Here is a 57,671-nt window from a genome sequence, read left to right as displayed (position 1 = left end):
AACGTCAGCGACGTCGTGTAGCTGGAGGGGACGACCGCGGAGGGGAGGACGTAGACGATTCCACCCATCGCGCCGATGACGCCACCCACGACGAGGGCTTGCATCTTGTACGCGAACACGTTCTTGCCGAGCGAGCGGACGGCGTCCTCGTCTTCGCGGATGCCCTTCAGGACGCGACCCCACGGGCTGCGCATGAGCGACCAGACCAGCAGGACGGCGATCACCAGCATCCCCAGTCCGAACACCCGCGTCCACAGCACCGTCTCGTTGGACTCCCACGGGCCGAAGCCGTACGTGCCCGGGGGGAACGGGTTGGCGGCGCGGAAACCGGCGTGGTAGCCGCCGAGGCCGTCGGCGGAGTTGGTCCACTTGTCGAAGACCTGCGTCGTGAAGAGCAGACGCACGATCTCGGCCGCGGCGATCGTCACGATCGCGAGGTAGTCGGCGCGCAGCCTCAGCGTCGGGATTCCCAGGATGATCGCGAACAACGCGGCCAGGATCAGTCCGATGATCATGCCGAGCCACCAGGGCCAGCCGAAGCTCAGCACCGAGATGGCGTAGCCGTAGCCGCCGAGGGCCATGAAGCCCGCCATACCGAAGTTGAGCAGCCCGGCATAGCCGAAGTGCACGGCGAGGCCGGTCGCAGCGAGCGCGTAGGCGATCGTCACGGGGCTCAGCAGATAGCCGAGCGTGTTCGAGAGAATTGATCCCCAATCCATGGCCGCTAACCTAATCTCTCTCTACGGCCCAGCAGACCCTGTGGTCTGACGAGCAGAATCAGAATCAGCACGACGAGCGCGCCGGCGTACTTCAGGTCGGAGGGAATGAACAGCGTCGAGGTCTCCACGACGATGCCGACGATGAGGGATCCGAGAAGAGCGCCGAATGCCGTTCCCAGCCCGCCGAGGGTGATCGCCGCGAAGATGAGCAGCAGCATCTGCGTGCCCATGTCCCACTTCACGCCGGGGCGGAAGTAAGCCCAGAGGATGCCCGAGAGCCCGGCGAGGATGCCGGCGAGCACCCAGACGATGCGCACGACGCGATCGACGTTGATTCCGGATGCCGAGGCCAGCTGAGGATTGTCCGAGATGGCACGCGTCGCCTTGCCCACCCGTGTGCGCAGCAGGAAGTAGGCGACGCCGAGGATGACGACGATGCTCACGCCCATGCTCACCAGGTCGATGTAGGACAGCGAGATCGGGCCGAACTGGATCGGCGCGGGGCTCGCGCCGGGCAGCTGATAGGTCTTGCCTCCGACGAAGAACTGGTAGAGGTACCGCAGGGCCAGGGACAGGCCGATGCTGACGATCATCAGCTGGACGACGCCGATGCCTCGTCGCCGGAGTGGTCGCCACAGGCCCGCGTCGAGCGCCAGCCCCAGCACACCGCCCAAGATCACGGCGATGATGATCCCCAGCCAGAAGGGCATGGCCCAGAACGAGGTGAGCACGAGCGCACTCAGCGCGCCGAAGGTCACCATCTCGCCGTGCGCGAAGTTCGAGAGCCCCGTGGTGCCGTAGATGAGCGACGCCCCCATCGCCGCCAGGGCGAGGAGCAGACCGAAGTTGAGGCCGTTGATGAGACGCACTGCCAGTTGATCGACGAAGGATTGCGTGACGCGCTCCCCCTCACCGAGGAAGAGATTGACGATCTTCGACCCGGTCAGGCCGAACTCCACCTCCTGCGAGGCGGAATCCCCGTCGACGATCACGCCGTCGGGCAGCGTCGACTCGTCGACCGTCAGCGTGTAGGTCTCCTTCTCGGGGACGTACAGACGCCAGCGACCGTCCGTGTCGGTGACGGTCTTCGCCTCGAACCCGCCGCCGGAGATGGTCAGCGTGACGTCGGGCACGCCCTTCTCGTCGAAGGTGATGACGCCGCCGAAGTAGTAGTCCGTCGCCTCCTGGTCGCCGCCCGGTGTGTCCGGCGCCGCGGCGTACGCGCCGGGGGCGCTCATGAACATCATCGCTGCGGCGAGCAGCGCGCCGAACAGCGCGACCAACCATGGTTGGACCCGCCGAACGCGTGTAGTCGAAGGACTCACGAAACCTCCCAGTCCGCCGTCCGCGCACCGAGCTTCGGGTCGCGGCAGCGCCGATCACGACGGTACGAGCGTAATGTGTCCAACTTGTTTCGCCTACAACACTCTTGTGATTCCGCGCGGCGCGTCGCGGAAGGAGCGCACGGCCCCCTCGAGCTCCCTCGCACGGAATGAATCCGGGGCCGCGCGCCTTAGAATCTGTATCGGAGCGGGCGACCGCACCGGCCGTCGTCGTCCACTCGAGCAAGGCGCCGCGCGCGCAGGAGAACCCACATGGAGCAGCACGATCCCTTCGGCTTCGTCGGACTGACGTACGACGATGTCCTTCTCCTCCCCGGTCACACCGACGTCATCCCCAGCGAGGCCGACACGTCGTCACGGGTGACCCGCCGCATCACGGTCGCCACCCCGCTGCTGGCCGCGGCGATGGACACCGTGACCGAGTCGCGAATGGCCATCGCCATCGCGCGCGAGGGTGGCCTCGGCATCCTGCATCGCAATCTGTCGATCGAGGATCAGGCCGCGCAGGTCGACCGTGTGAAGCGCAGCGAGTCCGGCATGATCACCGACCCGATCACCACGACACCGGATGCCACGATCGACGAGGTCGACACCCTGTGCGCGACGTATCGCATCTCGGGTCTCCCCGTCGTCGACCCCGACGGCGTGCTCGTGGGGATCATCACCAACCGCGACATGCGGTTCGTCTCGGGTTTCGAGCGCCAGACCACCCTCGTGAAGGACGTCATGACGACGGAGGGGCTCATCACCGGTCCCGTCGGCATCAACGCGAACGACGTGATCGCCACTTTCGCGAAGCACCGCGTCGAGAAGCTCCCGCTCATCGACGACGAGGGCAAGCTCGCCGGCCTCATCACGATCAAGGACTTCGACAAGAGCGAGAAGTACCCGCTCGCGACCAAGGACGACCAGGGCCGTCTGCGCGTCGGCGCAGCCATCGGCTTCTTCGGCGACGCGTGGGAGCGCGCCGAGGCGCTGCGCGACGCGGGCGTCGACGTCCTGGTGGTCGACACCGCCAACGGCCAGTCGGCCGGCGTGATCGACATGGTCACCCGTCTCAAGGGCGACCCCACGTTCGCGCACATCGACATCATCGGCGGCAACGTCGCGACCCGCGAGGGCGCGCAGGCGCTCGTCGATGCGGGCGTGGACGCCGTCAAGGTCGGCGTCGGTCCGGGTTCGATCTGCACGACGCGCATCGTCGCGGGCGTCGGCGTGCCACAGGTCACCGCGATCTGGGAGGCCTACCAGGCGACGCGTGAAGCCGGCATCCCCGTGATCGCCGACGGTGGTCTGCAGTACTCCGGCGACATCGCCAAGGCGCTCGTCGCCGGGGCCGACACGGTCATGCTCGGCTCGCTCCTCGCCGGCACGGACGAGTCGCCCGGTGAGATCGTCTTCCAGGGCGGGAAGCAGTTCAAGCAGTACCGCGGCATGGGGTCGCTCGGGGCCCTGCAGACGCGAGGAAAGAAGACCTCCTACTCGAAGGACCGGTACTTCCAGGCCGACGTCCCGAGTGACGACAAGCTCATCCCCGAGGGCATCGAGGGCCAGGTCGCCTACCGTGGGCCGGTGTCGGCGGTCGCCTACCAGCTCGTCGGCGGCCTCCGGCAGTCGATGTTCTACGTCGGCGCCCGCACGATCGACGAGCTGAAGGTCAAGGGGCGGTTCGTGCGCATCACGGCGGCGGGTCTCAAGGAATCGCACCCGCACGACGTGCAGATCGTGGTCGAGGCGCCCAACTACAAGCGGTAGCGGTTCCGGGTCGCCTCCTCGCGCCGCCGCGACGGCCGAGGGCCCGAGATGCTCGTGCCCTCCCTCCCCGCATCCTGCGGCCCCTACCGGCATCCCGCCGACCATTTGCGTTCACGAACTTCGCAGACCGGCGCGAATCTCACAGACTTCGGTGCCTGACCCGCGAGTACGTGCCGATCTGTGATCCTGGCTCGGTCGAGCAGGCTGAGGACACGGCGCCGGCCCGGGCGCAGCATCCGTTCCTCCACAGCGCTCGGGGCCCCGCGCACTTCGCCCGTGTCGTCGCCCTTCGCGACATGAACGGGCGCCGTGGACGACCCTCGATGCATGAGCGACGTCCGCGACTGGATCCGAGGTCGGGGCGGGATCGCGCATCGCCACGATGCCGTGCGCGCGGGGCACTCGCTCGCGGCTGTGCGCGCAGTCATGCGGATGGCGGGGGTCGCGGTTCTTCGTCGCGCCTGGATCGCGCTGCCCGAGGCGCCTGCTGACCTCGTCCTCGCAGCACGTGCGGGTGGCAGGGTCGGGTGCATCTCGCTGGCGCGGCGCCGGCAATGGTGGATGCCGGAGGACGTCGAGCATCGGACCCACCTGCACGTGCTGCCCGGATCGGGATCGAGCGGGCACGACAGCACCGAGCCGGTCCACCGTCACTGGACCATTCCTCTCGCTCCGATACCGACTCCTGGCCTGCTCTCCTCGGTGGAGGACGCGTTGTCGCACATCGCGCAATGTCTTCCGTACGACGCGGCACTCGCCGTGTGGGAGTCGGCGATTCGCGTGGAGAAGCTGCACGTCGACGCGATACGGACCATCCCGTGGCGCACCCTCGCGGCGCGCTCGCTCGCTGAAGACGTGCAGGGCCTCGCCGATTCCGGGTTGGAGATGCTCGTTGTGATCCCGCTGCGGAGAACGGGACTGCGCATTCGTCAGCAGGTCGTCATCGCACGCCGACCGGTCGACGTCCTCGTGGGTGAACGGCTGGTCATCCAGATCGACGGCTACGAGTTCCACTCATCGTCCGCGCAACGCGCGAAGGACATCGCGCATGACGCGGAACTCCGCCTCCGGGGCTACACGGTCCTCCGATTCAGCTACGCGCAGATCGTGCACAACTGGCCGGCTGTGGAGGCAGTCGTCCGGCGTGCGGTGGCGGCACGCCTCCACGCATCGCGCTGAGCTCAGGCGGAGGTGTGTGCCGGGCGGATGATGCGGCCGAGGCATCCGCTTCTCCGGTCCGCCCGCTCATCGTCGTCAGGGGCACGGGACCCACACGAAGTGCGCAGATCGGCGCGTACTTCGCAGATGGTCGGCGAAAGTCTGTGATGTTCACGCCCATCTGCGAACGTCGTCACGCGCTCAGCGTTGCGCGGCGGATGTGCCGACGGATGATGCGGCCGAGGCATCCGTCCCTCCGGTCGTCGACACCGCCGGGTAGGCTGGCACGGTGAGCATGGAGATCGAACTGGGGCGCGCCAAGCGTGCACGACGCGCCTACACCTTCGACGACATCGCGGTGGTGCCCTCGCGGCGCACCCGCAACCCGGAGGACGTCTCGACCGCGTGGACGATCGACGCCTACCAGTTCGCGATCCCCGTGCTCGGGGCGCCGATGGACTCGGTCGTCAGCCCGCGCACGGCCATCATGCTCGGGCAGCTGGGCGGGCTCGGCGTGCTCGACCTCGAGGGCCTGTGGACGCGCTACGACGACCCCGAGCCGCTCCTGGCCGAGATCGCCTCGCTCGATACCACCCGCGCGACCCTGCGGATGCAGGAGCTCTACTCCGAGCCGATCAAGCCCGAGCTGGTCACCGCCCGCCTCGCCGAGATCCGCGAGGCCGGCGTGGCAGTCGCAGGCTCCCTCACCCCGCAGCGCACCCAGGAGCTGTACGAGACGGTCGTCGCGGCCGGCGTCGACATCTTCGTCATCCGCGGCACCACGGTGTCGGCCGAGCACGTCTCGTCGGCACTGCAGCCGCTGAACCTCAAGAAGTTCATCTACGACCTCGATGTGCCCGTCATCGTGGGCGGCGCGGCGACGTACACGGCCGCACTGCACCTCATGCGCACCGGCGCGGCGGGCGTGCTCGTCGGCTTCGGCGGGGGAGCAGCCTCCACCACCCGCGTCACGCTGGGATTGCACGCGCCGATGGCCACGGCCGTCGCCGACGTCGCCGGTGCTCGCCGCGACTACCTCGACGAATCGGGCGGACGCTACGTGCACGTCATCGCCGACGGCGGCGTGGGAACGTCCGGCGACATCGTCAAGGCGCTCGCGATGGGAGCCGACGCGGTCATGCTCGGCGTGGCGCTGGCGCGGGCGACGGATGCGCCCGGCCTGGGCTACCACTGGGGACCGGAGTCCCACCACCCCAAGCTGCCGCGCGGTCACCGCGTGAAGGTCGACCAGGTCACCGACCTCGAGTCGGTCCTGTACGGTCCCGCCCCCGTGGCGGACGGCACCGCGAACCTGATCGGCGCGCTGAGGAAGTCGATGGCGACGACCGGATACTCCGACCTCAAGGAATTCCAGCGGGTCGAGGTCGTCGTCGCCCCGTACAGCCGGGGATGACCCCCGACCCGCAGACCGGCTCGGGCGACGCAGCCTCGACGGGTTCCGCGACCGGCAGGAAAGGACAGGCGGATGCCGCGGCATTCGCCGCTCCGGTGATCTTCCCGCCCACCCTGCGTGAAGTGATGCTGCGCCCCCGGTGGATCGCCATGCTTCTGCTGTGCCTGGTGATCGCCGGGGTGTTCGCGTGGCTGGGGCAGTGGCAGCTCGGCCGGGCCATCACCACCCCCACCACCGAGCCCGGTGCGACCGAGCAGGTGCAGCCGATCGCCGATGTCGTCGCCCCGGGCGATTACCTCGATGGGCCGCTCGTCGGACAGCGCGTCACGGCCTCAGGTACGTGGGTGTCGGACGATTTCCTCGTCGTCGCCTCGCGCTTCAACGACGACGTCGAGGGGTACTGGGTGACCGGGCAGCTTCGCATCACCCCCGGAACGATCGGAGACACGACCCAGCCCACGTCGCTCGCCGTCGCGATCGGGTGGGCGCCCTCCGAGGCCCGAGCGCTCGCCGCGGCGGAGGAGCTGCAGTCGCGCCTCGATTACGGTGAGGATGCGCAGGTCGAGGTGACCGGCCGCATCATCTCGGACGAAGGTCCCGCGACGCCCCCGCGGGGTGCCGATCCGCTCACGATGACACGGATGTCGCCGGCGGCCCTGCTCAGCCGATGGCACGACGTGCAGGATCTCGACGTCTACCGCCCGTACCTCGCCGCGGAGGTCGCCCCCGGCTCGCTCGAAAACATCGCCTCGCCGGCGCCGAACGAGGGATCGTCGGTCAACTGGCTCAACATCTTCTACGCCATCGAGTGGGCGGTGTTCGCCGGCTTCGCCTTCTACCTCTGGTACCGCCTGGCACGCGATGCCTGGGAGAAGGAAGTCGAAGACCTCGAGGACGCCGACGCGGGCGAAGCGTAGGCGTCGCGCGACGACTCGGGTCGGACGACGCCCGGAACGGCCGCGGGTAGACTCGACTCATGCCCGCATCCCCGAAACTCGCATCGTTTCCGGCGATCCGAGGTGCCCTGAAGTTCTACCAGATCGCGTCGCTGATCACCGGCACCATGCTGCTCCTGCTGGTTGCCGAGATGGTCGTCAAGTACGCCTTCGCCCACGAGCTCTTCCTCGGTGGATCGGGCGGCTTCCTGTGGTTCGCTCCCGTCATCGAGGGGCCGAACGGGACGGAGTCGACCGGCGACGGACTCAACGTGTCGATGTCGATCCTCGTCGCGCACGGATGGTTCTACGTCGTATACCTGTTCGCCTGCTTCCGCGTCTGGAGCCTGATGCGGTGGAAGCTGATGCGCTTCCTGCTGCTCGCACTCGGAGGCATCGTGCCGCTGCTGTCGTTCTTCATGGAGGTGCGCGTCGCCCGAGAGGTGAAGCACTACCTGGAAGAGCGTGAGCGCGCCGCGTCCGCTGCGCAACGCCCCCCTCTGACCGACGCGATCCCGACGGAGAACACCCGGTGACCGAACAGACCGAGACCGACCAGCGACCGGTGCTGGTCGTCGACTTCGGAGCGCAGTACGCGCAGCTCATCGCGCGGCGCGTGCGCGAGGCGGGTGTCTACAGCGAGCTCGTGCCGCACACCGCGACGGCCGCTGAGATCGCGGAGAAGAATCCCGTCGGCATCATCCTCTCCGGGGGCCCGTCGTCGGTCTACGAGCCCGGCGCCCCCTCGCTCGATCCCGGCGTCTTCGAGCTCGGTGTTCCGACCCTCGGCATCTGCTACGGCTTCCAGGTGATGGCGAAGACCCTGGGCGGCGAGGTCGCGAACACCGGGCTGCGCGAGTACGGGGCGACGGATGCCGCGCTCAGCGGCGACGGGGGAGTGCTGCTCGGCGGCCAACCCGTGCAGCAGAACGTGTGGATGAGTCACGGAGACCAGGTCTCGCAGGCTCCAGACGGCTTCACGGTGCTCGCGTCGACGACGGCGACGCCCGTCGCCGCGTTCGCGAACGACGAGCGTCGCCTGTACGGGGTGCAGTGGCATCCGGAGGTCAAGCACACCGACCACGGTCAGCGTGTGATCGAGAACTTCCTGCACAAAGCGGCGGGGCTTCCTGCGGACTGGAACAGCGGTAACGTGATCGCTGAGCAGGTCGCGAAGATCCGCGCGCAGGTCGGCGACAGCCGGGTGATCTGCGGGCTGTCGGGCGGCGTCGACTCGGCGGTCGCGGCGGCGATCGTGCACGAGGCCGTAGGCGACCAGCTGGTCTGCATCTTCGTCGACCACGGACTGCTGCGAAAGAACGAACGCGAACAGGTCGAGCAGGACTACGTCGCCTCGACGGGCGTGCGGCTGGTGACGGTGGACGCCCGGGAGCAGTTCCTGACGGCGCTCGCCGGTGTGAGCGACCCCGAGCAGAAGCGCAAGATCATCGGGCGGGAGTTCATCCGATCGTTCGAGGCGGCGGAGAAGCAGCTCGTCGCCGAGGCGGCGGCCGACGGCGAGCCCATCCGGTTCCTCGTGCAGGGCACGTTGTATCCCGACGTCGTGGAGTCGGGCGGGGGCAGCGGCACCGCCAATATCAAGTCGCACCACAACGTGGGCGGTCTGCCCGAAGACCTCCAGTTCGAGCTCGTCGAGCCGTTGCGCACCCTCTTCAAAGACGAGGTGCGAGCCATCGGACGCGAGCTGGGCCTCCCCGAGGTGATCGTCGGACGTCAGCCGTTTCCGGGGCCCGGTCTCGGCATCAGGATCGTCGGTGAGGTCACCGCTGACCGTCTCGAGATCCTGCGTGAGGCCGACGCCATCGCGCGCGACGAACTGACCCGCGCCGGCCTCGACGACTCGATCTGGCAGTGCCCCGTGGTGCTTCTGGCCGACGTCCGGTCGGTCGGTGTCCAGGGGGACGGGCGCACGTACGGGCACCCGATCGTGCTCCGCCCCGTGTCGTCCGAAGACGCGATGACCGCCGACTGGACCCGCCTGCCGTACGACGTGCTCTCGCGCATCTCCAACCGCATCACGAACGAGGTGCGCGATGTCAATCGCGTGGTGCTCGACGTGACGAGCAAGCCGCCGGGAACCATCGAGTGGGAGTGAGCTGACTGCTGCGCGCGGCGGGCGCGGGGCAGGATAGGCGTATGAGCACGTCGCACCCCCACCCGTTCCCCGAGGCGGAGTACGTCATCCTCTCGAGTCGGCTGATCCCCGACCGTGATGGCGGCTACACCTTCGCCACTCTGGCGCGCGCGCGGCAGATGGCGCGCGCCGGTGTCCATGACGGCGCGGGCCCGCTGCTGCTGACCGTCGATCCCGGCACCCCGGCCGAGCACGCGCAGCAGCGTGCGGCATTCGCCGGACGCGACCTCGTGCTCGATCCCACGCGTATGCGCAACCTCTTCGACGAGGCGATCGGCGCGTCCGGCGGTGCCGCACCCTGGCTGATCGAGGCCTCCCACGTCGGCGACGCCGATCCCGCACTCGAATACCGCGAGGTGCCGGATGCCGCGGGCAGACCTGCGATCCGACTCCCGGTCATCGTCGGGGATCCGGACTGGCACATCAGCTCGGCGCCGGTGACCGTCCACCGCGCCGACGGCTCGCTCGCCGGCATCGTGGACGGGTTCGGTGCGCTGTACCGCGCGTGGCTCGATCATGTGGTCGCGGGACTCCGCGGCGGCGACGTCGGACGACCCGTGGTCGTGCTCTGCGAATCCCGCCAGCTCGGCGAGCTGCTCGTCGGGTGGGACGACGCCGACGCGCGCCTGGTCCACACGATCCACACGACGCACCTCGAACCGCCGTTCACCCCCGACGCCACGGTGAACGCCCTGTGGTCCCGCTGGCTGCAGGTCGCCGATCGGTTCGACGCGGTCCTCTGGCCGACGGCCGCGCAGCGCGCGGACGTGCAGAACCGGTTCGGCGCGTCAGAGGTGCACGTCGTGGTTCCGCAGGCGGTGGATGCCGCGGCATCCGTCGTCGCTTCCTCCGACCGCGTCCGCGGACGCGTCGTCATGCTCAATCGCCTGGCGCGCGGCAAGCGCGTCGACCACGCCATCCGTGCCTTCGCGGGTGTCGTCGCCGCCGACCCCGATGCCACGCTCGACGTCTACGGCGACGGCGCGGAACGTGGCGCCCTGCAGAAGCTCATCGACGAGCGGGGCCTCGGGGGCAGCGTGACCCTGCGAGGCGCGACGACGGATCCGGGCGGCGTGCTCAGCGAGGCGTCCGTCTTCCTGTCGACGTCGGCCTTCGAGGGGCAGGGACTGTCGATCGGGGAAGCCCTCGCGCACGGGTGCCCGGTCATCTCCTACGACGTGCGGTACGGGCCGCGGGAAGCGCTCGCTGCCGGCGGGGGGATCCTCGTGCCGGACGGCGACGAGCGGGCACTCACGGCGGCGCTCATCGCGGTGCTGCGCGACCCGGGAGAGCGGGAGCGCCTGTCAGCCGAGGCTCTCGAGTCTGCGCGCAGGCTCGCCCCCGACGAGGTGATGGACGCCCTGGCGGCTGTCGTGCGAGAGAGCCTCTCTCGGCCGGCGCGCCGCTGACCCCTGCCTCAGTCCCGGCCGGGCCACTCCCTGCCCGCCCAGGGATCGTAGTCCGCGACCAGTGGCTCATCGGTCGGACGCTGCTCGTCGGGCACGTGCTGGAGGTTCACCCGCACCCGATACCAGAGGGAGCTCGAGCCGCGCATGCCGTCCAGCATGACGTCGGCGGGGTGCAGGAGCGCCGCGACCTCGGCGTGCCCGGACTTCCACTTCTCCAGCGCGTCGAGCGCCTCGGGTTTGGTCTTGGTGCGCGCGACCTCGATCAGGGGCATGGTGGAGACCCGGCGCCCTGAGCCGTCGTCGCCCTTCGGCGGCTTCTCGGCGGGCCCGAGCTGGTCGGCCAGCGCCAGCAGGCCGTCGAGACTTCCGACGGCACTGTCGATGCCCTCGTGCGGATCGCCGATGTCGGCGAACCGGCTGGGGACGGTGAGGACGGTGAACTCGTCAGGACGCCGTTCGCGCACCTCGTCCCACGCCAGGGGCGTCGAGACGCGGGCGTCGGGCAGGGGTCGGATGGAATACGCGGATGCCACGGTGCGGTCTTTCGCGTTCTGGTTGAAGTCCACGAACACGCTCTCGCCGCGCTCCTCCTTCCACCACCGCGCGGTGGCGAGGCCCGGTGCGCGGTTCTCGACCTCACGGGCGAGCGTCTCAGCGGCGAGACGCACCTGCCGGAAGTCCCATTCGGGGGCGATGCGCACGAGGATGTGCAGACCACGGCTGCCGCTCGTCTTCGGCCAGCCGACGAGCCCGTGGTCGTCGAGCACGTCGCGGACGACCATCGCGACGTCGACGATCTGCGACCATTCCACTCCCGGCATGGGATCGAGGTCGACCCGCAGCTCGTCGGGATGATCGAGGTCGTCGGCGCGCACGGGGTGCGGGTTGAGGTCGAGGCAGCCGAGGTTGATGACCCACGCCAGGCCCGCGGCATCCCGGATCACCGTCTCTTCGGCCGAGGTGCCGCGCGCGTAGTGCAGTGTGGCGGTGTCGATGAAGTCGGGGTGGTTCTCGGGGACGCGCTTCTGGAAGAACGCCTCGGCGCCGATGCCTTTGACGAATCGCTTCAGGACCATCGGCCGGCCGGCCGCTCCGCGGAGCGCTCCCTCGGTCACGCTCAGGTAGTACTGCACGAGGTCGAGCTTGGTCAGCCCCGGCTCGGGGAAGACGACCTTGTCGGGGCTCGAGACGCGCACCTCCTGCCCCTCCACATCGAGGAACACTTCTTTGCGGGCCGCCATGCGTACACCGTATCCCGGGGCGGGGACGTCGGGCCGGGCGGGCGGCGACATGCAGAACGGCCGCCCGGAGAACCGGACGGCCGTTCTGGTGTGGCGGAGGTCAGTTGCTGCCGCGGGCGATGGCCAGGATGCGGAGGATCTCGACATAGAGCCAGATGACCGTGACCATGATGCCGAAGGCTCCGAGCCACGCGTACTGGCGCGGTGCGCCGTTGCGCACGCCCTGCTGGATCTGATCGAAGTCGAGCACCAGCGAGTACGCGGCCATGATGATCACGAAGACGCCGATGAGGACACCCCACGGGATGCCGAACAGGAAGCTGGGCTGGCTCGACAGACCGAAGGCGCCACCGGCGATCGGGACGTTGAAGATCATGAGGCCGATGTTCACGAGCGAGAAGACGAGGTAGCCCACCATGGCCACGAGGAAGATCTTGGTGGCCTTCTTCGACGCGCGGATCTTGCCGCTCGCGAAGAGCGCGAGCGTGACGCCGACGACCACGAGGGTGCCGAGCGTTGCCTGGAAGACGATGCCGCCGTACAGGGCCTCGAAGAACGCCGAGATCCCTCCGATGAACAGACCCTGGAACGCGGCGTACGCGAAGATCAGCGCGGGGCGGATCTTCTTGCGCGACGTGAAGATGACGACCATCGAGAGCACGAAGCCGACGAGGGCGCCGATGATCCACGGCGTGGGGTTGATGGCCTCGGTGATGTTGAGGCCGCCGAAGGTCCAGATCCATCCGACGACGGCGCCGACGAGCAGGATCGCGAACAGGCCCAAGGTCTTGAAGACGGTGTCTTCGACCGTCATGCGGTTGGTCTCGACCGCGCCGGCGGGAGGAGCGGCGAAGGCGCCCTCGAGCTGCGCGTGGGCCGCGGCATCCGTCGCCTGCGCCTGCGCGGCGGACGTCGCGGTGCGGGTGCCGCCGGGGAAGCGCTGACCGGCCTGCGGCTCTTGGAACGCCGGGTTGTTGAATGCGGGGTTGTTGAGGGCCATTGCTCTCACACTCCAAAGTCGGGATTTCTCAGCCTCGTGCTGTACCCCTACGATAGCCGACCGCCGTGCGCGCAGTGGAGATGGTCCTGTGAGTGGGCCATGAGGTCGCCGCGCGACGCTGAGCGTCGCCTACGGCCGCCGATATCCTGGCCACGTGCCCCGTCGATCCCCCCTCGTGATCGGCCACCGCGGCGCCCCGGGATATCGCCCCGAACACTCCCGCGCGTCCTACGAACTGGCGCTCGCGATGGGTGTCGACGCGGTCGAGCCCGACGTCGTCGTGAGCAGGGACGGCGTGCTGGTCGTCCGTCACGAGAACGAGATCTCCGGGACGACGGATGTCGCCACCCGTGCCGAGTTCGCCGGTCGGCGCACGACGAAGTCCGTCGACGGCACGAGCCTGTCGGGGTGGTTCGCGGAGGATTTCACCTGGGAGGAGCTCTCGACCCTGAGATGCCGGGAGCGCCTCCCCGCACTGCGGCCCGGCAGCGCGGATTTCGACGACACCCAGCCCATCCTGCGCCTGCGCGATGTGCTCGACCTCGTGCGGGACGCATCTCCGGGGGCCGCCCGCGCGAGGGGCGTCGTGCTCGAGATCAAGCACGCCACCTATTTCGCGTCGCTGGGCTGGAACGTCGCCGACCTGGTGGCGGCTGAACTGGGCGCCGCGGGCTGGGCGGACGGCACACCGCCGCTCACGATCGAGTCGTTCGAGCCGACGGTGCTCGCCGAGCTCAAGGGACGCGGCATCCCTGGTACGTACGTGTATCTGCTGGAGGCGACCGGTCGTCCGTTCGATCTGGTCATGCGACTCGGCGCCGACGCTCCGACATACGCCGCCACCGCGGAGCCGCGCGGCCTCGATCTCCTCGTCGGGGCGGTGGACGGGATCAGTGTCGACAAGCGCATGATCCTGGCGCCGGATCGGAGGGGACGGGTGACGGGCCCCTCACCCGTCGTCGCGGACGCGCACGAGCGTGGTCTGAGCGTGTTCACCTGGACCTGTCGGCCGGAGAATCGCTTCCTGCTCGGACCCTTCCGGACGCGAGGCGGTCCGGGGGCGTTCGGGGACTACGAGGGCGAGTGGGCGGTGATCCGGGATGCGGGGGTCGACGGTGTCTTCGTCGATCACGCCGATCTCGGGGTCGATTTCTTCCGCGGATGAGGCGCGACGACGCCGGTGAAGAACGCAGCCACGCCCGTGACCCCTCGCGCCCGACGAGATCACGACCTGACGCGAGGGGGCCGGCTCAGCGGATGTGAGCGATTTCCCCAGGTGCCGACACGGTGATAGCCCCAGATCGGTGTGCCGAACACGAAAACCATAACTCCGATATGCCGTTCTTGTCCACCAAATGGGGGACAAGAACGTAAGATTGAAAACGACGCCCCGTCGTGGTCGTCCGGCCCCCGACGCGTTTGTTCTCCCCCGCGCACATCGTCGTCGGGGGCCGTCTTCTTCCTCCGGCCTCGTCGCTCAGGTGACCGCCGACTTCTCACGCCGCACCGGCCGCTTCGACGGGATGTCCCGCGAGAAGAGCAGAGACAGCAGAGTGATGAGGATCAGCCCGAAGAAGGCGACCCGCAGCGAGGAGAGCTGGGAGTCGCGGTAGATGGTGGCGAGACTGCTCGCCTCCTGTTCGCTCAGCCCCGCCTGCTCGGCGATGCCGGCGACATCGGAGGCGGGGACGATCGCGACTCCGCGTTCGGTCGCGGCCGCCACGAGCGTCTGCGCCGAGTCGGGCAGCGTGCTGTTCGCGACGCCGGAGGCGAACGACGTCGACAGTGCACCAATCAGGATCGAGCCGATCAGCGCCGTACCGAGCGATGACCCGAGGTTCTGGAAGACGCCCTGCAGGCCGCCGACCTCGCTGGTCTCCTTCTCGGTGACGGCCGACATGTTCACGTTTCCCAGCTGCGAGGCGAGCAGGCCCAGGGCGCTGCCGGCCAGGAACATCCCCGCGCCGAACAGGATGCTGCGCAGATCCTCGGTCGCCGTCCCCAGGAGCAACACGGCGCTGACGACGAGGATGAGCTGCCCGAGCCGCACGATCCGCCGCGGCGACCAGATCTGCGACAGGCGGGTGCCGACGATCGAGAACAGGATCAGTGAGATCGACAGCGGGAAGATCCGGATGCCGGTCTGGAGGGCATCGAGCCCGAGCGTCATCTGCAGGTACACGGGCACCATGAAGAAGAGGCCGGCGGTGACGGCGTACTGCGCGCCCAGCACGGAGAGCCCGCTGCGCAGCTGCGCGATCGAGAACATCTCGACGTGCACCAGCGGGGATCGTCCTGCCCGCACCAGCGATTGCTGCCGACGGACGAAGAACAAGAGTAAGGCGGCTCCCAGCACGACGAACCAGGCGGTGAGCGAGATGCCGAGCGGGGCGACCTCCGTGCCGCCGACCACGGGCGAATGCAGCGGAAGGATCCAGCCCCACGTCTTGCTCTGCAGCATTCCGAAAACGACCAGCACGAGTCCGACCGCCGAGAGCAGCACGCTGAGGACGTCGATGCGGGTCGGCTGCGGTGCGGTCGCATCGGTGATGACCCGCGCGCACAAGATGACCGCGATCATGATGACAACCTCCGCCACGAAGACGTACCGCCACGAGAAGTACGTGGTGACGAAGCCGCCGATGAGCGGCCCGGCGGCGACCGCCGCGCCCGACACCGCGCCGATGATCGCGTACGCCGTGATGCGATCCCGACCCGTGTAGTTGTCGGCGACGAGGGCGGCGATCGCCGGGATCACCAGCACCGCGCCGAGCCCCTCGATGACCGACCACCCGACGAACAGGAAGGCGAAGCTGGGGCTGAAGGCCGTCACGAGCGAACCGACCGCGTAGACGCACGATCCGATGACGAACGCGCGCCGCCGGCCCCACACGTCGCCCAGCTTCGCGCCCAGCAGCATGACGGCGGCCATGGTGAGCGTGTAGAACGTGATCGCCGCCTGCATGGCTGCGACGGTCGTGTCCAGATCGATGACGACCGTGGAGATCGACACGTTCATCACGGTGCCGTCCAGCACCATGACGAACTGCGCGAGCCCGAGGACGATGACGACGGCCCATTTCTTCATCCCGCTACCTGCTTTCTCTTGGGTGCGGAGAGGATGCGCGCGATGGCGATCACCAGGAAGAGCTGACCGGTGATGGCCTCGACGACCGCGACGGTCTGCACGCCGGGGGAGACCGGCACGAGATTGCCGTATCCGACCGTGGTGAGCGTCGTGAAGGAGAAGAACAACTGGCTCGTCAGGGAGTCCACCGTGCCGTCGCCGAACACCGGCGACGGCGCGAGCAGCGCGAGCAGGTTGTAGACGAAGGTGAAGGCCATGCCGATCATCACGTACGCGGCGATGGCCGCCAGCAGGGCCTCGACGTCGGCGCGGCGGCGACGGAACTGCTGGACGAGAATCGCGACGGGAGCGATCAGGAACGCCGCTGCCGATGCCGCGGACAGCACGACATCGAGCACCAGGCCCTGTGAGCCGAGGGCGGCCACGCCGATGGTCGCCGCGCCCGCGACGGCCAGGGTCAGCCATCCTGCTCGCTGCGCCGCGGGCGGCACGTCCGCCACGCGCAGCGTCACGGCTACGGTGACCAGCTGCACGAGGAACGCGGCGGCGCTCGGGTCGGCGCTCGTCTGTACGGCGCACAGCGCGTACGAGACCACGACCAGTGCGAAGACGACGCAGTATCCGCGCACGCCCCGGAGGAGCTGCGAGGGTCGGGGCGGTCGCTGCACGACGTCCTCCGCCCTGTCGAGCCCGACCACGGGATGCGGTCGTTTTCGATGAGCATAGAGCGCAGCATCCGCTCGGCGCACGGTCCGCTCGACGTGCGCACGAGCGAGACCTGACAGAATCCCCTCATGCCGAGCTGGCTCCTGTTCACGATCATCGTCCTGGTCTTCTCCCTCGTCGCGGCGTGGATCGTGCGGCGCCTGCTCGATGACGAGGTCGGCTGGATCCGCGCGTCGCTGACGGCGCTGGTGGTCTTCGCGCTCGCCTCGCCGGCCGCCGTGTGGTCGCTCACCGAGGCGGACGTGTACCGTGACGGCCGCTTCGTCGTGTCGGGGCCGGTGGCACTCGGCGTCGTCGCGCTCACCGTCGGGTGGATGCTCGCCGCGGTGTTCATCGTGGTGCTCACGCTCGAGTTCCTGTGGCCGTCGCGCCGCTGGCGCAACCCGATCACCGTCGTCCGCGAGGCGCTTCGCCGGCGGGACCGCGCACGGCGCTACGCGCAGATCGTCGCGATCGGCTCGCGACACGGGCTGACGTTCTACGAGAGCCGTCGGAGGGGGAACGAGGGTGAGCTCCCGGCGGCGCTGGTGTCCGCCATGAACGAGGCAGGGGTCACCTTCGTGAAGCTCGGTCAGGTTCTCTCCTCGCGCGAAGACGTGCTGCCGCCTCCGCTGATCGCGGCGCTCTCGACCCTGCAGATGGATTCCACGCCGATCCCGTGGTCCGAGGCCGAGGCGGCGATCGTGCATCAGCTCGGCAGGCCGATCGGAGAGGTGTTCGCCGAGATCGATCCGACGCCGCTGGCCGCGGCATCCGTCGCCCAGGTCCATGCCGCACGACTGATCAGCGGCGAAGAGGTCGTGGTGAAGATCCAGCGCCCTCGGGCGCGCGCGCAGGTGACGACCGATCTCGACATCCTCGACCGCCTCGCGAGGGACGTCGAACGTCGGATGGAGTGGGCGCGCGACTACGGTGCGCACGCCCTCGTCGAGGAGTTCTCGCGGGGCCTGCGGGAGGAGCTGGACTACCGCATCGAGGTCGGCAACAGCAAGATGCTCAGTGCGACCGTCGCGGCCTCCGGATCGTCACGACTGCGTATCCCGCGGGTGTTCGGCGAGTACTCCACGCCTCAGATGATCGTGCAGGAACGCGTGGTGGGCACGCCCCTCAGCAATGTGCGGCCGGGGGCGTTGACGCCGGAGGAGGCGACGGACGTCGCGAATGCGCTGCTCGATGCCATCGTCGAGCAGGTCGTGGTGCGGGGCATCTTCCACGCCGATCTGCACCCGGGCAACGTCATCCTCGACGCCGGGGCCGACGGGGACGGAGCGGGTGGCGCGACCCGCGGCACCGTGACGCTGATCGACTTCGGCGCGGTCGGTGTCCTCGAGGCCAGCATGCGGCGACTGCTGCTCCCCCTCCTCATCGGCATGGCCAACGAGGACGACATCGCGGTGACCGACATCGTCCTGCTCATCTGCGGTCCGCCGTCGGAGGACTTCGACGCGGTGACGCTGCAGCGCGACCTCGGGGTGATCCTCACGCGGCTGCACAACTCGGCGACGGAGGAGAACATCTTCCGGCTGCTGCTGGACGTGCTGCGCAGGAACCGGCTGGCGCTGCCGCCCTCGCTGCTGCTGGTGTTCCGCACGCTCGCCTCGCTCGAGGGGACCCTGCGCAAGCTCGTGCCCGACTACGACATGGTCTCGCGCGCCCTCGAGATCGCACCGGGGATCGCGCGGTCGCTCATCTCGCCGCGGGGCGTCGTGCTGACGGCGCAGACGTGGTCGTCGCTCCTCACCGAGCAGATGCTGCGGCTGCCCCGTCGGGTGGAGAACGTCACGCGGGCCCTCGACGAAGGCACCCTGTCGGTGCGTCTGCGCAGTCTCGAGAGCCCCGAGGAGCGCGGGTGGATCGATGGGCTGCTCGGTCGGGTGACGACCACGGCGATCGGCATCAGCCTCGTCATCATCGGGGTGGTACTCAGTGTCGACGGCGGCGGACCGCTCGTGACGGACGACGTCGGGGCGTTCTCCCTGCTCGGCAGCCTGGTCGGATTGGGTGGTCTGCTGCTGGTCCTGCGGAGCCTCCGCACGGCGCTCAAGCGCCGCTGACCTCACGCGCGACGGGTGCCGCCGTAACTCGCCGCGAGGCGCCGGAGACCCTCGCCGATCGACACCTCGGGTGTCCAGGCCAGCGCCCGTCGTGTCTCGGTCTGATCGAACCAGTGGGCGGTCGACAGCTGCTCGGCCAGGAAGCGGGTCATCGGCGGCTCGTCGGCGCCGGGCCGGAGCGCCCAGGCCCGCTCGATGAGCGAGCCTGCAGCCCGGCCGAGCCCGGCGGGCACACTCCATCGCGGCGGCCGTACCCCTGCCGCGAGGCAGATGCCCGCGAGAAGGTCGCCGACCGGGCGCGGCTCACCGTTCGTCAGGACGAACGCGCGGCCGTGGGCGTCGTGCGCTCGGTGCAGAGCGGCGACGATACCGGAGGCGGCATTGTCGACGTAGGTGCTGTCGATCAGCGCGGTGCCTCCGTTCAAGAGGGGCAGTCGGCCCCGCCGTGCACGATCGACGATGCGGTCGACGAGCTGCGTGTCGCCCGGGCCCCACACCAGGTGGGGACGGACGGCGACCACGTGCATCGCCGTCGAATCCCGCGCGAGGCTGAGGAGCTCGGCCTCGGCCTTCGTGCGCGCGTAGTCGCCCCGCGCGCGAACCGGGTCTGCCGGGTCGGCGCCGGCGCCGGCGATCGCAGAACCCGTGTGAGCGACGGAGGGTGAGGAAACCTGCACGAAGCGGGTGACGCCTGCGCGCTCGGCGGCATCCAGCAGAGACCGCGTCCCGTCCACGTTCACGGCGGTGAACTCGCGGGGAGCGCCCGCGAGCGAGACCTTGGCAGCCAGGTGGACGACGCCCTCGGCGCCGTCCACGGCGCGGGCGACGAGGTCGTCGTCGGTAAGGGAGCCGAGCACATCGGTCGCGCCCGTGACACGGGATGGCCGGCGCTGCATCGTGCGCACCTCGTGTCCGGCGCCCACGAGCTCTGCGGCGACGGCGCGCCCGAGGAACCCGGATGCCCCGGTCACGAGCACGATCACGGCGCCGTCGGCTTCCGGCCGGCGAGGATCCCCTCGGCCCACCTCGCGAGGCGCGAGCGGTCGATCTTCGAGTTGTGCCGGATGTCGGTGGGCAGCCGGGGGACGACCAGCACCGCCGCGAGCGGCAACGGCGTGCTCGCGCGGATCTCCGCCGCAAGCTCCGGGCCGGCGAGTGCCGCCCGAGCGGACGGCGGCACGGTTTCGACGATGGCGACGACCTGCTGAAGCCCTCGTGGCCCGATGCCGACGATCGCCGCGCGGCGGACCGCCGGGACGGTCTCGATGTCCTGCTCGGCGCCGACCGGGGCGACCGGCCCGGTCGCGGTCACGATGACATGCGGCAGGCGTCCCTCCACCCACAGGCGGCCTCGGTCGTCGAGGTGACCGACGTCGCCCGTGCGATGCCACCGTTCATCGGGTGACCGAGTCCGCGGTGTGTCGCGCTCGGCGGCGCGGTCGGTGGCCCACAGACGGTCGTACCCGGTCTTCAGGTGTCGAGCCGAGACGACGATCTCTCCGAGCACGCCGGGACCGGCGTGGGGGGAGCCGGTCGCGCGTCCATCGTGGTCCAGCGCACTGACGAGGACTCGGTTCGATCCGATGGGAGTACCCACGCACACACCGTCGTCGGGCTCGGTGGCGGCGGATCGGATGCCGTCGAGGGTGATGTCCGTCAGCAGGAGGCACTCGGTCATGCCGTACGGCGTGTGGGCTGTCGCGTTCGGCATGAGCTCGCCCGAGGATTCGAGAAGCGAACGGCCGATCGGCGCCCCCGTCGACAGGAACGTCTGGACGCCACCCAGGGCTTCCCGGTCCCCGGCCGTCAGCTCCCCGGCGGTCGCGACGACGTTCAGGATCGCCGCGGGGGAGAGGAACACGATCCGCGCGTCGGAAGCGCGGACCGCCGCGGCGACGGCGGCAGCGGTGAGTGTGCGCGGAGAGGAGACATCCATGTCGGGGGTGACCGAACGGGTGCCGAGCGCCGGCCCCAGGAGCGCGAAGGGGGCGAAGCCCGTCACGAGGCCCGTGTCGGCGGCGATGTCGAAGTGCGCCGCGAGCACGTCCCGCAGTGCAGACAGCTGCGCATGGGTGTACACCACGCCCTTCGCCGGACCGGTCGACCCCGACGTGAAGAGGATGGCCGCCGTGTCTCGCGGTCCGGGTGCGGGCAGGATCTCGTCGGGATCGCCCAGCGCGGCGACCTCACCGAGGCTGTGCGACACTCCCAGGGCCGCGCGGACGGGCGCGGACAACCCCTCGGCGGCGATCCGGACGCCCGGCCAGCCGAGCGCGCGCGCGGCGGCAAGACCACGCGTCTCGCCGATGAGGAAGTCGGGCCGGGCTCCGCGCACGGCGCGGGTGAGACCACGGACCCCGAGACCGGCGTCGGCCACCACGACGACCGCACCGATCCGCAGGCAGGCGTAGACCACGGCGGTCAGGGTGGGGCCGGGAGGGACGAGGAGTGAGACGCGGTCACCCGGGCGCACTCCGATGCGCGTGAGACCCGAGGCGATGCGTCGCACCCGGTCGTCGAGCCGGCGCCAGCTCACACGCCGCGGCGCCCGACCGGCTCCGGTCGCCATGTCGATCACGGCGGCGTCGTCGTCCTCGCGTCGATCGTCGAGTCGCCGCCACAGAGGGGTGAAGGATGCCTCTTCCTGCCCTTCACCTGCTTCTTCGCCGTGACCGTCTTCGGGCGAGGAGACGTCGGCGTGCGTCAGGCGGTCGGCGTTGTCGTCCAGCCAGGTGAGCACCGTCTCCTGGTACGGGCGGTCTTCGGCCAGGAGGTGACCCGCGCCTTCGAATCGGTGGACGTCGGCATGCGGCATCCGCCCGATCAGGTCGTCGAGGTAGCGGTCGACGAAGATCGGGTCGCGCGGTCCCCAGAGGAACAGTGCCGGCACCGTCAGTGCGGCGACGCCGGCCGAGATGCGTTCGAGCTCGGCGAAGCTCTCGTGACCGGGCCCGACCGGGATGTCCGCGACGAATCCGCCTATGCCGTGGCGGCGTCGCGCCGTCCGGTAGGGAGCGCGGTACGCGTCCTTCACCGCGGGTGCGAGCGCGGGTGAGGCCAGCGCCAGGGTGGTGTCGAGGAAGGCCGTGCTCCGGACGGTCGACGCCGACAGCATCCCGCGGGCGCCGGCCAGACGCAGGGGCGCCGGAATGGGGACGCCGTCGGGGTGGTGGACGGCGGTGTTCAGCAGAAGGACGCCGGCCAGCAGGTCGGGATGGTCGACGGCCCAGCCGAGGGAGACGACGCCGCCCCAGTCGTGGCCGAGCGTGACGACCGGCCCCTCGATGCCGAGTTCGTCGGTGAAGGCGGCCAGGTCGCGCACACGCTGGGCGAGCGTGCGGTGGGCGCCCCCGGTGCCCGAGACGCGCTCGGAGAAGCCCATGTCGAGCTGGTCGACGGCGATCACGCGCCACGCGGGGGCGCCGGCCTGCGCGGTGTCGACCGATCCGGCGACCAGCCTCCGCCAGAGGTAGGACCAGGTGGGGTTGCCGTGGACCGCGAGGATCGTGCCGGTGACCGGGATGCCGCGTTCCGCGAGTGCATCGCGGTTATCCAGGTAGTGCCACTCGTGGCTCGCACCACGATCGCCGCCCACGGGGACGCGCAGGGTGCGGCTGAACCGGGGATCGAGCTCGGGGAGGTCTTTCGGCGGAAGTGAGGCTTTCGCCATCACGACGTTGCTCGCGCCGCCGGATGCCGGGTCACCACGCGAGCTCCATCATCGCCGTGTTCAGACCCGACCCCACGCCCATGAGCAGCACGCGGTCTCCGCGACGCAGTGTCGCCTGCTCCTCCACGAGCGTGATCGGAATGGAGGCCGGTCCGACGTTGCCGAACTTCGGGAACGTCGTGGGCACGCGGCTGCGGTCGAGCTTCGCCGCCTTCACGATGGCGTTGGTGTGCACCGAAGAGACCTGGTGGGTGATGTAGCGGTCCATCGACGACCAGTTCCACTCGGTGGACGCTTCCTTCCACGCCGATACGACGAGGTCGAGCCCGCCCTTCAGCAGGGCCTTGGCGTCGGTGAACATGCCGTCGACGCTGCCGACGCACAGTTCGTGGAACTGGGTGGCGGCACGAGTGACCCCGCCCAGGATGCGATGACCGTCGGGGTGCTCGTCGGTGCGGCCGAGCACGGCCGCGGCCGAGCCGGAGCCGAGCGTGAGGGAGGCGAACTCGCTCATGAAGCCGTCGCGGTCGACGTCCTCATGGAGGAGCCGCTCGATCGTGTTGACCTGGATGTCATCGGCGTCTTCGCCGTTGACGACCACGGCGTAGCGGATCTGTCCCGAATCGATCATGCTCGCCGCGAGACTCATGCCGCTCACGAACCCGAGGCACGCGTTCGCCACATCGAAGTTGATGGCTGAACTCGGCAGTCCGAGTCCGTGGTGCAGGCGCACGGCGACGGAGGGCTCGAGGTGCTTGCGGGTGACGGAGGTGTTGATCAGCAGCCCAACCTCCGAGGGGTCGACGCCCGCTTCGGCGAGAGCTCGCCGGCCCGCCGAGACGGTGGCCTCATCGGACGACTCGCCCGCGGCCCAGTTGCGGCGTTCGAGCACGCCGGCCACCCGCTCGAGCAGCGCGCCGGGGAGTTTGAGACGGGCCAGAGCAGCCGAGAGGCGCTGCTCGATGTCGATGGACGTCGTCACCCTGCTGGGTAAAGTGCTCGCAACCGACAACAGGGAGACGTTGCCATAACGAGTGGTCGCATTTCCGGCCACGAAACCTCCGTCGAACGAGCCACGGGGCTCGCGATATCAAGGGATCCACCTTACGCCTTCGTCCTGTGGTCGCCGATGCGAGGCCGCACTGTGATATCGCACGCGCCGTTTCCTGGCCTCAGCACACTGATGGTTCGGACGCAACCCCCCGGTGAGGCCGACTCATCCGGCTTAGCGTCGCCGACATGGATGCTTCAGAGATTCGCTGGAATGATGCCGCGCGCGAAAAGATCCTCCAGGACTCCGACCGGGTTCTGCGAGAGGCCGTTCTCGACATCGCGCAGAACGGCGGCGAGCTGTCGTCCGACGAGGCCTTCGCCGAGATCAACAGCCGTATGAAAGGCCGCTTCATCGATTACGAGCCCGGCCCGGACGTCCGCAAGTACGCCGACGCCATCGTCGCGGGCGAGTTCTCCGACTGAGTCGGCGCGAACAGATCAGACGCGACGGCGGGAGTCGAACCCGCCACGCTGCCGGGTATGAGCCGGAGCCCGGGACCGCCCGGATCGCCGCGATGACTCGACGCTACCTCCGGCGACCGACAGCCACGCCCGTGTGACGGAGCGTTGCAGAACATGACGCCGTGTGCCGCGGCATCCGGACGGTGTGGTGGTCGGGGAGGAGCCGACGCCTCGGTCACGATTGAGCGGCGATGGTTCACAATCGCAACAAAGGCGACACATAGGGGGCGTAACGTCTGCTCATGGCAACCGATGCGGCACAAGACGCCCCCCAGCGCAGCGAGCTGAAACGCTCGATCACGGGAAAGCAGCTCTACTTCTACGTCGTCGGCGACGTCCTGGGGTCGGGCATCTACGTGCTCGTCGGCCTCGTCGCCGCGGCGGTGGGTGGTGCCTTCTGGATGGCGTTCCTCGTCGGCGTCGCGATCGCCACGGTCACCGGCCTCGCGTACGCGGAGCTCGTCACCAAGTACCCGCAGGCCGCCGGCGCCTCCCTGTACATCAACAAGGCGTTCCGCAGCCCCATCCTCACGTTCTTCATCACCATCTGCATGCTGTCGGCCAACATGGCCGCGGTCGGCTCGCTCGCCTCCGGCTTCGTGCGCTATTTCAGCGGACTCGTGGGAATTCCCGAAGACGCGGTGTGGGCCAGCGCGGGAATCGCCGTCGCGTTCGTCGCGCTCATCACGGTCATCAACCTCATCGGCATCACCGAGTCGGTGGTCGCGAACGTCGTGATGACCTTCATCGAGCTCAGCGGCCTCGTCATCGTCGTGATCATCGGGGTCATCGCCCTCGTCGAGGGCGTGAACGACCCGTCGGTCCTCCTGCAGTTCAGCGTCTCGGGCGGGGGCGGGTCCGAGATCCTCGCGATCCTCGCGGGAGTCTCCCTGGCCTTCTTCGCCATGACCGGCTTCGAGAACGCCGCGAACGTCGCCGAGGAGACGATCGATCCCTCCAAGGCATTCCCGCGCGCCCTCATTGGCGGCATGATGACGGCCGGAGTCGTCTACGTGCTCGTCTCGATGGCCGCTGCGCTCGCGGTGCCGATCGAGACCCTGGCGGGCAACACCCTGCTGGAGGTGATCCGCGCCGACCTCTTCTTCATCCCCGCGTCGATCATGCTGGTCGTCTTCGGCATCATCGCCATGATCGCGATCAGCAACACCGCGCTGGTCACGGTGGTCGCGCAGTCGCGGATCCTCTACGGGATGGCGCGTGCCGACGTCGTGCCGGCGGTGTTCGCCAAAGTGCACCCGGTGCGTCGCAGCCCCTATGTCGCGCTCATCTTCGGCGGACTGGTCGTGGCCGCGCTGCTGCTGATCGGCGCGGCGATCAAGTCGAGTCAGTCGGGGCTGCCGGCAGATGAACAGCTCGATGTCGTCGATCGTCTCGCCACCATCACCGTGGTGTTCCTCCTCTTCATCTACGCGCTCGTGATCGTCGCGTGCCTCAAACTGCGGGGCAAGGACGAGGGGCCCGAGACCTACCGGGCGAACACGCCGCTGCTGTTCTTCGGCATCGTCGGCAACCTGGCCGTCCTCGCCTACACGCTGATCGACGACCCCGAGTCGCTTCTGTGGGTCGCGGGGCTGCTGGCCCTGGGTCTCGTGCTGTACCTGCTCGAGAAGTTCTTCGGCAAGAAACGCCTCCGGCCCGACGGCGCCCAGCCCGGCGACCCCGATGTCATCGCGAGCAAGGAGCTCTGAACCATGCACGTCATCGTCGCCACCGACGGATCGCTCTCATCGCTCGTCGCCGCACGCCAGTTCAAGTGGATCGCCGACTCCCGCGAGATCACGGACGTCACCGTCATCGCGGTCGTGAGCCCGTACGCCGCCGCCCCCTTCGCGAATGAGATCGGACCGGCCCGCTCGTCGAAGATCTCCGACGTCAGCTACTCCGCGGATGCCGAGGTCGCCGTCGACACCGTGGCCGCGGAGTTCGACGGCTGGGGTCCGAAGATCCACAAGCAGGTGCGCAGCGGGTCGCCGGCGCAGGAGATCATCCGCGCTGCGGAAGACCTCGACGCCGACCTCATCTCGATGGCGGCGGGAAGCCGCGGGCTGACGCGCACGATCCTCCTCGGCAGCACAGCCTCCCGCGTGCAGCACTCGGCGCCGTGCCCGGTGCTCGTCTGCCGCCCCACGCCGCACAGCGAGCGCGCGCTGGCCTGACGTGGGCGCGGCGCGCCCGCGGCCCTAGGATCTGTCCATGGCATCGGCGGCGCGACGAGGGATCGTCGCCGCCGTCACGTTCCTGGTGCTCGTCGTTCTGGGCGCCGGCGTGTCTTTCGTCATCGGCGACGCGCTGGGCATCCGGTCCGAACCTGCCCCGCAGATGTCGTCGGCGGCGGTGCCGCCCTCGGCTGCGGCATCCGCGGTCTCCCCTCCGCGGCTCACGGTGGACGCGCCGGAGGGCGTGCGGACACGTCTCGCGATCGAAGAGCTGACGCATGCCACGGCGTCGGCGGGCTCGACGACCGGCGTCGCCACGCTCACAGTGACCGCCGGCGGAGGAAGTGACGCAGACGACGGATATACGCTCACGGGCACGTCCGACGCGCTGCGCATCGAGGCGGCGAGCGAGACGGGTGCCGTCCGCGGCATCTACGACATCGCCGCACAGATCCGCGCCGGCCGGCCCATCTTCGAGCATCTGGGGGAGTCGGTCACCTCGAAGCTCCCGCTCCGGATGGTCGATCTCGGCGCCGTCGGTGTCGCCGCCGATCCGGCCGAATGGGAGTCGGGCACGAACTACTCGCACGCGTCCGGCGCCTTCGAGGACGCGTACCTCCCCGCCGCGCCGTACATCGACGAGAGGGCACTCGAGGCGGACTACGCGGAGTGGGACGATTTCCTCCGGCACAGCGTCGCGCTCGGATACAACGCCGTCGCCTGGCCGGGCTTCATCGAATACGTGACGTTCGCCGGTGCTCCCGGGGGCGGCGTGTACGCCGAGGGCGATGAGCACATCGCTCGCGCCGAGGCGCTCGTGAAGGCGTTCTCCCCGTTCTGGGATCGAGCGCGCGAACTGGGCGTCAAGGTGTACCTGCGCACCGACATGCTGGCACTCACTCCGCAGCTCTCCGACTACTTCGACGCGCGGTTCGGTTCGGCCGACACCTCGAACCCCGAGCTCTGGAGCGTCTACACCTCGGCACTGGAGCAGCTGTACGAGCAGCAGCCCGGTCTCTCCGGCGTGCTGATCCGCGTCGGCGAGGGCGGCAGCATCTACCAGGAACCCGGGTGGGACTACTACTCCGCGCTCGCCGTCCGCAGCGTCTCCGCCGTGCAGACCATGCTCGACGCGTTCCTCGCCGGGGCCGAGGCATCCGATCGCGAAGTGATCTTCCGCACGTGGAGCGTCGGCATCGGGGACGTCGGCGACATGCACACCGACCCGGTCTCGTACGACGCGGTGTTCGAGACGGTGTCGTCGCCGCGGCTCATCGTCTCGACGAAGTACACGCTGGGGGATTTCTACAGCTGGCTGCCCCTGAACAACACGTTGGAGATCGGCGATCAGCGGCGCATCATCGAGTTCCAGGCGCGGCGCGAATTCGAGGGCTTCGGGGCTTTCCCGAACGACCTCGGACCCGAGCTGCAGGGGGCGCTGCAGAGCCTGCTCACGGAAAACCCCCGCATCGAGGGCGTGTGGACCTGGACCCAGGACGGCGGACCGTGGCGAGCCGGGCCGATGTCGCTCTACCTCAAGACCGGGTTCTGGCAGCTCTCCGAGCACAACACCCTGACCGCGGCGGCGCTCGCCCGGGATCCCGCCGCCGACCTGGACGAGATCACACAAGGATGGGCGCGAAGATACTTCTCGGAAGACCCTGCCACGGTGGACGCGATCGTCCGGGCGATGGCGTCGTCGCGCGACGCGATCCGGCAGGGCCTGTACCTGCAGCCCTTCGCCGAGAACCGCGTGTTCGCCGTCGGCCTGGAACCGCCGCCGCAGATGTGGCTGTTCGAATGGGACATCCTGACCGGGGATTCAGCGACCCTCGACACGATGTACACCATCGTCGGCGACCGCACCGACGAGGCCATCGAGCTCGGCGAGCAGGCCGTCGCGACGGCCGAGGGCATGCGCGACGGTGTTCAGGCGACGGATGCCGCGACCTGGCGGGACCCCGGGATCAGGGCTGCGTTCACCGGTGCGCTGGAGTACGAGGTCGACACCCTCCGGCTGCTCTCGACCTACCGCACGATGTTCCTGCGCCAGGCCCAATGGCACGACGACGGATCTGCGGAGTCGTACGCGCTATGGCAGGGGGCTCGCGTAGAGTACGTCGCCCAGGCCGCGGCACACCTGGCCTCGTACGAGGGTGATGTCGCCCACCCGGCGTGGAACCTCACCGCCGCGACGCTGGGCGTCGATCGCGCAGACCGCGACCTGGCGATGTCGTGGTCGGCCCGCATCCTGCTGGTCTTCGCGCTCGCCTGGGTGGTCATCGGGATGCTCTCCGCGCGTACGAGACTGGTCGGACGACCCGGTGCGGGAGCGGCCCGAGCCACCTGGCTCGCGTCGACACGTCCGTGGCGGGCTCGGGAATCGACGCTGGGCATGCGTCCCCTCGATCGCGGGCTCGCCATCATCATCCCCGGTGCACTGCTGGTCGCGACCCGCGGCGTGCAGACCTCGTTCCTCGCACCCGCACATCTGCTCCTCACGCTCGGCGCGTGGCTGGTCTTCGTCGTGACGATGCTCCTGCTGCTGCGGGGGCGATCGGCGTGGCCGGTCATCACGGCGGTCGCCGGAGTGACGATGCTGCGGTGCATCCTGACCCTGCTCGCCCTGTCGTTCACCGGGCCGGGGGGCTACTGGTTCGGGTTCTGGACCGACCCGGCCCGTCGCACCGCGTACGTATCGCTCGCCGTCGCCGCGTTCCTCTGGACGTTCGTCGCCGCGGGCTGGGCGTACTCGTCTCAGGTGGGCGCGCGTCGCGCGACCGGCTCGGTGCTCGCCGCCGTCGGCGCGGGGCTGGCCGTTCCCGCGGCGATCGTGGCCGTGATCGGGCTGGAGCAGGCATTGACGGTCTGGAACGACCAGATGGGGCTGCTCCCGTGGGGACTCGCGCGGATCCTGGGTATCACGACGTACCTCGAGATCCCCGCGTCGAGCGCCGGGTGGGCCGCAGCCCTCGGGGGGTTCATCTGCGCGGTGGGCCTGGCGATGGCGCTGACCGGCCGGGCCGATTCGTCTGGCGTCGTCGGTCGGCGCAGCGATCGAGGCGAAGAGCCTCGGCTCAGGGGACGGTGACCCCGCCGCGGGTTCCCGACACGATCTCTTTGCCCAGCGGCATGAGCGAGATCGGCACGAGCTTGAAGCTGGCGATGCCCAAGGGGATGCCGATGATCGTGATGCACATCGCCACACCCGTCAGGATGTGGCCGATCGCCAGCCAGATCCCCGCGAGGACGACCCAGATCACGTTGCCGAGGAAGGATCCGACGCCGGCCGTCGACTTCGACACGATCGTCTGGCCGAACGGCCAGAGGGCGTAGCGCCCGATGCGGAACGATGCGATCGCCCACGGGATCGTGATGATCGGGATGCACAGGATGACGCCGGCGAGCATGTAGGCGAGGAACATCCAGAAGCCCGACAGGACCAGCCAGATGACGTTCAGGACGGTGCGCATACGCCCATCCTGGAGCATCGCTCCTGCGAGAACGCCCCTCACCCCCACCGCAGCGCTGTCGGCACCCCCGCGTAGACTTGCGTGGTTATGACCGAAGCCTCCACGCCCCTCGTCGTCGGCGGCGATCGAGGTCCCCTCGGTGGGGGGCCGGCCGCGGCATCCGCACGTCCTGACGAAGACCTGCTCGCCGGGCTGAACGCGCCGCAGCGGGCCGCCGTCACCTACCGCGGCCCTGCTCTGCTCATCGTGGCGGGGGCGGGCTCGGGCAAGACGAGCGTGCTGACCCGCCGGGTCGCGAGTCTGCTGCGCACGAAAGAGGCGTGGCCCAGCCAGATCCTGGCGATCACGTTCACGAACAAGGCCGCGGGCGAGATGCGCGACCGCGTGCACCAGCTCATCGGCGACCGCGCCCAGGGCATGTGGATCTCGACGTTCCACTCCGCGTGCGTGCGCATCCTGCGCCGTGAAGCAGAGCAGTTCGGGTTCACCAAGTCGTTCACGATCTACGATTCGGGCGACTCGCGCGCGCTCATCAAGCGCCTGGTGAAAGAGCACGAGGCGGATGCCTTCGGTCTCACTCCGGGCGGCGTGCAGAGCCGCATCTCGAAACTCAAGAACGAGCTGTCGGATGCCGAGGCGTACGCGCGCTCGGCGAACATGGAGGACCCCGCCGAGCGGGTGTTCGTCGAGGTCTTCGCCGAGTACCAGCGGGCTCTCCAACGGGCCAACGCGTTCGACTTCGACGACCTCATCGCCCAGACCGTCTTCCTGTTCCGCGCGTTCCCGCACGTGGCGGACGTCTATCGACGGCGCTTCCGTCACATCCTGGTGGACGAGTACCAGGACACCAACCACGCGCAGTACGCGCTGATCCACGAGCTCACCCGAGCGCCGGGGTCGGACGCGAAGCCCTTCGAGGCGGCCGGCGGAATGATGATCTTCGAACCCGAGCCTGACCCGGGAGGCGAGGACGCCGCGGCATCACTCACCGTCGTCGGCGACTCCGACCAGTCGATCTACGCGTTCCGTGGCGCCGACATCCGGAACATCACCGAGTTCGAGCGGGACTACCCGGGCGCGAAGGTCGTGCTCCTCGAGCAGAACTACCGGTCGACGCAGAACATCCTCAGCGCGGCCAACGCGGTGATCTCCCACAACTTCGACCGCAAAGACAAGAAGCTGTGGACCGACGTCGGCGCGGGCGAGAAGATCGTCGGGTTCACCGGCTACTCGCAGCACGACGAGGCGCAGTTCATCGCCGACGAGATCGAGAAGCTCCGCAAGACCGGAGTGGCCTATTCCGCCATCGCCGTCTTCTACCGCACGAACTCCCAGTCCCGTGCGCTGGAGGAGATCTTCATCCGCTCGGCGATCTCGTACAAGATCATGGGCGGCACCAAGTTCTACGAGCGCGCCGAGATCAAGGACGCGATGGCGTACCTCGTCGCGATCGCCAACCCGGCCGACGAGATGGCCGTACGTCGCATCCTCAACAAGCCGAGGCGCGGCATCGGCGACGTCACCGAGACCGCCATCGCCCGCTACGCCGCAGACGAGGGCATCACGTTCCGAGACGCGCTCGCCAATTCCTCCGCCCTGGGCGTGGGGCCGAAGATCCAGGCGGCCATCGCCCAGCTGGACGCAGTACTCGTGGAGGCGGCCGCGATCATGCTGCCGCCCTCGGGCGAACTCGCCCCCGCCACCTCCGTGGCCGAAGGGCTCGCCGTGCTGCTGAACAAGAGCGGCTACTTCGATGCGCTGCGGCGCAGCAAGGACCCGCAGGACGAAGCGCGCCTCGAGAACCTCGACGAGCTCATCGCGGTGACGCGCGAGTTCGCCCGGAACAACCCCGAGGGCACGATCATCGACTTCCTCACCGAGGTCGCGCTGGTCTCGGATGCCGACGACCTCGAAGATGCGTCGGGCTCGGTGTCGCTGATGACCCTGCACACCGCGAAGGGACTCGAGTACGACGTCGTGTTCCTCACCGGAGTCGAGGAGGATCTCATCCCGCACCGCATCTCGGCGGGCGAGCCCGGCGGGCCGCAGGAGGAGCGCCGGCTCTTCTACGTCGGCATCACGCGCGCCCGCCAGCGCCTCTACCTGTCGCTGGCCATGACGCGCGCCCAGTTCGGCGAGGTGACGGTGGCCATGCCGAGTCGTTTCCTCCAGGAGATCCCGGTCGACATCATCGACTGGCGGCAGTCGCCGGGCGACGTCAACTCCCGCGGCGGTACGCAGTCGCGCGCGCTGAACGCCCGGAGGCCGGGCGGCGGAGGTTCGAGCGGCTCGCGGTACGGTGAGGCGCTCGTGCCCACCTCGACGTCGATCGACCGCTTCCCGAACCGTGTGCCCGCGAGGGTACGAGACAACGGAGATCTCGAGCTGGCGTCGGGCGACCGCATCCGTCACGAGGACTTCGGCGACGGCAAGGTCGACGCCGTCACCGGCGACGGAGCGAAGCGCGTGGCGCACGTGCGGTTCGACAAGGTCGGGCCGAAGAAGCTTCTCATCAAGATCGCACCCATCGAGAAGCTGTAGACGGCTTCGCCCGGTGCCGGGCGTCGATGGGCGCGGGCGACGGGAGCGCGTTCCGTGCGCCGGGTTAGGCTCGGTGCATGGCCCTCTTCTCGCGCGGCAAGCGCGCCGCCGACCAGGCAACGACGCCCGACTCGAACGGGTCGGAGGCCACCGAGACGGATGCCGCCGCCACGCCGACTACGGAATCACCGCTCACCGGTGGTGCCGATGGAGGCGAGGCATCCGTCGCCACCCCGACGGAGGATCTTCCCACCGTCGGGATCTCGATGTCGTCCTTCCAGGGTGTGGGGGCGGCTCCGGCCGAGACACCCGCGGCGCCGTCGACGCCCGCGCCCCGACCCGCACAGGCGACCCCGCGTACACTCGCGCCGGCGGAGGCTCCCGAAGCGAAGGAGACCGTCCCGGGGCTGCGTGACAACGCACTGCTGAGGCAGGCCCTCGCCGCGCTGTCCGACACCCCGGCGCCCCACGATGTGGCGAATGTCGCGCGCCAGTTGCTGCAGGGCAGCGTCTTCCTCCGCGTGCACGGCGACGCCCGGACTCTCCTGGCGGAAGGCCAGGACCTTCCCCTCGCGATCGCGACGCAGGGCGACGCGCAGTTCGTGCTCGTCTTCAGCGGTGGCGAGCCGCTGCAGGCAAGCGTGCGCGCCGACGGCCAGACCGACACGTCGGCGATGGGGCAGCCGGTGCTCGCCGTCATCCGGCACGTCCTGGACGGTCCTTTCGCCGGCATGATCCTCGACCACGCGTCGGTGCCCGGGCGCGTGCTGTTGCCGCGTCAGCTGCTGCAGCGCGCCGTCGACGAGGCCGACCCCGAGCTGACCGTCAAGTCGATCCTGGCAGCACCCCGCACGGAGGCGACCGCGAGCGAGATCGTCGCCGCCCTCCCCACGGCCAAGTTGTGGATCGCGGCGGGGAAGCCCGAGGGCAGTGACGCATTCGGCATCGCCGAGTCGCGCACACCTGAGGGGGATCGCTACCTCGAAGTGTTCTCACACCCCCTCGAGATCGTGGCACTGGGCCGGTCCGACTCGCCGCTGCCGGTGACCGCCGCACAACTCGGTGGGGCACTGAAGTCCGACGAGGGCATCTCGGGGCTGCTCGTCGACCCGGCCGGACCGTGGATCCGTCTGCAGCGCGATGACCTGCTGCCGGTCATCGCCCTCGCGGGCTGAGGCGGTCGAGGAAGAGGGTCCCACCCCCGATTCGCCTGTTCCCGTCGACCTCGGTGCTCGCGGGGAGGGTTCGCCACCGACGCGAGCCACCGTCGAAGGCAGCATGCTCATCGCCCGGCATGAGCGTGCGGGTGCCGCATCGCGCTCACCGGCCCTAGTGTCGAGACCATGGCGAGCGAGTTCACGATGCTGACCGTGCCCGGGCCCGACGGCGACAGAGAGGTCAGGATCTCGAGCCCGAGCCGCGTGATCTGGCCCGAGCCGGGCATCACCAAGCTCGAGCTCGCGGAGTACTTCGTCGCGGTGTCGGGTCCGTTCCTCGCCGCCAACGGAAACCGGCCGGTGTCGCTGGAGCGGTTCGGCGACGGCGTCGACGGCGACAGCTTCTTCTCGAAGAATCCGCCCAAGGGGGCCCCCGCGTACGTCGAGGCGGTCACCGTGACCTACAACAGTGGGCGCAGGCATCCGCAGCTCGTCCTCACGGAGCCTGCCGCCGTCGTCTGGGCGGCGCAGATGAACACGCTCGTCTTCCACCCGTGGGCTTCGCTCGCCGGTGACACCGACAACCCCGTGGAGCTCCGAATCGACCTCGACCCGCAACCGGGGACGGATTTCGCGGATGCCGCGGCCGTCGCCCCGGCTCTGCGAAACGTGCTCCGCGAAGCGGGTCTGGAGGCGTGGATCAAGACGAGCGGCAACCGCGGGCTGCACGTCTTCTGCCCGATCGAGCCGACCCACGAGTTCCTCGACGTGCGTCACGCGGTCATCGCCGCGGGACGCGAGCTGGAACGGCGGATGCCGGATCTGGTGACCATGAACTGGTGGAAGGAGGAGCGCGGCGAACGCATCTTCATCGACTTCAACCAGGCCAATCGGGATCGGACGATGGCCGGGGCCTACAGCCCTCGCGCGCTCGCCCCCGCGACCGTCTCGACCCCCATCGGGTGGGACGAGCTGGCCGACGTCGACCCGACCACTTTCACCATCCGGTCGGTGCCGGAGCGACTCGCGACGGTGGGGGACCCCTGGGCGGAGATTGCAACGTCGCCGGGTCGCATCGACACGCTGCTGGGATGGTGGCAGCGAGACCTCGACGACGGTCTGGGCGAACTCCCGTTCCCGCCGGAGTTCCCGAAGATGCCCGGAGAGCCGCCGCGCGTGCAGCCCAGCCGGGCGAAGAAGGACGGCTGAGACCTGTCCGCCGACGCCCCGTCGTCGCGCAGACGTCAGTCCAGGACGTCGCCGAGGTCGTAGGCCGAGACCGACTCGAGCTGATCGAAGCGGCAGGACGCGGCATCCCGATCGGGTCGCCAGCGGTCGAACTGCACCGTGTGGCGGAACCGGTGTCCCTCGAGCTGGTCGTACCGCACCTCGAGGACGCGCTCGGGGCGCAGGCGCACGAACGAGGAGTCGCGGCCCGCGGCGGAGAAGCGGGACTTCTCACCGTCCCCCGTGAGCGTGTTGCCTGCGGCATCCGTCTCGACCAGTGGGGCGAGTTCGTCGATGAGCTCGAGCCGGCGGGCGTCGCTGAACGCCGAGACCGCTCCGACGTTGTGCAGTTCGCCGTCCTTCGTATGCAGACCGACCAGCAGCGAGCCGACGCCTGCGCCGGACTTGTGGATGCGGTACCCGAGGGCGACCACGTCGGCGGTGCGCGCGTGCTTGATCTTGAACATGGCGCGCTTGTTCGGCGCGTACGGCAGATCGAGCGGCTTGGCCACCACGCCGTCGAGGCCGGCGCCCTCGAACTCGGCGAGCCACCGCTCGGCCAGAGCAGGATCGGTCGTCGTCCGCGTCATGTGCAGCGGATGCGGCACGTCTGTCATGAGCGCTTCCAGCCGCTCCCGCCGCTCGCGGAACGGGGCGTCCTGCAGATCCTCGTCGCCGAGCGCGAGCAGATCGAACGCGATGAACATGGCCGGGGTCTCTTCGGCGAGTCTCTTCACGCGGGATGCTGCGGGGTGGATGCGCTGCGTCAGTGCATCCCACTGCAGCCGCTGCGGATCGCCGAGCGCCACCACGATCTCGCCGTCGAGCAGGCAGGGCCGAGGCAGGAGCCGCGAGAAGGCGTCGACCAGTTCGGGGAAGTAGCGGGTGAGCGGCTTGGCACCACGGCTGCCGATCTCGACGTCGGCGCCATCCCAGGATATGAGCGCGCGGAAGCCGTCCCACTTCGGTTCGAAGCTCAGTCCGCCCGGAGATTTCTTCGGGTCGGGGATGGCGGGCACGGCCTTGGCGAGCATCGGCGCGGGGATCTCGTAGGGCATGGGTCCATCCTGCCTCCGACCGGCGACACCCGCATCGGCTACGCCTTGGCCAGTTCCTTCTTCTTCGGGCGGGCCCAGCGGACGGGCTTGTTCGGGCCGTCCCAGACCTGGATCACGCCCCAGGCAGCGGCCGTGATCGGCACAGCGAGCACGGCGCCGACGATGCCGCCGAGAACCGTGCCGACCGTCAGGGCGACCAGGATGACGAAGGCGTGCAGCTTCATCGACCGGCCCATCAGGACGGGCTGGAGGAAGTTTCCCTCGAGCTGGTTGACGAGGACGACGACGCCGACCACGAAGAGGGCGTTGACGAGTCCGTTGGAGACCAGGGCGACGAGCGCGGCCAGGATGCCGGCCAGGGTTGCACCCACGATCGGGATGAACGCCAGGAGGAAGACGAGCACGGCGAGAGGGATCGCGAGCGGCACCTGCAGGATGAGAAGACCGATGAGGATGCCGACGGCGTCCACGAAGGCGACGGCGGCGGTGCCGCGCAGGTACGAACCGAAGACGGTGACCGTCTTGTCGCCGATGCGGTGCGCGCGCTCGTAGTTCTCGCCGCGGAAGGGGCGCAGCAGGAACTCCCACATCTGCGGTCCGTCCTTCAGGAAGAAGAAGAGGACGACCACGAGCAGCACTGCACCGGTCACGAAGTTGGCGATGGCGCCGACCCCCGCGAGGGCGCCCGAGCCGAACTGGGAGCTCGTGAGGAAGTCGGTGAGCTGGCCGGTCCACTCCTGAAGCTGATCGCTGCTCGGGGCGAAGGGGAGGGTCTGCACCCACTCGATGACGTGCTGGAAGCCCTCCTGCGCCTGCGACGCGAGATCGCCCCACTGGTTGCGCACGGCGCCGACGATGAGCCAGCCGACGCCGCCGAGGACGACCGCGATCGCCAGCAGCGTGGCGATCGTCGCGAGGATCGACGGCACACCGCGCCGTCGCATCCACGACATCACCGGCGCGAAGGCGCACGCGATGATGAGCGCGAGGGTGAGCGGGATCGTGACGACCGTCAGCTGCTGGATGCCGAGGATGATCGCCGCGGCGACCACCACCACGAGGATGATCTGAAGCGCGCGCACCGACAGGCGGCCGAAGCCGTCGGCCCACAGACTCCAGGGGGCGCGTCCGGCTTTCAATTCGAGGTCGGAGGCCTCGATCCGAACGCGCGTCGGCTCATCTGAGCGGAAGAATCCCATGGATCGAGGGTACCGGGGTCGCGCGGATCGCCACTCGAGCCTTGCGGTCGGACCGCGGGTGCCGTATGCGCACCCCCCGGGAGGCTCAGACGAAGGCGCTCATCCCCGTGATGTCGCGGCCGATGAGCAGCGCCTGCACGCTCTCGGTGCCTTCGTATGTGTGGATGGCCTCGATGTCGGCCATGTGCTGCATGACGCCGTTCTCGAGCAGGATGCCGTTGCCGCCGAGCAGATCGCGCGCCGTCGAGGCGATGCGGCGCGCTGCGCGCGTGTTGTGGTACTTCGCCAGCGATGCCTGCGTCGGACGCAGGCCGCCCGATGACTCCAGGTCGGCAAGGTGCCGGCAGAAGAGCTGCATGGCCGTCAGCTCCTCGAGCATCTGAGCGAGTCGCTCCTGCACCATCTGGAACTTCGCGAGCGGTCGGCCGAACTGGGTGCGCTGCTGGGCGTAGGCGAGCGACGCCTCGTAGCAGGCGGTGGCGTGGCCCAGCGCCGACCAGGCGACACCGGAGCGGGTGGAGTACAGCACCACGGAGGCGTCCTTGAAGGAATGCGCGCCCGGGAGCAGCGCATCGTCCCCGACGCGCACGCCGTCCAGGACGATGTGCGCCTGGTGGATGGCACGGAGCGACGCTTTGCCGGTGATGACGGTGCCGGTGTAGCCCGGGGTCTGCTGGTCGATGAGGAAGCAGCGCACGGAGCTGTGCTCGGGCGCGGGCTCATCGTCGATCCGCGCCCAGACGAACGTGACGCCGCCCGATGCGCCGTTGCCGATCCACTTCTTCGCTCCGTCGAGCACCCATCCATCGCCGTCTCGCCGGGCGACGGTCTCGAGCGACACGGAGTCCGACCCGTGGTCGGGCTCGGTGAGCGCGAAAGCCGCGGGCACCTCACCGCGCGCGATGGGCCGGAGCCAGCGGGCCTGCTGCTCGTCGCTTCCGAACAGGGCGAGCGTGCGCAGCGCGAGACCGCCCTGCACCGCCACAACCGTACCCAGCGACCCGTCCCCGCGGGAGATCTCCATGTTCACGAGCCCAGCCGCCAGGGGCGAGAACGGCGTCAGCTCGGGGTGCGAGATGCCGTCGTTGAAGAGGTCGAGCTCGCCCATCCGCATCGCGATCTCGATCGGATACTCCGCGGCATCCCACGCCCGCTGCATCAGCGGGCCGACCTCGTCGACGTACGCCTGTGCGCGCTCCCACACCTCGCGGTCGGTCGAGGGGATGTCGGCGAACACCTGGTAGTAGTCGGTGCCCAGCCGGGCGGTGACGTCGTATCCCTCGACCCGCTGGCCGGGGCGTTCGCGGAAATCGGCGGTCGGGGGAGTGCTCATGATGCTCCTGGAGTGCTCGGGTCGGTCGTCGTCGGCGTGACCCCAGGATACCGCCGGTGGGGTATCGAGTGCCGCGTCTTGTGAGACTCGGTCTCAGCTGTCGAGGCGAGCCCGAAGCTGGCGGGCGACCTCGGCGGCCGGCATCCGTCGCGGGAAGACGGCGATGGCGATGTCATCGGGCTCGGCGGGCGAACCGTCGGGGTGCACCCCGAAGCGCCGCATGGCGTCGTCGAGCGCACGCCGCAGGACGGTGAGGGGGACGCGCCTGGGGCTGCGGATCAACTGGCGCAGCACGTGGTTGTGCACGGCGGTGACCAGCGCCGCGAAGCCGACGGCGTCGAGGGGGTCGAGTCCGGGCAGCGCCTCCCGCAGGTACTCGTCGAAGAGGCGCTCGTAGCGGAAGACGGTCACGATCTCGCGGTCGCGGAGTGCGGGAACCTGGCGGACGACGCGGTAGCGGTGGCGTGCCAGTTCCGGGTCGGCCGCGAAGTGCGAGAAGACCTGCACGGATGCTTCGCAGACGGCTGCCCACGGGTTGTCGTGCGGCATGCCGAGGTAGTCGCGCAGCTGGTCCAGCAGCAGTTCGTGATCGGCGAAGACCACGTCCTCCTTGCCCCCGAACTGGCGGAAGAACGTGGAGCGCGACACCCCGGCGGCCCGCGCGATCTGCTCGACGGACGTCTGGTCGAAGCCGTTCTCGGCGAAGAGATCGATCGCGGCCGCGACCACCGCGGTGCGGGCGGCGGACGGGGAGGGGATCTCGCTCATGGCGCGAGCCTACCGGTGGGGTATCGGCCGTCCGCAGGTGCGGCCCTGCGCTCGGACGGAGACGGCGGACGGCGCTGTCAACCCGTTTGCAGTGACCCGTCGCAGGGAGTGGACTCGCACTCATGCAGCCACACATGCAGCCTCTCTGGAAGAGGGACGCCGTGCCCGTCGCCGGTACCCCGTTCGAGCCGGATGCGCGACGGGACGCGCTCGTGATCGGTGCGGGCATCACCGGCCTGGTGACGGGGCTGCTGCTCGCGCGGGCGGGCCTCGACGTCGCGGTGGTCGAGGCGGGAGACGTCGCGGAGCTGGCGACCGGTGCCAACACCGGCAAGCTGTCCCTTCTGCAGGGAAGCGTCCTCTCGACGCTCAGACGCCATCACCCGGCGTCGCTCGTGCGCGCGTACGTCGACTCGAACCGTGACGGTGCGGAGTGGGTCACCGCCTTCGCCGATGCGGAGGGGGTGCCCTACACGCGACGGATCGCCTACTCGTACGCGCAGTCCGCCGACGGCGTCGGAACGGTGCAGGCCGAAGCTGCTGCGGCGCACGAAGCAGGGCTGGAGGTCAGGCGGGTCTTCCCCGATGCGGCATCGCCCCTGGGCTTCCCGATGGTCGACGCGGTGGCGCTCGACGACCAGGTCGCGATCGATCCGCAGACTCTGGCGACGGCCATCGCCCGCGCGTTCCTGGCCGCGGGGGGAACCCTGCACACGCGCACGCGCGTCACCCGGGTGCGCGCTCTGCCCCACGGCCGGATCGAGACCGACCGCGGAGCCGCATTCGCCGAGAACATCGTGCTCGCCACCGCGACGCCGATCACCGACCGAGGGCTGTACTTCGCCAAGACGCATGGACTCCGTTCCTCTTCCGTGGCGTTCGAGCTGCCCGGCGACGTTCCCGACGGCATGTACCTGTCGGTCGACGGCCCGGTACGTTCCCTCCGGTCGGTGACGCCGCAGGACGGCCCGGCCGGATCCGCACGACTCATCGTCGGCGGGAACGGGTATGCGGTCGGCCGTACGCTCTCCGAACGAGGCCGCCTCGACGACCTCATCCACTGGACCGCACGGCACTTCCCCGGCGCCGTGCCGGTGGCCGAATGGTCGGCGCAGGACTACGAATCGCACGACCTCATTCCTTTCGTCGGCGCGATGCCCCGCGGCCTCGGGCGCATCCGCTTCGCGACGGGGTACAACAAGTGGGGACTCTCGAACGGACCGGCGGCCGCTCTGCGCCTGACCGCTGAGATCACCGGGGTTCCGCGGAGCGAGTGGCCTGACTGGATGACCACGATCTCGCGACGCATGACGGTGCCTGCCGACATCGGACGCGGCGGACTCGAAAACATGCGGGTCGGCTGGGAAGCGGCATCCGGGTGGATCGAGTCGCAACGTGCGGCGGTGCCCGTCGCGCGCCCCGCCGAGGGCGAGGGCGTGGTCGCCCACCGCGCCGGCCGGCCGGTCGGCATCTCGACGGTCGACGGCCGCACCCGCGCGGTCAGCGCAGTGTGCCCGCACCTGGGAGGGGTGCTGGCCTGGAACGACGCCGAGCGCTCGTGGGACTGTCCGCTGCACGCATCGCGCTTCACCGCGGACGGTACGAGGATCGAGGGACCCGCGGTCTGCGATCTGGCGCGGCTGCCGCGGACGACCGGAGAGACGATCGAGGCCGACGACGTGGAGACCTTCTCGATCTGACACGCGCAGGTCGCGGCATCCCGCCCACGCAGCGGGAACAGCCGACCGGCTTCCCCTCGGGTCTCGTTCGGGGCTCGCGGGCGGGAGTAGTAGGCTGGGGGATTGGTCCGATATCTCGATATCGAGACATTTCCGGCGCCCCGAGCGCCTTCCCCGACCAGTCGCCCCAGCGGAGGATTGCACTGTGGATCTGTACGAGTACCAGGCACGAGACCTTTTCGAGAAGTACGAGGTGCCGGTTCTCGCCGGCATCGTCGCAGACACTCCGGAGGAGGTCCGCGCAGCAGCCGAGAAGATCGGCGGTGTCGTCGTCGTCAAGGCGCAGGTCAAGGCCGGAGGCCGCGGCAAGGCCGGTGGCGTGAAGGTCGCCAAGTCCGCCGACGAGGCGTTCGAGCTCTCGAAGGCGATCTTCGGCCTCGACATCAAGGGCCATATCGTCAAGCGCGTCATGGTGGCGCAGGGCGCCCGCATCGACAAGGAGTTCTACTTCTCGGTGCTGCTGGACCGCGCGAACCGTTCCTACCTGAGCCTCTGCAGCGTCGAGGGCGGCATGGAGATCGAGGAGCTCGCGGTCGAGCGCCCCGAGGCCCTCGCGCGCATCCAGGTCGACCCCCTCACCGGCATCGATCAGGCCAAGGCCCTCGAGATCGCGAAGGCCGGCGGCTTCGACGACGAACTCGCACCGAAGGTCGCCGACGTCTTCGTCAAGCTCTACGACGTCTACACGGGCGAGGATGCCACGCTCGTCGAGGTGAACCCGCTCGTGCTCACGGAGGACGGCGACGTCATCGCCCTCGACGGCAAGGTCTCGCTCGACGAGAACGCCGACTTCCGACACCCGGATCACGAAGAGCTCGAAGACAAGGACGCCGCCGACCCGCTCGAGGCCAAGGCGAAGGCGAACGACCTGAACTACGTCAAGCTCGACGGCCAGGTCGGCGTCATCGGAAACGGCGCGGGTCTGGTGATGTCGACCCTCGACGTGGTCGCCTACGCCGGTGAGCGACACGGCGGGGTCAAGCCCGCGAACTTCCTCGACATCGGCGGCGGGGCGTCGGCGGCGGTCATGGCCGCGGGCCTGGACGTCATCCTCGGCGACGAGCAGGTCAAGAGCGTCTTCGTCAACGTGTTCGGCGGCATCACCGCGTGCGACGCCGTCGCGAACGGCATCGTGGGCGCCCTGCAGACGCTCGGCGACACGGCTTCCAAGCCGCTCGTCGTGCGACTCGACGGCAACAAGGTGGAAGAGGGCCGCGCCATCCTGCGCGAAGCAAACCACCCGCTCGTCACCCTGGCCGAGACCATGGACGAGGGCGCCGACAAGGCCGCCGAGCTCGCGAACGCCTGATCAGGCTCGAGAAAAGGATTCTGAAGCAATGTCGATCTTCCTCAACAAGGACTCCAAGGTCATCGTCCAGGGCATCACCGGCGGCGAAGGCACCAAGCACACGGCCCTCATGCTCAAAGCCGGCACCCAGGTCGTCGGTGGCGTGAACGCCCGCAAGGCCGGCACCACCGTCTCGCACACCGCCGCCGACGGCTCCACGGTCGAACTGCCCGTCTTCGCATCGGTCGCGGAGGCCATCGAGAAGACCGGAGCGGACGTGTCGATCGCGTTCGTGCCGCCCGCCTTCACGAAAGACGCGATGGTCGAGGCCATCGACGCCGAGATTCCGCTGCTCGTCGTGATCACCGAGGGCGTGCCCGTCGGCGACACCGCGGAGGCGTGGGCCTACACGCAGTCCAAGGGCAACAAGACCCGCATCATCGGCCCGAACTGCCCCGGCATCATCACGCCGGGTGAGTCGCTCGTCGGCATCACCCCGGCGAACATCACCGGCAAGGGTCCGATCGGACTCGTGTCGAAGTCGGGCACCCTGACCTACCAGATGATGTACGAGCTGCGCGAGATCGGCTTCTCGAGCGCGATCGGCATCGGCGGCGACCCCGTCATCGGCACGACGCACATCGACGCGCTCGCCGCGTTCGAGGCCGACCCCGAGACGAAGGCGATCGTCATGATCGGCGAGATCGGCGGCGACGCCGAAGAGCGCGCGGCCGACTACATCAAGGCTCACGTCACCAAGCCGGTCGTCGGCTACGTCGCGGGCTTCACGGCCCCCGAGGGCAAGACCATGGGTCACGCCGGTGCGATCGTCTCCGGCTCGGCAGGTACTGCGCAGGCCAAGAAGGAGGCCCTGGAGGCCGCCGGCGTCAAGGTCGGCAAGACCCCCAGCGAGACCGCCGAGCTCATGCGCGAGATCATTTCGGCTCTGTAGCCGGACGCTTTTCGAGAGGGGCGGATGCTGCGGCATCCGCCCCTCTCTGCGTTTCCCCGCCCGGACGCGCGCCGGACCCGTCATCTGCGTGCCGCTGACCGCAGGCATAGGGTGAAGTCATGCCGCTCACCGGAGAATACAAGCCCAGCACCAACGCGTGGGCCCGTACCCAGGCCGAGAAGTTCGAGGCTTCGGGGGGCACGGAGGAGAACACGCTCCGCGGCGTCCCGATCATCGTGCTGACGACGGTCGGCGCGAAGTCCGGCGGGCTCCGCAAGACGGCCCTCATGCGCGTCGAGCACGATGGCCGCTACCTCGCCGTGGCTTCCAAGGGCGGGACGCCCGAGCCGCCCGCCTGGTACTGGAACATCGTCGCCGAGCCGCACGTCGAGCTGCAGGACGGTGCGCTCACGCGCGACTACACGGCGCGCGAGCTCCAGGGCGACGAGCGCGCCGAGTGGTGGCAGCGCGCGACGGCGGTCTGGCCCGACTACGACGAGTACCAGAAGAAGACCGACCGGCAGATCGCGATCTTCCTCCTCGATCCGTTCGACGAGTGACACCCTGATCCCAGGCTGAGCGGATGCTGCGCCGGGCGTGGCCGCCGGGGAAGGCGTCCTCCCGGTAGGTAGGGTCGATGAGGCATGAATCGCCTCCTCATCACCCTCCTCACCGCTTTCGACGCCGCCATCGCGGCCGCCGCAGGCATCGCGGTCGTGCTCGCGCCGCTCACACTGCTCTGGGTCTTCGGACTCGGCGGTCAGGCGGACTGGGCGGCGCTCTGGCCGGTGGCGGCGACGATCTGGCAGTTCGGTCACCTCGTCCCGCTGGCGATCACCCTGCCGGATGACTACCTGGCCGCCACCGGGATCACCGCGGACGCGGCATCCTTCACCCTGTCGTTGGCACCCCTGGCCTTCGCGGCCTTCACGGTCATCTTCGCCGCGCGTTCCGGTGCGCGTTCCTCCCGGGCCGATGGCTGGGTGACCGGGGTGCTCGTGGGCACCGGCTCGTTCGCCGCGCTGGCGGCGCTGATCGCCTGGACCTCCTCGACGGCCGTCGCGACGGTCGAGACGTGGCAGGCGGTGCTCTTCCCGACGCTGCTGTTCGCCATCCCCGCCCTGGCAGGCGCGATCGTCACGGAGTGGCGGGAGGCGGGGGCCGGTGTGATCGCCCGTGCTCGCGACCGCATCGAGCGACAGCTCCACGGCTGGGGCGAGGTACCGGGGCTCGCCGTGCGCGGTGCCGCCGTCGTGATCGCCGGGCTGACGGCCGTCGGAGCGCTCGGGGTCGCCGTGGCGCTCGTGGGGGGAGGCGCGCAGATCATCGCCCTCTTCGAGGCGGGGCACGTGGATGTGATCGGCGCGACGGTGACGACGCTCGCGCAGCTCGCCTACCTCCCCACACTGATCGTGTGGGCCCTCTCCTACGTCATCGGGCCCGGGTTCGCGATCGGTCCCGGCACGGTCGTATCGCCCGCCGGCACGCAGGTCGGCGTGCTCCCCGGCATCCCCGTGCTCGGTGCACTTCCCGGGTCCATCTCGCCGTGGATGCTGCTGCTCGCTCTGTTTCCGGTCGCGCTCGGCGCCTTCGCCGGATGGGTCGTCCGCTCCCGTCTGCTGCAGGTCCCTGCCATCGAGCCCGGCTCGACGGCGCGTCCCGGCGCATCGGTGCCGTGGGCCACGGCCGCGCTCGACGGGCTCCTCGCCCCGACCGCCGTCGAGCCGGTCACCGCATCCCCGCAGGCCGCGCACGAGGAGAAGGACTCCGTCGACGAGCCCATCGGCGCCCGACTCACGATCGCGGTCGGCATCGCCGTCATCGTCGCGGGGGCCGTGGCGCTGCTGGCGTGGTTCGCGTCCGGCTCGATCGGTCCCGGCACGCTGTCGGCGGTCGGCCCGAGCGTGGGTCCGGTCGCTCTCGCGGTGGGGCTGGAGGTACTCCTGGGCGCCTCGATCCTGCTGCTCTCGCCGCGCCCCCGCCGTCGGCGCGACCGTCGGCGCGACCAGGGCCTGACGGAGAGCTCGTGGGAAGACGCGATCGCGCGGTCGTCGACGGATGCCTCGGTCATCACGTACGCGGAGCGATGGACGTCCACTCCCTACGACGCGGACCACGCGCCGGCGGAGAAGGACGCGGCTGCCGAGGTCGACCCGGGGGTGCGGGCGACCGACCGGACGACGAAGAAGAGCCGCACGAACGCTCCGAAGAAGGGACGCACCGCCCGGAAGGACCCCGGCGGTGCGAGGAAGGGTGGTGACCGTGCCGCGGACGCCGCGGCTGAGGCCGCGCCCGAGTCCGTGCCCGTGCCCGTCCCCGAAGAACCGCCTCCGCCCCTCGTCCCCCGCGAATCCCAGCCCGGTGACGCCCCGGCCCCCCGTCGTCCCGCGCCGCTGCCCCCGGTAGACTGACCGCGTGCTCACGGTCGCGGTCCTCATCTCTGGAGCCGGCTCCAATCTGAGGGCCCTCCTCGAGGCGGCCGCCGAGGCCGACTTCCCCGCCCGGGTGATCGTCGTCGGAGCCGATCGCGAGGCCGACGGCTTCGCGCACGCCGAGGCATACGGCATCCCCACCTTTCTCGTCCCGTGGCGCGAGTTCGAGTCGCGCGACGAATGGGGCGCCGAGGTGGGAGCGCAGCTCGAGGTCTGGAAGCCCGACCTCGTCGTGCTGAGCGGCCTCATGCGACTGCTGCCGTCGGGACTGGTCGATGCGTGGGCCCCTCGCATCATCAACACCCACCCCGCATACCTGCCGGAGTTCCCCGGTGCGCACGGAGTGCGCGACGCGCTCGCCGCCGACGCGACCCGCACCGGGGCGAGCGTGATCATCGTCGACAACGGCATCGACAGCGGCCCGATCCTCGCCCAGGAACGAGTGCCCGTGCTCGCCGGCGACGACGAGCACAGCCTGCATGAGCGCATCAAGCCGGTCGAGCGTCGGCTGCTGATCGACGTCGTGCGCCGCATCGCCACCGGCGAGCTCGACCTCGCGGCGCAGACCGCCCCCACCACGTCCTAGAGCCCCTTCCCGCCCCGATCCGTCAGGAGCCCCCATGGCCGGTCCCCGCCACGATCCGTCCCTCTACCGCGACCGCGACGTCGTGCCGATCCGCCGCGCGCTCGTCTCGGTGAGCGACAAGACCGACCTGCTGCGCCTCGCCGAGGCGCTCGCCGCGGCCGACGTCGAGATCGTGTCGACCGGTTCGACGGCTGCCACCATTCGCGACGCCGGTCACGCGGTCACCGACGTGTCGGCTGTCACGGGCTTCCCCGAATCCCTCGACGGGCGAGTCAAGACGCTCCACCCCGGCGTGCACGCGGGGCTGCTGGCAGACCTCCGCCTCGAAGACCACGAGCGGCAGCTGCAGGAGCTCGGCATCGAGCCCTTCGAGCTCGTGGTGGTGAACCTCTACCCGTTCGTCGAGACGGTCGCCTCCGGTGCCGAAGGCGACGACGTCGTCGAGCAGATCGACATCGGCGGGCCCGCGATGGTGCGAGCATCCGCCAAGAACTTCGCCAACGTCGCGATCGTCGTCTCTCCCGAGTCCTACCCTTCGGTGATCGAGGCGGTGGCAGCGGGCGGCACGACGCTCAAACAGCGCCGCGAGCTGGCGGCGCGCGCGTTCGCGCATACGGCGGTCTACGACCGGGCGGTCGCGACCTGGTTCGCGGAGGGGACCCTGGCGGCGGGGAACGACCTGCCCGAGCACCTGACGATCCGCGCCGAGCGGCTCGAGACCCTGCGCTACGGCGAGAACTCGCACCAGCGCGCGGCGATCTACACCCGCACCGGAGGGCATGGCATCGCGCAGGCTACGCAGCTGCAGGGCAAGGAGATGTCCTACAACAACTACGTCGACGCCGACGCCGCCTTGCGGGCGGCGTTCGACATGGTGAAGCCCGCGGTGGCGATCATCAAGCACGCGAACCCCTGCGGCATCGCTGTGGCGGCGCCGAACGCCCGCGACGAGATCGCCAGCGCCCACTTGCGTGCCCACGAGTGCGACCCGGTGTCGGCCTTCGGGGGAGTGATCGCGGCGAACCGCACGGTGACGCTCAAGATGGCCGAGAACCTGCGTGACATCTTCACCGAGGTGATCGTCGCGCCCGGCTTCGAGCCCGAAGCACTCGAAGTGTTCGCTCTGAAGAAGAATCTGCGTGTCCTGCTCCTGCCCGCCGACTGGCAGCAGGAGACGATGGACGTGCGCCTCGTCTCGGGTGGGCTGCTGCTGCAGGACGCCGACCGCTTCCCCGACGACATCGAATCGGTCGCGAAAGACTGGCAGCTCGTCTCGGGCGAGCGCCCCGCCGAGGCCGACATGGCCAACCTCATCTTCGCGTGGAAGGCGTGCCGCGCCGTGAAGTCGAACGCGATCGTCCTGGCCACCGGATCGGCCACGGTCGGAATCGGCATGGGTCAGGTCAACCGCGTCGACTCCTGCCGCCTGGCAGTCGAACGCGCCGGAAATCGCGCGGCCGGATCGATCGCGGCATCCGACGCCTTCTTCCCGTTCGCCGACGGGCCGCAGGTGCTTCTCGACGCCGGGGTGTCGGCCATCGTGCAGCCCGGCGGCTCGGTGCGCGACGACGAGGTCATCGCCGCGGCGCGTGCCTCCGGAGTGACGATGTTCTTCACCGGCGAGCGGCACTTCTTCCACTGAGGCCGCCCACGGCGGACCGGCAGCTCACGCGGTGGGGCGGCCGTATTCCTCGAGCCATCGCAGCCAGACCTCGCTGACGGTCGGGTAGGACGGCACCGCGTGCCAGAGGCGCTCGAGGGGGACCTCGCCGACGATCGCGATCGTCGCGGAGTGCAGCAGCTCGGCGACATCCGGTCCGACGAAGGTCGCGCCGATGAGCACGCCGCGATCCTCGTCGACGATCGCGCGCGCCTGCCCCACGTAGTGATCGGCCACGCTGCTCGACCCGGCCACCCACGAGAGGTCGTAGTCCAGGACGCGGATGCGGCGCCCCGCCGCTCGCGCGGTCTTCTCGGTGACACCGACCGAAGCGACCTCGGGATCGGTGAAGGTCACCTGGGGGACCGCGTCGTGGTCGGCTGTGGCCACGTGGACGCCCCACGGCGCGTCGTCGACCTCGGCGCCGTTGGCGCGTGCGGCGATGACGTCTCCGGCCGCGCGCGCCTGGTACTTGCCCTGATGGGTGAGGAGCGCACGGTGGTTGGCGTCGCCCACCGCGTACAGCCAGTCCGTGCCCTTCACGAGCATCGTGTCGTCGACGTCGAACCACTCGCCCGGAGTGAGCCCGACGCTGTCGAGCCCGAGGTCGCCCGTGACGGGCGTGCGGCCGATCGCGACGAGCACCTCCTCGGCCTCGACCGTCGTTCCGTCCGACAGCTGCAGCGACGCGGTCCCGCCGTCGCGCCGCGCGGAGGTCACCTCGACCCCGTCCCGGATGTCGACGCCGAGTTTCTCGAGCGAGGCCGTCACGAGTTCACCCGCGAACGGCTCCATGTTCTGCAGCAGCCCGGAGCGCAGCAGCAGAGTGACTTTCGTGCCGAATCCCGCATAGGCCGTCGCCATCTCGGCGGCGACGACTCCGCCGCCGATGATCGCGAGCGAGCCGGGGATGCTCTCGGCCGAGGTGGCCTCCCGACTCGTCCACGGAGCGATGTCGCGCAGGCCGGGGATGTCGGGCAGGAGGGCCGCCGAGCCGGTGCAGGCCGCGACGGCGTGGCGCGCGACGAGGTCGGTGGTCGAGCCGTCGCCGGCGGTGACGCGAACGGTGTTGCGACCGGTGATGCGCGCGTGACCGCGGACGAGGTCGATGCCCGCACCCTCGAGCCACTTCACCTGCGAGTCGTCGTTCCAGTCGTGGGTGGTCTTGTCGCGGCGGCGCAGCACGCCGGCGATGTCGACCTCGCCGGTGACGGCCTGGGCCGCTCCGTCCACGTCGCGGGCGGCGCGCAGGACGGCACCTGCCCGCAGCAGGGCCTTCGACGGCATGCACGCCCAATACGAGCACTCCCCGCCCACCAGTTCGGCTTCGACGATGACGGTCTTCATCCCGCCCTGGACCGCCCGATCCGCCACGTTCTCGCCGACGGCGCCGGCCCCGATCACGATGACGTCGTACGTGGTTTCGCTCATGTGCCCACGCTAGCGTCGCCGTGCCCGCACCGCTCGGGCTTGCGCCCAGGTCTTCACCGTGGCATCCGTGACGCCTCCTCCCTCGGTGCCGGCACCTGCGCGGCCGCACTCAGGCGACCCTCGGAGATCAGGCTGATCCCCCGCGAAGCGGCCCGACTCCGGCTGATCGCCGGATTCGGGACGGAGTCGAGCCCGTGGGGCGGGAGTCGGCCCGGCGACGCCGGCATCCTGGTGTCCGATTCCCGCCAGCCGGTGTCCTCGGTCCGTGTCAGGCTGGGGGCATGACCATCGCCGCCGCTCGCCCGTCGATGACGTTCGACGAGCGCTATCGCGCGATCGACTCGCGCGACACGCGCTTCGACGGGCAGTTCGTCACCGCGGTGCGGACGACCGGCATCTACTGCCGCCCGAGCTGTCCGGCGCGCACCCCGAAGCCCGCCAACGTGAGCTTCTTCGCCACGAGTGCGGCCGCCCACGAGGCGGGCTACCGCGCGTGCAAGCGGTGTCTGCCCGAGGCCGCACCGGGGTCGCCCGAGTGGAACCTGCGCAGCGACGCCGCCGGCCGCGCGATGCGACTCATCGCCGATGGGGTGGTCGAGCGCGAAGGGGTGCCCGGGCTCGCCGCCCGCCTGGGCTACTCGACGCGACACCTCACTCGACTGCTCACCACGGAGGTCGGGGCCGGTCCTCTCGCGCTCAGTCGCGCCCATCGCGCACACACGGCCCGCATGCTGCTCGTCGGCACCGACCTGCCGGCGGCCGATGTCGCGTTCTCAGCCGGGTTCCGGAGCATCCGACAGTTCAACGACACGGTCCGCGAGGTCTTCGGCATGACCCCGCTCGAACTGCGCGCCCGTCGACGCGGTGAGGATCCGGCTCCGGGACGGATCGACCTCGTCCTGCCCCACAGAGGGCCGCTGGACGACGTCGGTCTCTTCGGCTGGATGGCCGCGCACGCGGTCGGGGGTGTGGAGGCGGGGACGGCCTCGACCTTCGCGAGAACCCTTCGGCTCCCCGGCGGTCCCGCCTGGTTGGAGCTGCGCGTCGACGACGGCCGAGTCCGACTGAGGGCGGAGCTCTCCCGACTCTCGGACCTGTCGCTGATCGTCGCCCGGGCGCGGAGGCTCTTCGACCTGGATGCCGACCCGGTGGCGGTCGATGAGGCGCTGGCGCAGCATCCGGAACTCGCCCCCCTGGTCGCGCGCGTTCCCGGCGTCCGCGTGCCGGGCGCCGTCGACGCCCACGAGATGCTGATCCGCGCGATGATCGGCCAGCAGATCTCGGTCGCCGCCGCTCGTACGGCGATGACCCGACTCGCGGAGGCGCTGGGGGAGCGCATGGACACCCCGGGGGGAGACATGCTCCTCTTCCCCACGGTCGCGGCCATCGCCGAACGCGGGCACGAGGTGCTGCGCGGCCCCGCGGCCCGTGTACGGTCGGTGATCGCCGCGGCGGCGGCGCTCGCCTCTGGCGACCTCGACCTCACCCCGGGAGACGACCCGCACGAGCAGCGTGCGGCCCTGATCGCGATGCCGGGCATCGGTCCGTGGACCGCCGACTACGTGCGCATGCGCGTGCTCGGCGACCCCGACGTGCTGCTGCCGGGTGACGTGGCCGCGCGGGCGGGTGCGGCCGCCGCCGGGATTCCCGCCGATGCCGTCGGCCTGACGGCCTGGGCGACGCGCGCCGCCCCGTGGCGCAGTTATCTCATGGCGCACCTCTGGTACGCCGCCCCCGTGACCGCCTCGTGGCGCACGCCACCGACACCGGAAGATTCACCATGACCCTCCTCACCTCGCCGACCCGCACCGGCCTCGCCCGGGCCGCCACCCTCCAGACGATCGCGACGCCCGATGGTCCCTTCACGATCGTCGCCGACGGACGCGGTCGCGTGATCGCCTCGGGGTGGACGGCCGACCGCGAGGCCGCGCTCGCGCGTATTCCGCGCGCCATCGCCCCCGACGTGGTGCAGGAGGGGGAGACGGATGCTGCGGCCGCCGTCGGCGCCTACTACGAGGGAGACCTCGCCGCGATCGACGCCGTCGAGGTCGCCCAGGCGGGCACCGCGATGCAGCTGCAGGGGTGGGCGGCGCTCCGGGCGATCGCGCCCGGCCGGCCGTTGTCGTACGCGGAGTTCGCCGCCGCCCTCGGACATCCGCGCGCCGTCCGGGCCGCGGCATCCATCTGCGCCCGCAACGCCCCTGCGCTCTTCGTGCCGTGCCATCGTGTCCTGCGCGGCGACGGCAGTCTGGGCGGCTTCGCGTGGGGAGTCGACGTGAAACGCGGGCTCCTCGCGCGCGAGTCGACGGTCGCCGCGGTCTGATCGGACGGGTTTCGCTCCCCGCTTGCACGAATCGTCGACCTGGGCATAGCCTGGAAAGCTGTCAGCCGCACACGCGGATGCCCCGCCCAGAGGAGGATGCCATGAACCCGAACGTGATCACGTCGGTCGCCGCCATCCTTCCGAGCCGCACGCTCCGCCTCTCCTGAGGTCCGGCGGCCACGCGCCGCCCCGCGTTCGTCTCCGTCGGTGCCATCCGTCGCTGTTGCGCCTTCCGGCGTCCACTTCCCTCTCCTCGCACCACTCACGCCGACATCCCACAAGGATCATGACTTCCACCGCCGAGAACCCCCGGTCCGATCTCTCCACCTTCCGCGCGCTGGCGCGGCTCTACCCGTTCGCCCGACCCGTGGTGGGTCGGCTCTCGCTCGGACTCGTCAGCGCGCTGCTGGCGAGCCTCGCGGCGCTGGCCATCCCTCTGGTGCTCGAGCAGATCGTCGCCGGTCCCATCGCCACGGGCGACCCCGGCCAGATCACGTGGGGCGCCGTCGCGATCCTCGTGCTCGGGCTCATCGAAGCCGCGCTCGTGTGGGCGCGGCGCTGGTTCGTGCTGTCACCCGCGACGAAGGTCGAGTACGACCTGCGCACCAGCTTCTACGCGCGCCTGCAGCGCCTGCCCGTCTCCTTCCACGACCGGTGGCAGTCGGGTCAGCTCCTCAGCCGCATGATGCAGGACATCAGCATGCTGCGACGCTGGCTGGCGTTCGGGCTGGTGCTGCTCATCGTCAACCTGCTCACGATCCTCATCGGTATGGCGCTGCTGTTCAGCTGGCACTGGGCGCTGGGCCTCACGTTCCTGATCTGCTGCGCGCCGCTGTGGTACTCGGGCTACCGGTTCGAGAAGACGTACGGCGCCCTGACCCGGCAGAGTCAGGATCAGGCCGGCGACCTCGCGACCTCGGTCGAGGAGAGCGTGCACGGCATCCGCGTCCTGAAGGCGTTCGGGCGGGGCGCCCACGCGCTGCGCAAGTTCACCCGCCAGGCTGAGACGCTCCGTGAGACCGAGATCGACAAGGCGCGGTCGGTCGGCTGGATCTGGTTCTGGCTGGTGCTGCTCCCCGGCGTCGCGTTCGCGCTGTGCCTGGGCGTCGGCATCGTGCTCGTGCAGCTCGGGCAGCTCGGCATCCCCGCCCTCGTGGCCTTCTTCGCGATGGCCACCGTGCTGAGGTGGCCGATGGAGTCGATCGGATTCCTCTTCTCGTTCCTCCTCGATGCACGCACCGCGACCGACCGCCTGTTCGAGGTGTTCGACGAGGAGAACACGATCGTCGATCCGGAGAACCCGGTGACGATCGCCCACCCCCGTGGCGCTCTCGTGTTCGAGGACGTGCACTTCCGATATCCGGATGCTGCGGCATCCGAACGCGATCTGGTCGACGGGGTCGACCTCGTGCTGCGTCCGGGCGAGACGATGGCGCTCGTCGGGCTGACCGGCTGCGGCAAGACCACGCTCACGACTCTGCCGACGCGCCTCTACGACGTGACGGCCGGGAGGGTGACCCTCGACGGCGTCGACATCCGCGACCTCACGCTCGACGAACTGCGCACCCACATCGGCATGGCCTTCGAAGACGCCACCTTGTTCTCGCAGACCGTGCGCGAGAACGTGCTCCTCGGAAGAGAGGAGCTGGAGGCGGGCAGCGCCGAGGCCGACGAGGTGCTGCGCGAAGCCCTCGCCGTGGCCCAGGCCGCGTTCGTCTACGACCTGCCGGACGGCGTCGAGACGGTCATCGGAGAAGAGGGGATGAGTCTTTCCGGCGGCCAGCGCCAGCGGCTCGCGCTCGCACGGGCGGTCGCCGCGCGCCCCGCCGTGCTCGTGCTCGACGACCCGCTGTCTGCGCTCGACGTCGACACCGAGGCGCTCGTGGAGGATGCGCTGCGCGAGGTCATGGCGTCGACCACGGCGCTCATCGTCGCGCATCGGCCGTCGACCGTGACCCTCGCCGACCGCGTGGCGCTCATGGAGGCCGGACGCGTCACGGCGGTCGGCACCCACGCCGAGCTCCTCGCCACGAGCGACCACTACCGCTACGTCATCTCGAGCCTCGAGGGCGAGCAAGCCCGCATGCGGGAGAGGGAGGTGAACCTGTGAGCGCCCCCACCGTCTCAGGCACCAGCGGCGAAGACCGCTCCGACTACACGCGCGCCGAGAGCCGTTCGATCCGTCAGCGTTCGCTGCGGCTGCTGGGCTCGCTGCTCCTGCCGCTGCGCGCGCGGCTCGTGCTGGCCGCGGCGGTCCTGATCGTCTCGACGGCGCTGCAGGTTCTCGGCCCGCTGCTGATCGCCTACGGCATCAACTCGGCCCTGCCCGCGGTGATCGATCAGGCGAACTGGATGCCGACGATCGGCGTCGTGGCCGTGTATCTGGTCTCCGCGATCGGCGGTGCAGCCCTCATCGGCTGGTACGCCGTCGTCACCGCGCGCCTCACCCAGGCGGTCATGCTCGAGCTTCGCCGCCGCATCTTCCTGCACACGCAGCGCCTGAGCCTGGAGTTCCACGAGTCCTACACCTCGGGGCGCATCATCTCCCGCCAGACGAGCGACCTCGACACCATCCGCGAACTGCTGGACGGCGGCCTCAACGAGCTGGTGTCGGGTCTGCTGTACGGCGCGTTCACGCTGATCGCGCTGTTCATCCTCGACTGGCGCTCCGGCCTCGTGCTGCTGGTCGCCGGCATTCCGCTCTACGCGCTGATGCACTGGTTCTACGCGCGGTCTCAGCTGGTGTACCGCGAATCACGCGTGGTCAGCGCCAAGGTGATCGTGAAGTTCGTCGAGACGATGACCGGGATCCGGGCCGTGAAGGCGTTCCGCAAGGAGAAGCGCGACGACGAGGAGTTCGGCGAGCTGTCGGCCCAGTACCGCGAAGTCAACATGCGATCGATCCGGCTGTTCGGCACGTTCGAGCCCGGCTTGATGGTGATCGCCGCGTTCTCGGTCGCCGCCGTCCTGCTGTGGGGCGGGCTGCGGGTCGCCGACGGTGCCCTGCTGATCGGAACCCTGCTGTCGGCCGTGCTGTACGTGCGCAACTTCTTCTCGCCGCTCCAGGAGGTGGCGATGTTCCTCAACTCCTACCAGTCGGCGACGGCGGCGCTCGAGAAGGTCTCGGGCGTGCTCGAGGAGAAGCCCACCGTGCCCGACCCGACCGAGCCGATCGACCTCTGGACCTCGCGCGGGCACATCCGGTTCGACGACGTCGAGTTTAGCTACGTCGATGACCGCACCATCCTGCCGGACTTCACGCTCGACATCCCGGCGGGGCAGACGATCGCCCTCGTGGGGACGACGGGCGCGGGGAAGTCCACGCTCGCGAAGCTGATCGCGCGGTTCTACGACCCCACCCGAGGGGTCATCACCCTCGACGACATCGACCTCCGTCGGCTGCACCCGAAGGACCTGCGTCGCGCCATCGTGATGGTGACGCAGGAGGCCTACCTGTTCTCGGGCACGGTCGCCGACAACATCGCGCTCGGCAGACCCGACGCGACGTTCGAGCAGATCCAGGCGGCCGCTCGCGCGGTCGGCGCCGACACGTTCATCAGGGCGCTGCCGGACGGATACGACACCGACGTCAACAAGCGGGGCGGGCGCGTCTCGGCGGGACAGCGACAGTTGATCTCGTTCGCACGGGCGTTCCTCGCCGACCCGGCGGTGCTCATCCTCGACGAGGCCACGGCGTCGCTCGACATGCCGTCGGAGCGTCAGATCCAGGACGCACTGCAGACCCTGCTCGCCGACCGGACGGCGATCATCATCGCGCACCGTCTCTCGACGGTCGCGATCGCCGACCGGGTGCTCGTCATGGAGCATGGTCGCATCATCGAGGACGACACCCCCGAGACGCTCATCGCCGGCACGGGCAAGTTCGCCCAGCTGCACGCCGCGTGGCGGGAGTCGCTCGTCTGAGACGCGGGCACGGATGCCTTGACCCTCGCCCTGGCGGAGGTCGAGGCATCCGTCGCCCTCGCGGAGTGCGAGGCGCGGCGCGCGGCCCGACGGCGTCCCCGACTTCTGCAGAAGTTCGGGACGCCCCGGCAGACGTGGCCGTGCGCGGCGTGTCGCAGAATCGCGCAGTCGCGCGGGACGCCGGCCGGAGTCGAGGCTGCCCGGCCTGGGCTCGCTCGGTCGTGCTCGTCCCGGTCTGGGCTCGCCCCACAGGCGGAGCCTGGCCCTCCTCCGGGCTACAGGCGGATCTCGGCGATGACCTCGCCGTACTCCGTCTCGCCCACCACGGAGAAGCCGACGCGCTCGAAGAACGCCGCCGGCCCGCCCTCGCCGGCCTCGTAGATGACGTTGACGTGGTCGACGCCGCGGGAACGGGCCTCGTCGAGCAGGGACTCCACCAGGAAGCGGCCCAATCCGCGCCCCTGTTCGTCGGCATCGACATTGATGCGCCAGAGTACGGAGCGGAAGTGGTCCTGGGGGAAGTCCGGATCGAAGTTGGCGCTGACGAAACCGACGACATCGGCGCCGTCCAGCACGACGCGCTGCCACGAGGTCTGCGGATTGACCACGGTCGCGGCGATGCCGTAGCTCACGGGGGAGAGGAACTCCTCCTGCCCCGGCTTGAGCGACATGTTGTTGACCGCCACGATCGTGGTGGCGGACAGTTCCTCGAGCCGAAGTTCGGTCATGGAGTCAGGCTATCGCTCCGGGCATCCCAGCCCCAGACCGGAGTCCGGGAAATCGCCCTGACCCCGCCCAGGGTCCGCGCGCTCGCACGGGCCGGTGGCGCACGCCACCTCGCGCGTCGTGCCCACGGCGGAGCGAAGTATCTTGACGTCGAGATACTTTTCGCGGTGCATTAGGCTGGACGGAGACCTGAACGGAGACGACAACGGTGACTGAATCGACCATCATCTACACGTACACCGACGAGGCGCCTGCCCTGGCGACCGCCTCGTTCCTGCCGATCGTGCAGGCGTTCACGCGCCCCGCGGGCATCGATGTGGAGACGCGTGACATCTCGCTCGGGGGACGCATCCTCGCGGCCTTCCCGCAGAAGCTCACTCCGGAGCAGCAGGTCGGCGACGCCCTCGCCGAGCTCGGCGGACTCGCGACGCTCCCCGAGGCGAACATCATCAAGCTCCCCAACATCTCCGCGTCGATCCCGCAGCTGAAGGGCGCGATCGCCGAGCTGCAGGCCGCCGGCTACGACATCCCCGATTATCCGGATGACGCTCAGACGCTGGAGCAGAAGGACATCCGGGCGCGGTACGACCGCATCAAGGGTTCGGCGGTCAACCCCGTGCTCCGCGAGGGCAACAGCGACCGCCGGGCACCGCTGTCGGTGAAGAACTATGCGCGCAAGCATCCGCACGTGAACAAGCCGTTCCCCGAGGGCTCGAAGACCCGCGTCGCCACCATGGGGCATGACGACTTCAAGAGCAACGAGAAGTCGTGGGTCGCGGCCCATGACGACGTCCTGACGGTGCAGCACGTCGCCGCCGACGGCACGGTCACGGTGCTCAAGAGCGATTTGAAGGTGCTGCCGCGCGAGATCATCGACGCGACGTTCCTCTCGGCCTCCGCTCTCGACGCCTTCCTCGCCGAGACCCTGGCCGCGGCCAAGGCCGAAGACGTCCTCTACTCCGTGCACCTCAAGGCCACGATGATGAAAGTCAGCGACCCGATCATCTTCGGTCACGTCGTGAAGGCGTACTTCCCCGATGTCTTCGAGAAGTACGGCACGGCGATCGCCGAGGCCGGCCTCACGCCCAACAACGGGCTCGGCTCGATCCTGTCGGGGCTCGGCTCACTCACGCAGGGCGCCGAGATCGCAGCGGCCGTCGAGGCCGACCTCGAGAACGGCCCCCGCCTCTCGTACACGAACTCCGACAAGGGCATCACGAACCTGCATGTCCCGTCCGACGTCATCGTCGATGCGTCGATGCCCGCTCTCGTCCGCAACGGCGGAAAGCTCTGGGGCGTCGACGGCGACGAAGACGACACGCTCGCCGTCATCCCCGACTCGTCGTACGCGAGCGTCTACCAGGCGGTCATCGACGATGTGATCGCGCACGGTCCGCTGGATCCGACCACGATCGGCACCGTGCCGAACGTCGGACTCATGGCGCAGGCGGCCGAGGAGTACGGCAGCCACGACAAGACGTTCGAGATCGCGGCG

General features: G+C 69.6%; 44 protein-coding genes and 1 tRNA gene (2 of these 45 only partly in view). 28 read left to right on the top strand and 17 right to left on the bottom strand.

The genetic code is table 11. The annotated features are described in order from the left end of the window. Together ACFM35_RS09560 and ACFM35_RS09555 are read right to left on the bottom strand one after the other, a co-directional pair. A protein-coding gene (locus ACFM35_RS09560; RefSeq protein ID WP_378841370.1) for a branched-chain amino acid ABC transporter permease crosses the window boundary here: on the bottom strand, window positions 1-719 show its 5' portion. Its footprint begins 259 nt before the window's first position; the window shows 719 of its 978 coding nt (coding positions 1-719); its start codon is at window positions 717-719; the stop codon falls past the left edge of the window. 5 nt (window positions 720-724) lie between these two features. Next, window positions 725-1,957, bottom strand: coding sequence for a branched-chain amino acid ABC transporter permease (locus ACFM35_RS09555; RefSeq protein ID WP_378841368.1), 1,233 nt, complete (start codon window positions 1,955-1,957; stop codon window positions 725-727). A 357-nt stretch (window positions 1,958-2,314) separates the two neighbouring features. Here ACFM35_RS09555 and guaB point away from each other — a divergent pair, with 357 nt between their 5' ends. The 7 genes from guaB (at window position 2,315) to ACFM35_RS09520 (ending at window position 10,888) form a co-directional block, all read left to right on the top strand. Further along, a complete protein-coding gene (guaB, locus tag ACFM35_RS09550) occupies window positions 2,315-3,817 on the top strand; it encodes an IMP dehydrogenase (protein ID WP_378841366.1) in 1,503 nt (500 codons plus the stop codon). Between the two features lie 327 nt (window positions 3,818-4,144). Beyond that, entirely contained in the window at window positions 4,145-4,996 is an 852-nt protein-coding gene (locus ACFM35_RS09545) for an endonuclease domain-containing protein (RefSeq protein ID WP_378841364.1), read from the top strand. 274 nt (window positions 4,997-5,270) lie between these two features. Beyond that, complete coding sequence (locus ACFM35_RS09540) at window positions 5,271-6,389, top strand: GuaB3 family IMP dehydrogenase-related protein (RefSeq protein ID WP_378841483.1); 1,119 nt, start codon at window positions 5,271-5,273, stop codon at window positions 6,387-6,389. A gap of 125 nt (window positions 6,390-6,514) precedes the next feature. Further along, window positions 6,515-7,306, top strand: a complete 792-nt coding sequence (locus tag ACFM35_RS09535) for an SURF1 family protein (protein ID WP_378841481.1) — start codon at window positions 6,515-6,517, stop codon at window positions 7,304-7,306. 59 nt (window positions 7,307-7,365) lie between these two features. Beyond that, entirely contained in the window at window positions 7,366-7,860 is a 495-nt protein-coding gene (locus tag ACFM35_RS09530) for a DUF3817 domain-containing protein (RefSeq protein ID WP_378841362.1), read from the top strand. Next, a complete protein-coding gene (gene guaA, locus ACFM35_RS09525) occupies window positions 7,857-9,440 on the top strand; it encodes a glutamine-hydrolyzing GMP synthase (protein ID WP_378841360.1) in 1,584 nt (527 codons plus the stop codon). The genes ACFM35_RS09530 and guaA overlap by 4 nt, the downstream gene beginning before the upstream one ends. A 41-nt stretch (window positions 9,441-9,481) precedes the next feature. Continuing rightward, a complete protein-coding gene (locus tag ACFM35_RS09520) occupies window positions 9,482-10,888 on the top strand; it encodes a glycosyltransferase (protein WP_378841358.1) in 1,407 nt (468 codons plus the stop codon). An 8-nt stretch (window positions 10,889-10,896) separates the two neighbouring features. Here the strand turns inward: ACFM35_RS09520 and ligD (ACFM35_RS09515) are convergent, their stop codons facing one another. Both ligD (ACFM35_RS09515) and ACFM35_RS09510 read right to left on the bottom strand, forming a co-directional pair. Continuing rightward, window positions 10,897-12,129, bottom strand: a complete 1,233-nt coding sequence (gene ligD / locus ACFM35_RS09515; RefSeq protein WP_378841356.1) for a non-homologous end-joining DNA ligase — start codon at window positions 12,127-12,129, stop codon at window positions 10,897-10,899. A 100-nt stretch (window positions 12,130-12,229) separates the two neighbouring features. Continuing rightward, window positions 12,230-13,129, bottom strand: a complete 900-nt coding sequence (locus ACFM35_RS09510) for a Bax inhibitor-1/YccA family protein (protein WP_378841354.1) — start codon at window positions 13,127-13,129, stop codon at window positions 12,230-12,232. Between the two features lie 154 nt (window positions 13,130-13,283). Here ACFM35_RS09510 and ACFM35_RS09505 point away from each other — a divergent pair, with 154 nt between their 5' ends. Next, a complete protein-coding gene (locus tag ACFM35_RS09505) occupies window positions 13,284-14,294 on the top strand; it encodes a glycerophosphodiester phosphodiesterase family protein (RefSeq protein ID WP_378841353.1) in 1,011 nt (336 codons plus the stop codon). 312 nt (window positions 14,295-14,606) lie between these two features. Here the strand turns inward: ACFM35_RS09505 and ACFM35_RS09500 are convergent, their stop codons facing one another. Then, a complete protein-coding gene (locus ACFM35_RS09500) occupies window positions 14,607-16,217 on the bottom strand; it encodes an MFS transporter (RefSeq protein WP_378841351.1) in 1,611 nt (536 codons plus the stop codon). Continuing rightward, window positions 16,214-16,885 (bottom strand): potassium channel family protein, encoded by a 672-nt coding sequence (locus ACFM35_RS09495; protein ID WP_378841349.1) that lies wholly within the window; start codon window positions 16,883-16,885, stop codon window positions 16,214-16,216. Before ACFM35_RS09495 ends, ACFM35_RS09500 begins: the two co-directional genes overlap by 4 nt. Before the next feature lie 126 nt (window positions 16,886-17,011). On the opposite strand from ACFM35_RS09495, the gene ACFM35_RS09490 reads away from it, so the two are divergent. Next, entirely contained in the window at window positions 17,012-18,997 is a 1,986-nt protein-coding gene (locus ACFM35_RS09490) for an ABC1 kinase family protein (protein ID WP_378841347.1), read from the top strand. A 2-nt stretch (window positions 18,998-18,999) separates the two neighbouring features. On the opposite strand, the gene ACFM35_RS09485 is transcribed toward ACFM35_RS09490, so the two are convergent. Genes ACFM35_RS09485 through ACFM35_RS09475 form a run of 3 tightly spaced genes read right to left on the bottom strand, consistent with a single transcriptional unit; the run spans window position 19,000 to window position 23,721 of the window. Continuing rightward, window positions 19,000-19,980: an NAD-dependent epimerase/dehydratase family protein gene (locus ACFM35_RS09485; RefSeq protein ID WP_378841345.1), complete on the bottom strand. Its 981-nt coding sequence runs from the start codon at window positions 19,978-19,980 to the stop codon at window positions 19,000-19,002. Next, window positions 19,977-22,667, bottom strand: a complete 2,691-nt coding sequence (locus tag ACFM35_RS09480) for an alpha/beta fold hydrolase (RefSeq protein WP_378841343.1) — start codon at window positions 22,665-22,667, stop codon at window positions 19,977-19,979. Before ACFM35_RS09480 ends, ACFM35_RS09485 begins: the two co-directional genes overlap by 4 nt. Window positions 22,668-22,698: 31 nt before the next feature. Then, entirely contained in the window at window positions 22,699-23,721 is a 1,023-nt protein-coding gene (locus ACFM35_RS09475; RefSeq protein ID WP_378841341.1) for a 3-oxoacyl-ACP synthase III, read from the bottom strand. Window positions 23,722-23,906: 185 nt separating this feature from the next. Between ACFM35_RS09475 and ACFM35_RS09470 the strand changes: the two genes are divergently transcribed. Then, entirely contained in the window at window positions 23,907-24,143 is a 237-nt protein-coding gene (locus ACFM35_RS09470) for a hypothetical protein (RefSeq protein WP_378841339.1), read from the top strand. Between the two features lie 19 nt (window positions 24,144-24,162). Here ACFM35_RS09470 and ACFM35_RS09465 read toward each other — a convergent pair. Next, window positions 24,163-24,235 (bottom strand) — tRNA-Met (locus tag ACFM35_RS09465). 189 nt (window positions 24,236-24,424) lie between these two features. Between ACFM35_RS09465 and ACFM35_RS09460 the strand changes: the two genes are divergently transcribed. Genes ACFM35_RS09460 through ACFM35_RS09450 form a run of 3 tightly spaced genes read left to right on the top strand, consistent with a single transcriptional unit; the run spans window position 24,425 to window position 29,450 of the window. Next, a complete protein-coding gene (locus ACFM35_RS09460; RefSeq protein WP_378841337.1) occupies window positions 24,425-25,891 on the top strand; it encodes an APC family permease in 1,467 nt (488 codons plus the stop codon). 3 nt (window positions 25,892-25,894) lie between these two features. Then, entirely contained in the window at window positions 25,895-26,359 is a 465-nt protein-coding gene (locus ACFM35_RS09455) for a universal stress protein (RefSeq protein WP_378841335.1), read from the top strand. Between the two features lie 37 nt (window positions 26,360-26,396). Further along, entirely contained in the window at window positions 26,397-29,450 is a 3,054-nt protein-coding gene (locus tag ACFM35_RS09450) for a DUF2339 domain-containing protein (protein ID WP_378841333.1), read from the top strand. On the opposite strand, the gene ACFM35_RS09445 is transcribed toward ACFM35_RS09450, so the two are convergent. Continuing rightward, entirely contained in the window at window positions 29,437-29,832 is a 396-nt protein-coding gene (locus ACFM35_RS09445) for a YccF domain-containing protein (RefSeq protein WP_378841331.1), read from the bottom strand. The two genes, ACFM35_RS09450 and ACFM35_RS09445, sit on opposite strands and share 14 nt — an antisense overlap. Window positions 29,833-29,919: 87 nt before the next feature. Here ACFM35_RS09445 and ACFM35_RS09440 point away from each other — a divergent pair, with 87 nt between their 5' ends. From ACFM35_RS09440 to ligD (ACFM35_RS09430), 3 genes are all read left to right on the top strand, one after another. Then, window positions 29,920-32,373 (top strand): ATP-dependent helicase, encoded by a 2,454-nt coding sequence (locus ACFM35_RS09440; protein ID WP_378841329.1) that lies wholly within the window; start codon window positions 29,920-29,922, stop codon window positions 32,371-32,373. A gap of 77 nt (window positions 32,374-32,450) precedes the next feature. After that, window positions 32,451-33,548 carry an SseB family protein gene (locus tag ACFM35_RS09435; RefSeq protein WP_378841327.1) on the top strand — a complete coding sequence of 366 codons (1,098 nt, stop codon included), beginning with the start codon at window positions 32,451-32,453 and terminating at the stop codon, window positions 33,546-33,548. A 168-nt stretch (window positions 33,549-33,716) separates the two neighbouring features. Further along, window positions 33,717-34,739, top strand: coding sequence for a non-homologous end-joining DNA ligase (ligD, locus tag ACFM35_RS09430; RefSeq protein WP_378841325.1), 1,023 nt, complete (start codon window positions 33,717-33,719; stop codon window positions 34,737-34,739). A 35-nt stretch (window positions 34,740-34,774) separates the two neighbouring features. Here the strand turns inward: ligD (ACFM35_RS09430) and ACFM35_RS09425 are convergent, their stop codons facing one another. From ACFM35_RS09425 to ACFM35_RS09410, 4 genes are all read right to left on the bottom strand, one after another. After that, entirely contained in the window at window positions 34,775-35,815 is a 1,041-nt protein-coding gene (locus ACFM35_RS09425) for an ATP-dependent DNA ligase (protein WP_378841323.1), read from the bottom strand. 38 nt (window positions 35,816-35,853) lie between these two features. Then, on the bottom strand, window positions 35,854-37,014 hold the full coding sequence (locus ACFM35_RS09420; RefSeq protein ID WP_378841320.1) for an AI-2E family transporter: 1,161 nt from the start codon (window positions 37,012-37,014) through the stop codon (window positions 35,854-35,856). A gap of 85 nt (window positions 37,015-37,099) precedes the next feature. Beyond that, window positions 37,100-38,347 carry an acyl-CoA dehydrogenase family protein gene (locus tag ACFM35_RS09415; RefSeq protein ID WP_378841318.1) on the bottom strand — a complete coding sequence of 416 codons (1,248 nt, stop codon included), beginning with the start codon at window positions 38,345-38,347 and terminating at the stop codon, window positions 37,100-37,102. A 93-nt stretch (window positions 38,348-38,440) separates the two neighbouring features. Next, a complete protein-coding gene (locus ACFM35_RS09410; protein WP_378841316.1) occupies window positions 38,441-39,115 on the bottom strand; it encodes a TetR family transcriptional regulator in 675 nt (224 codons plus the stop codon). A gap of 161 nt (window positions 39,116-39,276) precedes the next feature. Between ACFM35_RS09410 and ACFM35_RS09405 the strand changes: the two genes are divergently transcribed. From ACFM35_RS09405 to purH, 7 genes are all read left to right on the top strand, one after another. After that, entirely contained in the window at window positions 39,277-40,815 is a 1,539-nt protein-coding gene (locus ACFM35_RS09405; protein ID WP_378841314.1) for an FAD-dependent oxidoreductase, read from the top strand. 184 nt (window positions 40,816-40,999) lie between these two features. Next, the gene (sucC, locus tag ACFM35_RS09400; protein WP_378841312.1) at window positions 41,000-42,163 is read left to right on the top strand and encodes an ADP-forming succinate--CoA ligase subunit beta; all 1,164 of its coding nucleotides are present in this window, start codon (window positions 41,000-41,002) and stop codon (window positions 42,161-42,163) included. 28 nt (window positions 42,164-42,191) lie between these two features. Continuing rightward, window positions 42,192-43,094, top strand: coding sequence for a succinate--CoA ligase subunit alpha (gene sucD / locus ACFM35_RS09395; RefSeq protein WP_378841310.1), 903 nt, complete (start codon window positions 42,192-42,194; stop codon window positions 43,092-43,094). A gap of 119 nt (window positions 43,095-43,213) precedes the next feature. Further along, the gene (locus ACFM35_RS09390; RefSeq protein WP_378841308.1) at window positions 43,214-43,654 is read left to right on the top strand and encodes a nitroreductase family deazaflavin-dependent oxidoreductase; all 441 of its coding nucleotides are present in this window, start codon (window positions 43,214-43,216) and stop codon (window positions 43,652-43,654) included. Window positions 43,655-43,738: 84 nt separating this feature from the next. Next, on the top strand, window positions 43,739-45,505 hold the full coding sequence (locus ACFM35_RS09385; protein ID WP_378841306.1) for a cell division protein PerM: 1,767 nt from the start codon (window positions 43,739-43,741) through the stop codon (window positions 45,503-45,505). Window positions 45,506-45,509: 4 nt separating this feature from the next. Next, window positions 45,510-46,112 (top strand): phosphoribosylglycinamide formyltransferase, encoded by a 603-nt coding sequence (gene purN / locus ACFM35_RS09380; protein ID WP_378841304.1) that lies wholly within the window; start codon window positions 45,510-45,512, stop codon window positions 46,110-46,112. Between the two features lie 34 nt (window positions 46,113-46,146). Further along, window positions 46,147-47,754, top strand: coding sequence for a bifunctional phosphoribosylaminoimidazolecarboxamide formyltransferase/IMP cyclohydrolase (gene purH, locus ACFM35_RS09375; protein WP_378841302.1), 1,608 nt, complete (start codon window positions 46,147-46,149; stop codon window positions 47,752-47,754). A gap of 24 nt (window positions 47,755-47,778) precedes the next feature. Here purH and ACFM35_RS09370 read toward each other — a convergent pair whose 3' ends face one another. Further along, complete coding sequence (locus tag ACFM35_RS09370) at window positions 47,779-49,203, bottom strand: dihydrolipoyl dehydrogenase family protein (protein ID WP_378841300.1); 1,425 nt, start codon at window positions 49,201-49,203, stop codon at window positions 47,779-47,781. 281 nt (window positions 49,204-49,484) lie between these two features. On the opposite strand from ACFM35_RS09370, the gene ACFM35_RS09365 reads away from it, so the two are divergent. The 4 genes from ACFM35_RS09365 to ACFM35_RS09350 all read left to right on the top strand — a co-directional run bounded on the left by ACFM35_RS09365 (window position 49,485) and on the right by ACFM35_RS09350 (window position 55,450). Further along, on the top strand, window positions 49,485-50,987 hold the full coding sequence (locus ACFM35_RS09365) for an AlkA N-terminal domain-containing protein (protein WP_378841298.1): 1,503 nt from the start codon (window positions 49,485-49,487) through the stop codon (window positions 50,985-50,987). After that, window positions 50,984-51,526: a methylated-DNA--[protein]-cysteine S-methyltransferase gene (locus tag ACFM35_RS09360; protein WP_378841296.1), complete on the top strand. Its 543-nt coding sequence runs from the start codon at window positions 50,984-50,986 to the stop codon at window positions 51,524-51,526. The genes ACFM35_RS09365 and ACFM35_RS09360 overlap by 4 nt, the downstream gene beginning before the upstream one ends. Window positions 51,527-51,812: 286 nt before the next feature. Beyond that, window positions 51,813-53,636 (top strand): ABC transporter ATP-binding protein, encoded by a 1,824-nt coding sequence (locus ACFM35_RS09355; RefSeq protein WP_378841293.1) that lies wholly within the window; start codon window positions 51,813-51,815, stop codon window positions 53,634-53,636. Further along, the gene (locus ACFM35_RS09350) at window positions 53,633-55,450 is read left to right on the top strand and encodes an ABC transporter ATP-binding protein (protein WP_378841291.1); all 1,818 of its coding nucleotides are present in this window, start codon (window positions 53,633-53,635) and stop codon (window positions 55,448-55,450) included. The genes ACFM35_RS09355 and ACFM35_RS09350 overlap by 4 nt, the downstream gene beginning before the upstream one ends. Before the next feature lie 275 nt (window positions 55,451-55,725). Here ACFM35_RS09350 and ACFM35_RS09345 read toward each other — a convergent pair whose 3' ends face one another. Continuing rightward, entirely contained in the window at window positions 55,726-56,178 is a 453-nt protein-coding gene (locus tag ACFM35_RS09345; protein ID WP_378841289.1) for a GNAT family N-acetyltransferase, read from the bottom strand. A 206-nt stretch (window positions 56,179-56,384) separates the two neighbouring features. Between ACFM35_RS09345 and ACFM35_RS09340 the strand changes: the two genes are divergently transcribed. Then, a protein-coding gene (locus tag ACFM35_RS09340; RefSeq protein WP_378841287.1) for an NADP-dependent isocitrate dehydrogenase crosses the window boundary here: on the top strand, window positions 56,385-57,671 show its 5' portion. Its footprint extends 933 nt past the window's final position; 1,287 of the gene's 2,220 nt are visible here — the first part of the coding sequence; it begins with the start codon at window positions 56,385-56,387; its stop codon lies beyond the right edge, outside the window.

This window comes from Microbacterium songi (assembly GCF_042747925.1).
Taxonomy (GTDB): Bacteria; Actinomycetota; Actinomycetes; order Actinomycetales; family Microbacteriaceae; genus Microbacterium.
This window is presented reverse-complemented; position numbering and strand designations above follow the sequence as displayed.

Coding starts and splice junctions, on each gene's coding strand:
- ACFM35_RS09365 (WP_378841298.1), top strand. CDS start 49,485: ATGACCATCGCCGCCGCTCGCCCGTCGATGACGTTCGACGAGCGCTAT.
- ACFM35_RS09490 (WP_378841347.1), top strand. CDS start 17,012: ATGCCGAGCTGGCTCCTGTTCACGATCATCGTCCTGGTCTTCTCCCTC.
- ACFM35_RS09355 (WP_378841293.1), top strand. CDS start 51,813: ATGACTTCCACCGCCGAGAACCCCCGGTCCGATCTCTCCACCTTCCGC.
- ACFM35_RS09450 (WP_378841333.1), top strand. CDS start 26,397: ATGGCATCGGCGGCGCGACGAGGGATCGTCGCCGCCGTCACGTTCCTG.
- ligD (WP_378841325.1), top strand. CDS start 33,717: ATGGCGAGCGAGTTCACGATGCTGACCGTGCCCGGGCCCGACGGCGAC.
- ACFM35_RS09520 (WP_378841358.1), top strand. CDS start 9,482: ATGAGCACGTCGCACCCCCACCCGTTCCCCGAGGCGGAGTACGTCATC.
- ACFM35_RS09540 (WP_378841483.1), top strand. CDS start 5,271: ATGGAGATCGAACTGGGGCGCGCCAAGCGTGCACGACGCGCCTACACC.
- sucD (WP_378841310.1), top strand. CDS start 42,192: ATGTCGATCTTCCTCAACAAGGACTCCAAGGTCATCGTCCAGGGCATC.
- purH (WP_378841302.1), top strand. CDS start 46,147: ATGGCCGGTCCCCGCCACGATCCGTCCCTCTACCGCGACCGCGACGTC.
- guaB (WP_378841366.1), top strand. CDS start 2,315: ATGGAGCAGCACGATCCCTTCGGCTTCGTCGGACTGACGTACGACGAT.
- ACFM35_RS09480 (WP_378841343.1), bottom strand. CDS start 22,667: ATGGCGAAAGCCTCACTTCCGCCGAAAGACCTCCCCGAGCTCGATCCC.
- ACFM35_RS09470 (WP_378841339.1), top strand. CDS start 23,907: ATGGATGCTTCAGAGATTCGCTGGAATGATGCCGCGCGCGAAAAGATC.
- ACFM35_RS09415 (WP_378841318.1), bottom strand. CDS start 38,347: ATGAGCACTCCCCCGACCGCCGATTTCCGCGAACGCCCCGGCCAGCGG.
- ACFM35_RS09385 (WP_378841306.1), top strand. CDS start 43,739: ATGAATCGCCTCCTCATCACCCTCCTCACCGCTTTCGACGCCGCCATC.
- ligD (WP_378841356.1), bottom strand. CDS start 12,129: ATGGCGGCCCGCAAAGAAGTGTTCCTCGATGTGGAGGGGCAGGAGGTG.
- ACFM35_RS09410 (WP_378841316.1), bottom strand. CDS start 39,115: ATGAGCGAGATCCCCTCCCCGTCCGCCGCCCGCACCGCGGTGGTCGCG.
- ACFM35_RS09440 (WP_378841329.1), top strand. CDS start 29,920: ATGACCGAAGCCTCCACGCCCCTCGTCGTCGGCGGCGATCGAGGTCCC.
- ACFM35_RS09530 (WP_378841362.1), top strand. CDS start 7,366: ATGCCCGCATCCCCGAAACTCGCATCGTTTCCGGCGATCCGAGGTGCC.
- ACFM35_RS09420 (WP_378841320.1), bottom strand. CDS start 37,014: ATGGGATTCTTCCGCTCAGATGAGCCGACGCGCGTTCGGATCGAGGCC.
- ACFM35_RS09445 (WP_378841331.1), bottom strand. CDS start 29,832: ATGCGCACCGTCCTGAACGTCATCTGGCTGGTCCTGTCGGGCTTCTGG.
- ACFM35_RS09460 (WP_378841337.1), top strand. CDS start 24,425: ATGGCAACCGATGCGGCACAAGACGCCCCCCAGCGCAGCGAGCTGAAA.
- ACFM35_RS09555 (WP_378841368.1), bottom strand. CDS start 1,957: ATGAGCGCCCCCGGCGCGTACGCCGCGGCGCCGGACACACCGGGCGGC.
- ACFM35_RS09370 (WP_378841300.1), bottom strand. CDS start 49,203: ATGAGCGAAACCACGTACGACGTCATCGTGATCGGGGCCGGCGCCGTC.
- ACFM35_RS09425 (WP_378841323.1), bottom strand. CDS start 35,815: ATGCCCTACGAGATCCCCGCGCCGATGCTCGCCAAGGCCGTGCCCGCC.
- ACFM35_RS09435 (WP_378841327.1), top strand. CDS start 32,451: ATGGCCCTCTTCTCGCGCGGCAAGCGCGCCGCCGACCAGGCAACGACG.
- ACFM35_RS09510 (WP_378841354.1), bottom strand. CDS start 13,129: ATGGCCCTCAACAACCCCGCATTCAACAACCCGGCGTTCCAAGAGCCG.
- ACFM35_RS09345 (WP_378841289.1), bottom strand. CDS start 56,178: ATGACCGAACTTCGGCTCGAGGAACTGTCCGCCACCACGATCGTGGCG.
- ACFM35_RS09390 (WP_378841308.1), top strand. CDS start 43,214: ATGCCGCTCACCGGAGAATACAAGCCCAGCACCAACGCGTGGGCCCGT.
- ACFM35_RS09455 (WP_378841335.1), top strand. CDS start 25,895: ATGCACGTCATCGTCGCCACCGACGGATCGCTCTCATCGCTCGTCGCC.
- ACFM35_RS09500 (WP_378841351.1), bottom strand. CDS start 16,217: ATGAAGAAATGGGCCGTCGTCATCGTCCTCGGGCTCGCGCAGTTCGTC.
- ACFM35_RS09545 (WP_378841364.1), top strand. CDS start 4,145: ATGAGCGACGTCCGCGACTGGATCCGAGGTCGGGGCGGGATCGCGCAT.
- ACFM35_RS09360 (WP_378841296.1), top strand. CDS start 50,984: ATGACCCTCCTCACCTCGCCGACCCGCACCGGCCTCGCCCGGGCCGCC.
- ACFM35_RS09535 (WP_378841481.1), top strand. CDS start 6,515: ATGCTGCGCCCCCGGTGGATCGCCATGCTTCTGCTGTGCCTGGTGATC.